Below are 56,510 nucleotides of genomic sequence, written 5' to 3' on the forward strand. Positions count from 1 at the left end.
CTCGCTTGAGTTTCAGGGGCATCGTTGACCGACACGACATTGATAGTGGCGGTGGCTGCGCTGCTGTCTTCCAGACCGAGGTTATCCACGGCAGCGTATTGGAAGTCGGTGCTGCCATTCCAATTGGCGTTCGGCACAAAGGTGACACTGGCGCCATTGGCGGTAGCCGGTACCTCTGCGCCAATCGCCAGGACTACGCCGTTGAGCAGCAAGGTGCCATTGGCCGGCAGTGACTTGATGACGAAATGGTCGACCGAGCCGTCGAGATCGCTGCCGCTGAGGGCCACTGGAATACCCGCGGCATCCTCCGCGCCGGAGGCGGCGGTAGTAGCAGTCTCGGGCGCATCGTTGACCGGGGTGACTGTGACGGTCGCGGTGGCCGGGGAGCTGTCTTCCAATCCCAAGTCATCCACCGCGGCGTACTGGAAGCTGGTGGAGCCATTCCAATTGGCATTCGGCACGAAGGTGAGAGTCGCGCCATTGGCGGTAGCCGATACCTCTGCGCCAATCGCCAGGGCTACGCCGTTGAGCAGCAAGGTGCCATTGGCCGGCAGGGACTGGATCACGAAGTGGTCGATGCTGCCGTCCACGTCGCTGCCGCTCAGCGCCACCGGAATGCCGGCGGCAGCCTCCGCGCCGGAGGCGGCGGTAGTAGCAGTCTCGGGCGCATCGTTGACCGGGGTGACCGTGACGGTCGCGGTAGCCGGAGAGCTGTCTTCCAAGCCGAGGTTATCCACGGCGGCGTACTGGAAGCTGGTGGAGCCATTCCAATTGGCATTCGGCACGAAGGTCACAGTGGCGCCGTTGGCCGCGGCCGGCACTTCGGCGCCGACCGCCAGGGCCACGCCGTTGAGCAGCAGGGTGCCATTGACCGGCAGCAACTTGATGACGAAATGGTCGACCGAGCCGTCGAGATCGCTGCCGCTCAACGCCACCGGAATACCGACGGTATCCTCCGCGCCGGAGGTGGAGGTGGCAGCAGTCTCGGGTGCATCGTTGACCGCGGCAATGCTGATCGTGGCAGTAGCCGGGGTGGCATCTTCCAGGCCTTGGCCATCCACCGCGGCGTAGTCGAAGTTGGTCGAGCCATTCCAATTGGCAGCCGGCACAAAGGTCACGGTCGCGCCGTTGGCGCTGGCGGGCACCTGGGAACCGACCGCCAGGGCTACGCCATTGAGCAGCAGGGTGCCATCGGCGGGCAGGGACTTGATGACGAAGTGGTCGATGCTGCCGTCGATATCCGAGCCTCTCAGGCTGACACTGATCGGATTGTCCTCGTTGCCGGAGGCGGAAGTCGCATGAGTCTCCGGTGCATCGTTGACTGGGGTGACCGTGACGGTCGCGGTGGCCGGGGAGCTGTCTTCCAGACCGAGGTTATCCACGGCGGAGTATTGGAAGTCCGTGCTGCCATTCCAGTTGGCGTTGGGCACGAAGGTGACGCTTGCGGCATTGCTGCTGGCCGGCACTTCGGCGCCGACGGCCAGGGCCACGCCATTGAGCAGCAGGGTGCCGTTGGCCGGCAGCGACTTGATCACGAAGTGGTCGATGCTGCCGTCCAGGTCGCTGCCGCTCAGGGCGACCGGGATGCCGACGGCATCCTCGGCGCCGGAGGTCGAAGTCGCTTGAGTCTCAGGAGCATCATTGACCGGCGACACATCGGCAAGGCTCAGCTCGGCGGTGTCGGTCAGGCTGCCGTCGCTGACGGTGTATGTGGCGATCGGTAGCGGACCGGTGTAGTTCGGTGCCGGGGTGAAGGTGTAGGAGCCATCGCCATTGATCACCAGCGATCCGACGCCATCGATCACGGCGACCTGACCGGCCTGGTAGTTGCTGCCGCCAATGCTGAACTGGGTAACGGTCAGGCTGTCGCCGTCGACATCGCTGTCGTTGGCCAGGACATTGCCGGTCGTCGAGGCGTCCTCGGTGACGGCGGCCGGGCCGTCGTCAGCTGCGGCAGGAGCATCATTTACCGGGTTCACGCCGATGGTGATGGTGATGGTGGCGGTGCCGCCCTTGCCGTCGTCGACGATGGCGGTGAAGCTGTCGCCGCCGTTGAAATCCTTGTTCGGGGTGTAGGTGTAGGAGCCGTCCGGATCGATCAGCAGCGATCCATTGCGCGGCCCATCGCCCAGGCTGTAGGCAAGGGCGTCGCCGTCCGGGTCGGTCGCGCCCAACTGCCCGTGCACCGGGGTGTCTTCGTTGGTGGTAATGCTGGCGTCCTGGCCTTGGGGGGCGCTGTTCGGCCCATCCGGTACCGGTAGGGGCTCTACCGGCAGCGGGCTTTCCGGCAGGGGCACTGGCGGCAGCGGCGCTTCATTCAGCGGCGTCGATTCTTTCTCTGGCCGTGGCTCGCCGGCTACGGGGGCGGCGCCGGTGAGGAAGCCGATGGTGGCATCAACGCGAGCGGCGGTGGTGTCCAGCATCACGAAGCTGTGGCCACCACCGGCGGAACCGCCACCAGCGCCACCAGCACTCGCGCCGGCTGCGGTGGCTTCGAGTTCCCGGGTCGGGTCGATGCCGGCCTCGATCGCTTTCTGCAATTGCGCCACGCCATCGGCTGGTGTCTGGGGCGCTGCTTCGACGGCCCGGGGTTCAACGGCGGCAATGGCGTCCGCTTCGCTCCATTGGGTGCCGTGGCCCAGGTCAAGGGTGCGGCCGTCAGCCAGTTCGAGGGTCACCATGCCTTCGAGGCCGGTCTGCAGCTGGTCGCCTTCGAATAGGCGGTCGCCTTCCACGAGCAGGCGCTGGAATCCTTCCGGCGACATGGCCATGACCTGACCAACAATGCTTTTGACGATCGCAATCACACTGCTCATGGATAACTCTCCTGAATTGACTCTCAGTTGGCTGTCGTCGCTGGGGTCGTGGATAACGACTACCAGGCGCAGGACTCACATTCCCTTCTATAGTTAAGGCATGGCATAAAGCCGTCGCCAATATTTTGGCTTATTGCAAATGGCTATTAGCTATATGCCAAACTATTGACCAATTGGCTTTCATCCTAAACAATCGAATGCATGCTGTCACTTTGATATTCATGTCCTCGTCTCGCGTCATGCAGTGCGCGAAACAGGAACCTTGACGGGAAGCAAGAACCGCTGAATTGCCCGGACCTCGAATTCAACGAAAAGGAAGCCCAGAATATGCGTCTGCGATTCTCCACCCTTCTTCCGTTTGCTTTGGTCGCAAGCCTTCCCGTCCACGCCCAGAGCCTTTCCGAGGCAATGCAGCGGGCCATGGATGTCCACCCGGAAGTCCAGGCCGGAGTGAACAGCCGCCTGTCGGCCGACAAGCAATTGCAGGCTGCGAAGGGGGGCTACCTGCCTTCCGTGGACCTGCTGGGCGGATACGGCCGCGAGGGCACTGATGACGTGACCACCCGGGCCACCGGCAACGACCACTGGAAGACCATGACCCGGGGTGAGTCCAGCCTGCGCTTGCAACAGATGGTGTTCGACGGTTTCGCCACCAGGAACGAAGTAGGCCGCCAGCAGGCCACCGTGAACTCCCGCGCCTATGCCCTGCTGGGTACGTCCGAGCGCACTGCGCTGGATGTGGCCGAGGTCTATCTCGATGTGCTGCGCCGCCAGGACATGGTGCGCCTGGCCCAGGAGAACCTGCGTAGCCATGAGCGCATCTTCGATCAGATCAGCCTGCGCAGCGAGCGCGGGGTAGGGCGCCTGGCCGACCAGGACCAGGCCGAGGCGCGCCTGGCCCAGGCCCGTAACAACCTGATTACCGAGCAGACCAACCTCAGTGACGCGCGTACGAACTTCTACAGCGTGGTGGGCATCGAGCCTGCCGACCTGAGCGAGCCGGCCGGCCTGCCGGGGCAGTTGCCGGCGTCTCTCGAGGACGCCCGCCAGACCCTCCTGGCCAACAGCCCGATCCTGCGTTCGGCCGAGTCCGATGTGGCCGCGGCCGAGAAGCAGTACGAAGCCGCCAAGTCCTTCTTCTACCCGCGCTTCGACGCTGAATTGTCCCGTGGAGCGGACAATGACCTGGACGGGGAGAACGGCCATGTGAACGAATGGCAGGCAATGTTGCGCATGCGTTACAACCTGTTCGCCGGCGGCAGCAACAAGGCCGACCTGGAGTCCAAGGCCTTCCAGATCAACGAGGCGCTGGACATTCGCAACAACGCCTTGCGTGTGCTGAACGAAGAGCTCGGCCTATCCTGGAACGCCCTGGGCAATGCCCGCGAACAGCTGCCGATCGCCCAGCAGTACGTCGACTACAGCACCCGCGTGCGCGAGTCCTACCAGCAACAGTTCAGCATTGGCGAGCGCACGCTGCTTGACCTGCTGGACAGCGAGAACGAGCTTTTCACCGCGTCGCGCCGCCTGGTGGATCTTCGTTACACCGAGCTGTTCACTCAGTACCGCGTCAAGGCGACCATGGGCGAGTTGCTGAAGAGCCAGGGAGTGGTGGCACCTATGGCATCGGTCGTGCAGACCGAACTGAAGCCGCAGGCAACCCTTCCAGGTCTGAACTAGGAGCCTGATTCGGACCTGTGCGGTGCAGCGGGGTCGTCCCCTCCCTCCTGCGCCGTCACGGTCCGGCCCAGGTCCTGTCTCCCATAGCATTCCGAGCGGAGAGCCCAGGCGTGGATCCAGAAGTCAGTCGAGTCCATCTCAATAGCGATCCCCGTGGGCAGCATGACGATCCCTTGCTGGACTCGTTGCTGGCCCTCTGCGTCCTGCACCGCAAGCCCGCCAACCGGGCCATGCTCACCAGCGGCCTGCCTCTGCCCAAACAGCGCCTGACCGTCGAATTGCTGCCCCGGGCTGCCGCCCGTGCCGGCCTGCAGGGCCGCCTGTTGCAGCGTCGCCTGGAGCAGATCCCGAAGATCGCCATGCCGGCCCTGCTGCTGTTGAAGGAAGGCCGCTGCGCGGTGATGCTCGGCTGGAGCGACGACGGCAGCGCGCGCCTGCTGCTCAGTGAAAGCGATGGCGGCGAAGTGAAGGTCTCCCGCGAGTTGTTGCAGGAGGACTACAGCGGCCAGGTGTTCTTCGCCCAACCCCAGCACAAGTACGATCTCAACCAGGGCAGCCTGATCCCGCGCACCCGGTCCTGGTTCCGCGACACCCTCAAGCGCTCCCGCTGGCTCTACATCGACGCCGTGGCGGCCAGCCTGCTGATCAACCTGATCGGCCTCGCTGCGCCGCTGTTCGTGATGAACGTCTACGACCGCGTGGTGCCCAACCAGGCCGCCGCGACCCTCTGGGTGCTGGCCATCGGCATTTCCGGCGCCTACATTTTCGACCTGCTGCTCAAGACCATGCGCGGCCTGTGCCTGGACCTGGCCGGCAAGAAGACCGACCTGATCATCTCCGCCACCCTGTTCGAGCGCATTGTCGGCATGGCGATGAAGTACCGGCCCATGCGGGTCGGCAGCTTCGCCCAGAACATCCACGAGTTCCAGACGCTGCGGGATTTCCTCGCCTCGCTGACCCTCACCGGCGTGATCGACCTGCCCTTCACCCTGCTGATCCTCCTGGTGATCGGCCTGCTTGGCGGACACCTGGTCTGGGTGCCGCTGCTGGCCTTTCCCCTGGCCATGGGCATCAGCTGGGTGCTGCAGAAACCCCTGGTGGCGACCATGGACCGCACCATGGCGCTGGCCGCCGAGCGCCAGTCGAGCCTGATCGAGACGCTCGCCGGGCTGGACGCGGTCAAGGTCAATAACGCCGAGAGCGATCGCCAGTACCTCTGGGAGCAGACCATAGGCACCCTCGGCCGCCTGGAGCTGCGGGTGAAGATGCTCTCCAGCCTGGCGATGAACCTCACGCTGCTGATCCAGCAGTTGGCCGGCGTGGTGATGATAGTCGCCGGCGTCTACCTGATCATGGCCGGCGACCTCAGCATGGGCGGGCTCATCGCCTGTTACATGCTCAACGGACGCGCTCTCGGCCCGCTGACCCAGCTCTCCGGCCTGTTCACCCGCTACCAGCAGGCGCGGCTGACCATGCACTCGGTGGATCAGATGATGGGCCTGCCGCAGGAGCGCCAGGAGGGCGAGCAGCCGTTGGTGCGGTCCAGGCTGCAGGGCAGTCTCGAGCTGCGCCAGGTCAGCTTCACCTATCCGCACCAGCAGAATCCGGCGCTGAGCGAGGTGAATCTGATCATCCGCCCGGGGGAGAAGATCGGCATCATCGGCCGCAGCGGCTCGGGCAAGAGCTCCCTGGCGAAGCTAATCGTCGGACTCTACCGGGCCGACTCCGGCAGCCTGCTGGTCGACGGCACCGATATCCGCCAGCTGGATGTCAGCGAACTGCGGCACAACATCGGTTACGTGCCCCAGGACATTCAATTGTTCAGCGGCACCCTGCGCGACAACCTGATGTCCGGCGCCCGCTACGTCGAGGATGAACTGGTGCTCCAGGCCGCCGAACTGTCCGGGGTGCACGAGTTCGCCCGGTTGCACCCGCAGGGTTACGAGCTGCAGGTGGGCGAGCGCGGCCAGAACCTGTCCGGCGGCCAGCGGCAGAACGTCGCCCTGGCCCGCTCGCTGCTTCTCGATCCGCCGATCCTGCTGCTCGACGAACCCACCAGTTCCATGGACAACCCCGGTGAGGAGCGCCTCAAGGAGCGCCTGGCCGCGGTGATCGCCAACAAGACGCTGCTGCTGGTCACCCACCGTGCCTCCATGCTCTCGCTGGTGGACCGCTTGCTGATCATCGACCGTGGCCGGGTCATCGCCGACGGTCCGAAGGAGTCGGTCATGGAAGCGCTGAAGAAGGGGCAGATCAGTGTCGCATAAGGGATTCGGCGTCCTGCGCCAGTATTTCAAGGGCGGCGAGTCGCTGTCCGACCAGCCCTTGCCGGAAGTCAACAAGGCCTTGGTGGAAGATGCGCCGCGAGTGGTGCGCCTGACGATCTGGAGCCTTATCGGCTTCACCCTGTTCATGCTGCTCTGGGCGCACTTCGCCCAGGTGGACGAGGTCACCCGCGGCGAGGGCAAGGCGATTCCCTCGTCCAAGCTGCAGAAGGTGCAGAACCTGGAGGGCGGCATCGTTTCCGAGCTGTTCGTCCACGAGGGCCAGGTGGTGGAGATCGGTGACCCGCTGCTGCGCCTGGACCCGACCCGCTTCGAGTCCAACGTCGGTGAAACCGAGGCCGATCGCACCGCCATGCAGCTGCGGGTCGAACGCCTGGGCGCCGAGGTGGACGATCGTCCCCTGCAGATATCCGAGGAGCTGCGCAAGCTCGCTCCGGAACAGGCCAACAGCGAGGACGCCCTCTACCGCAGCCGCCAGCAGCAGTTGCAGGAAGAAGTGGCCGGGCTCGAGGAACAACTGGTGCAGCGCCGCCAGGAACTGCAGGAGTTCATCTCCAAGCAGGGGCAATATCGCAACAGCCTGCAGCTGCTGCGCCAGGAGATCGCCATCTCCGAACCGCTGGTGGCCCAGGGCGCCATCTCCAAGGTGGAAGTCCTGCGCCTGCGCCGTGCCGAGGTGGAGAACCGCGGTGAGCTCGAAGCGACCAGCCTGGCCATTCCCCGCGCCGAATCGGCGATCAAGGAAGCCGAGCGCAAGATCGCCGAGACCCGTTCACGCTTCCGCAGCGAGGCCCTGGCCCAGTTGAACGAGGCGCGCACCGAGCTGAACAAGGCCAATGCCACCGGCAAGGCCCTGGAAGACCGGGTCAAGCGCACCCTGGTCACCTCGCCGGTACGCGGCATCGTCAAGCAGTTGCTGGTCAATACCATCGGCGGTGTGATCCAGCCAGGCAGCGACCTGGTGGAGATAGTGCCGCTGGACGATACCTTGCTGGTGGAAGCGCGGATCAGGCCGCAGGACATCGCCTTCCTGCATCCGGGGCAGAGGGCCATGGTCAAGTTCACCGCCTATGACTACACCATCTATGGCGGGTTGAACGCCGACCTGGAGCAGATCGGCGCCGACACCATCACGGATGACGAAGGCAACAGCTTCTACCTGATCAAGCTGCGCACGCAGAAGAGCCACCTGGGCACGGACCAGGACCCGCTGCTGATCATCCCCGGCATGGTCGCCTCGGTGGACATCATGACCGGCAAGAAGAGCATCCTGAGCTACCTGCTCAAGCCCATCATCCGCGCCAGGGCGGAGGCGCTGCGGGAACGCTGATCCTGGAATCCCGGAGAGGGCACTAGACGTCACTCCGTGAACAGCTTCTGCACCACCGAGAAGTCCTTCTTGCCCTTGCCCTGCTTGAGCAGCAGGCGGTAGATCTGCAGCGCCAGGGCGCCCATGGGCGTGCTGGAGAGGCTGTTCTGCGCGGTTTCCTGGGCCAGCCCCAGATCCTTGGCCATCAGCTCGGCCATGAAACCGCCTTCGTACTCCTTGCTCGCCGGTGCATTGGGCATCACCCCCGGCCAGGGGTTGTAGCGTTCCAGCACCCAGTTGCCGCCCGAGCTCTGGCGCATGATCTCGGCGAGGATGGCCGGGTCCAGGCCGTTGGCCACGCCGAGGGCCATGGACTCGGCGGTGCCGATCATCTGCACCGCCAGCAACTGGTTGTTGCAGACCTTCGCCACCTGCCCGGCGCCATCGAGGCCGGCGTGGAAAATGTTCTTGCCCATGGCCTCGAAGATCGGCCGTGCCTTTTCCAGGGCGGCCGCATCGCCACCCACCATGAAGGTCAGGGTGCCAGCCGCCGCGCCGGCGGTGCCGCCGGACACCGGCGCGTCCAGCAGCTCGATGCCGAGTGCCTTGGCCGCCGCGTGTACCTTGCGCGCGGACTCGGGGGCGATGGTGGAGCACTCCAGCACCAGGCTGCCGGGAGCGATGGACCCCAGCAGCCCGCCATCGCCCAGCAGCAGGCCCTCCACATGCCTGCTCGCGGGCAGCATGGTGATCACCACCTGTACGCCGCTGACCGCATCCCGCGCATCCCGGGCCGGCTTGGCCCCCTCGGCCGCCAACTCGTCGACGGCGGCCTGCACCAGGTCGTAGACCTTGAGCTCGTGGCCGGCCTTGAGCAGGTTGCGGGCCATGGGCAGGCCCATGTGGCCGAGTCCGATAAAGGCGATCTTGCTCATCGTGATTCTCCTTGGCCCGGGCTGCACGGCAGCGGGCGTTCTGTCAGAGATCGTCCAGCGGGTGCCGGCCTTCCCACACCGGCTCGAAATGGGCCTCGATCACCGCCCGGGGGATGGCCGCCACGTCCGGCCAGTGCCAGCGCGGAGCGTTGTCCTTGTCGATCAGCCGGGCGCGCACGCCTTCGGGGAATTCCGGGTGGCGGCAGCAATTCAGGCTCATGGCGTATTCCATGCGGAACACTTCGGCGAGCGACAGGTGCCGGGCCCGGCGGATCTGCTCCCAGACCAGGTGGGCGGTGAGCGGGCAGCCGGCGGCCAGGGTCTTGGCGGCGCGGGCCAGGGGAACGTCGCTGTCGTGCTGCAAGGCGGTCATGGCCTTCCAGGCGGCGGGCAGGTCGGCCACGTCGAGCAGCTCGTCGATGCGCTTGCGCCGGGGCAGCCACTGGGCTTCCGGCAGCTGGCCACGGGCTTCGTGTTCCAGCGCCTTGAGCAGACTGTTGAGCTGGGCTTCGGGCTTGTCCTGCCAGTTGAGCTGGACCAGGCCGGCAACCAGGGCATCCTGATGCTCTTCCAGGAGGAAGCGGTCGGCCAGGCCGAGGTCCAGGGCGTCATGGGCGTTGATGGTGCTCGCACCCAGGCCGAGGAACAGGCCGAGCTTGCCCGGCAGGCGCGCGAGGAACCAGCTGCCGCCGACGTCGGGATAGAGGCCGATGCTGATTTCCGGCATCCCCAGGCGGCTCGATGGGGTGACGATGCGGATCGAGGCGCCCTGCATCAGGCCCATGCCGCCGCCCAGCACATGACCGTGGGCCCAGCAGATCAGCGGCTTGGGATAGGTATGGATGCGGTGGTCGAGGCGGTATTCATCCGCGAAGAAGCGGCCGGCCAGGGGCGGAACCACACCGGGATGTTCACGGCAGGCGTCCACCAGCCTGCGCACATCGCCGCCGGCGCAGAAGGCCTTGGGTCCATTGCCGCGCAGCAGCACGCAGACGATCTCCGGATCCTTGGCCCAGGCGCGCAGCTTCGCGTCCAGGGCCTCGATCATCGGCAGGGACAGCGCATTGAGGCTGGCCTCGGCATCCAGGCTGGCGATGCCGATGCGGGCACCGTGCAGGCCGCTGCGTTCTTCGAAACTCACATTCATGGTCGTTCTCGTTCGGCTCTGGGTTATTTGTTGCGCCAGTGCGGGTCGCGCTTTTCCAGGAAGGCGTTGACGCCTTCGCGGGTGTCTTCGGCGTCGAACAGGTCGACGAAGCGCTCGCGCTCCTCGGGCAACCAGCCGTTCGGCCCGCGCTCCCGCGCGCCCTGGATCAGCGGCTTGATGGTGCGCACCGCCACCGGGCTCTGCCGTGCCACCTTGGCCGCCAGCAGCAGGGCGGTGCCGCGGGCTTCGCCGCTGTCCACCACCTGTTCCACCAGGCCGATGCGCAGGGCGGCCTCGGCGTCCACGCGCTCGCCGCAGAGGATCATCCGCTTGGCCCAGCCTTCGCCCACCAACCAGGGCAGCGCCTGGGTGCCGCCGGCGCAGGGCAGCAGCCCGACGGCGGCTTCCGGCAGGGCCATCTGCGCCTGGCGCTCGGCGATGCGGATGTCGCAGGCCAGGGCGCATTCCAGGCCACCGCCCATGGCGTAGCCGTTGATCGCGGCGATGGACACGCCACGGAAGTCCCGCAGGGCCTCGAAGGCTTCGCCGAAGCGCCGGGCCATCTCGCGGGCGCGGGCCTTGTCGCCGTCGGCGAACAGGTTGAGGTCGGCGCCGGCGCTGAAGAACTTCGGTCCCTGGCCGGTCACCACCAGGGCGTAGATGTCGTCATCGTGGTTGAGGTGCTCGATCAACTGCTTGAGGCCGATCAGCGACTCGCGGTCCCAGGTGTTGGCCGGCGGGTGGTTGATGGTGATGAGCGCCGTGTGGCCATGCTTCTCCACCGTCAGCTTGTGGGTCAGGTCGAAGATTCCCGGCTGGTAGGGTTCAACGGCAGTGGTCATTTGCATCTCCTTACAACAGGCGGTCGAGGGCTCCGCCCTGTTCCAGTAAACGACGCGCCACGATGACGCGCATGATTTCATTGGTGCCTTCGAGTATCTGGTGCACCCGGGTATCCCGCACCCAGCGTTCCAGAGGATAGTCGTTCAGGTAGCCGTAGCCGCCGTGCAGTTGCAGGGCTTCATTGCAGAGCTCGAAGCACTGGTCGGTGGCGAAGCGCTTGGCCATGGCGCAGTAGAGGCTGGCCTCGGCATGGCGCTGGTCCAGGCGGTGGGCCGCCAGGCGCACCATCTGCCGGCTGGCGGTGAGTGCCGTGAGCATGTCGGCGAGCTTGAACTGCAGGGCCTGGAAGTCGGCCAGGGGCTTGCCGAACTGCTTGCGCTCCTCCACATAGCGCAGGCTCTGCTCAAGGGCCGCCTGGGCGGCGCCGAGGGAGCAGCTGGCGATGTTCAGGCGGCCGCCGTCCAGGCCCTTCATGGCATAGACGAAGCCCTGGCCCTCCGGGCCGATGCGGTTGCCGACCGGGATGCGCACGCTCTCGAAGGTGATGGTGCGGGTGGGCTGGGCGCGCCAGCCCATCTTGTCTTCGTTGCGCCCGTAGCGGATTCCCTCGGCATCGGCGGGCACCAGGAAACAGGAAATGCCCTTGGCGCCGTCTTCCCCGGTGCGTGCCATGACGATCAGCACCTGGGTGCTGCCAGCGCCGGAAATGAAGCATTTGCTGCCATCGAGCACATAGTGGTCGCCGTCGCGGCGGGCGCGGGTGCGCAGGTGGGCGGCGTCGGAGCCGGCGTCGGGTTCGGTCAGGCAGTAGGAGGCGAGCAGTTCGCCGCCGATCAGTCCGGACAGCCAGCGCGCCTTGAGTTCGGCATCGCCGAAGGAGGCGAGCATCCAGGCAGCCATGTTGTGGATGGTCAGGTAGGCGGTGGTGGCCACGCAGCCGGCGGCCAGCTGTTCGAAGATCAGTACCGCCGACAGGCGGGACAGGCCCAGGCCGCCGTCTTCGTCCGCGATGTAGAGGCCGAGGTAGCCCTGTTCGGCAGCACGGCGGATCACCTCCAGCGGGAAGTGGTGGCCGCGGTCCCAGTCCGCGGCGAAGGGCGCCAGCTCGTGGCTGGCGAACGCGCGGGCGCTGTCCACCAGCAGGCGTTGCTCTTCGGTGAGGTCGAAATCCATATGTTTGCCTCGGTTTCTTAAGGTCGGAGCTCGACCCGTATTCGGAACTGTAGGAGCGAGCTCTGCTCGCGAACCTTGCTCCGGAGTCTTTCGCGAGCAGAGCTCGCTCCTACGATTTTCATCGTGACCCTACTTCAAGTGGATGGTCATGTTCGGGCCGGTGACCGGTGTGTCGTCGAACCAGCGGGTGGTGACCGTCTTGGTCTCGGTGTAGAAACGCACCGCCTGCTTGCCATAGGCATGCAGGTCGCCATAGAAGGAGCCCTTCCAGCCGGTGAAGGAGAAGAAGGGCAGGGGCACCGGGATCGGCACGTTGATCCCCACCTGGCCCACCTCGACGGCGTGCTGGAAGTGCCGCGCGGCGCCGCCGGAACGGGTGAACAGGCTGGTACCGTTGCCGTAGGGGTTGGCGTTGACCAGGGCGATGGCTTCTTCCAGGCTGTCCACCTCCATGCACACCAGCACCGGGCCGAAGATTTCCTCGCGGTACAGGCCCATCCTGGGCGTCACGCCACGGAACAGGGTGGGGCCCAGCCAGTTTCCGTTCGGGTAGCCCGGCACCTGGCACTGGGAACCGTCCAGCAGGCACTCGGCGCCTTCCGCCTTGCCTTCGGCGATCAGCCGCAGCACGCGTTGCCGCGCCTGCTGGCTGATCAGGGGGCCGAAGGCCGAATGTGCATCCTTCCAGTGTCCCGGACGCAGCTCGGCCATCTGCGCGGCCAGTTCGGGAATCCACTGGCGCGCCTCGCCGACGAAGATCGCCACGCTGATGGCCATGCAACGCTGGCCGGCGGCACCGCAACTGGCCCCCACCAGGTTGCTCAGCACCTGGTCCTTGTGGGCGTCGGGCAGCACCACCATGTGGTTCTTGGCCCCGGCGAAGGCCTGCACCCGTTTCAGGTGCGCAGTGCCGGTGCGGTAGATGTGCTGGCCCACCGGCACCGAGCCGACGAAGGAAATCGCGCGCACGTCGGGGTGGGTGAGCAGGGCGTCCACCTGTTCACGGCCGCCGTGGATGACCTGCAGCACGCCCTTGGGCGCGCCGGCTTCGATGAAGAGTTCGGCCAGGCGGTTGGGGGTCAGCGGGTCCTGCTCGGAGGGCTTGAGGACGAAGGTGTTGCCACAGGCGACGGCCAGGGGAAACATCCACAGCGGGATCATCGCCGGGAAGTTGAAGGGGGTGATGCCGACGCACACGCCCAGCGGCTGCACCCAGCTGGCGGTATCGATTTCACGGGCGACGTTTTCCACCGTCTCGCCCATCATCAGGCTGGCCACGTTGGCAGCGTGCTCGGCCACTTCAATGCCGCGCCAGACGTCGCCCTTGGCATCGGCGAAGGTCTTGCCGGTCTCGCTGGCCAGGAGCTCGGCCAGTTCGTCATGGTGCTCCTTGAGCAACTGCTGGTAGCGCAGCATCAAGCGGGCGCGTTCGGGAACCGGCACTTCCCGCCAGGTCTGGAAGGCTTCCTTGGCGCTGGCGACGGCGGCCTCGATCTCTTCGGCCGTGGCCTTGGGCGCCAGGGCCAGTACCTCCTGGGTCGCCGGGTCAGTGACTTCGATCAGCTCGCGGGCGCGGCTTTCGCGCCATTCGCCATCGATGAGAAGCGGGATTGCCTTGGCCATCTGGTCCTCCACCCGTGAGACGGGACCTTGTTGTTTCTTGTTCTTATAGCGGCCGCCGATCCACTTGTGGATTGACGATCTTGGTCAAGGGATGGACGATCTTGGGATTGCAGGCCCCCACAAGAGCCCATATGAGCCGTTCCGTGGAAACCTCCAACTGGCCCTTGCCGGCCAATGGCGTGCGCTTCACCACGCCGCCCAGGCTGCGCCGTCTGCTGGCCCGCCATCCGCTGACTTCGGCCTGTTATCCGCTGGCCCTGGGCTATTATCCGGAGGCCGAGGGCCACCGCATGCAGCGCCACGAGCCCGACGACAACCTGCTGATCTACTGCCGCTCGGGGCAGGGCTGGCTGGAGTACGGGGATGGACGATTCGAGGTGGGCGGCGGTGACCTGCTGCTGCTGCCCAAGGGACGCTTGCACGCCTATGGCGCCGATGCCCAGCGGCCCTGGAGCATCTATTGGGTGCACTTCGAGGGCGAGCAGGTGGAGGAATACCTGCGCCCATTGGGGCCGGCCGCGTTACGTCGCATCGGTGTGCAACCCCGTCTGCTGGCGGACCTGGACGCCCTGCTCGGGCTGCGCAAGCAGGGCCTCAACCTGCCGCACTTCATCCATGCCGCCCACCAGCTGCAGACCCTGCTGACCTCATTGGCGGTACTGCCGGTGCGCGGGTTCCTCAAGTCCGGGCGGGTGCTGGACGTGGATGCGGTGCAGTCGGTGATGCGTGCCCACCTGCACGACAGTCTCAACCTCGACCAGTTGGCGGCGCAGTTCAAGCTATCGCGCTTCCACTTCGCCAAGACCTACCGCGCCCTCACCGGCCACGCGCCGATCCAGGATTTCATCCAGCTGAAGATGGCCCACGCCTGCCGGCTGCTGGATGAAGGCGACCAGGGGGTGCGGCAGATCGCCGAACAGCTGGGCTACGAGGACGTCTATTACTTTTCGCGGCTGTTCCGCAAGGTGGTGGGCATGGCGCCCAGTCACTACCGGGCGCTGCACCAGGGCTGAGCCGCATGGCTCTTGTAGGGGCGATTCCAATCGCCAAGCGGACCGCAGGTTCGCCCTTGCGGCTTGCAGGGGGCAGCTACGCCGCCCTTGGCGAATGAATTCGCCCCTACAGAGTCGTACGGATGAAATCCGGGAGTGGCGGTGGGATTTCCCCGGATTTCATTGGGCTACTGACTGTAGGTTGTGGCTGAGCTCCGCGAAGCCCAACGTCCACGGTCGGACTCGGGTGTTGGGCTTCGTTCCTCAGCACCAACCTACGGGACCGCTGCGCGGTCTTTCGCGAATGAATTCGCTCCTACAGGTCAATCCGCTTCGATGGGCCTGCCACCCAGCAGCTTCAACCACAGCGCCACCACCTCCGCCAGTTCCGCGCGCAGCGCCTGCGGCGCCGGCAGTTCCATGCGCTGGTAAGCGGGCAGCCTGGCCAGGCGCTCGTCGTTGCGGGGTTCGTCCAGCAGCTGGCCGGCTACCTGCACCACATCCGCCAGGTCCACCGGGCCCTTGTGCTGGCGGCACCAGTCGCGGCGCAAGCGTGCGCAGTCCTGCAGGGCCACGGGCAGTTTCCAGGCGCTCAGCAGCAGCACGCCCAGCTCGGCGGAAAGCTGCTCGCAGAGGCGCTGCAGGTCGACCTCCAGGCGCGACACCTGGGGCCATTGGTGCAACTCCTGCAGCAGCGGCAGGCTGCCGACGTCCTGCAGCAGGCCCGCCAGCAGCGCATCCTCCACTTCCAGATGGGGCAGGTGCTGGGCCAGGCCGGCGCTGAAGGCTGCCCGTTGCAGACCGAGGCTCCAGCGCTTGTTGAAGACCTTCTGCAGGCTGGGTTCGCTACCGTCGAACAGTTGCCGCAGTTCGAAGGCCAGCACCAGGTTGGCCAGGCGCCGGCCGTCCAGCTGCCGCACCACATCCAGCAGCCTGGCGCCCGACTGGATATGGCCGAGCAAGGGCAGGGCGGCGAAGTGCATCAGGCGTTCGGCCAGGGCAGGGGCTCCAGCCAGCAGGGCGCTGATCTTCTCCGGGGAAGGCTCGTCGGTCGTCAGCAGCCGGCGCAGGTGCAGGGAGGTATCCGGCATAGCTGGCAGGGCGCCGGGGTCCTTGAGGAAGCGCTCGTAGAGCGCAAGTTTCACGGCGTCGTGGCGATTGTCCATGCGGGCGTGTTCCAGGTGTCCTTGATTGACAAGGGTAGTGGGCATTTCTTAGGGTGCCCGACCATCGGGCGGGAAGCGCCCCGGCCACCGCCATGGAACAGAATGAGCAATGACTGAAAGCGAAGACCGGATCAAGCTCGAGGAGAGCTGGAAAGAAGCCCTGCGGGACGAGTTCGACAAGCCCTACATGAAGGCCCTGGGGGATTTCCTGCGCCAGGAGAAGGCTGCCGGCAAGGTGATCTTCCCGCCGGGACCACTGATCTTCAATGCGCTGAATTCGACGCCGCTGGAGCAGGTGAAAGTCGTCATCATCGGCCAGGACCCCTACCATGGTCCGGGCCAGGCCCACGGTTTGTGCTTCTCCGTGCAGCCGGGCGTGCCGGCGCCACCGTCCTTGCAGAACATCTACAAGGAACTCAAGCGCGACCTGAACATCGAGATCCCGTCCCACGGCTATCTGCAGTCCTGGGCGGAGCAGGGTGTGCTGCTGCTCAACACCTCCCTCACGGTCGAGCAGGCGCGTGCCGGCTCCCACGCGGCTGCCGGCTGGCAGCATTTCACCGATCGGGTGATCCAGGTCGTCAGCGAGAAACGCCCGCGCCTGGTGTTCCTGCTCTGGGGCTCCCACGCCCAGGGCAAGGAACGGCTGATCGACCCCACCAAGCACCTGATCCTGAAATCGGCGCATCCGTCGCCGCTCTCGGCCTATCGGGGATTCCTCGGCAATGGCCATTTCAGCCGCTGCAACAAGTTCCTCGTCCAGCATGGGTTGCAGCCCATCGATTGGCGCCTGCCCGAGATTTGAGCGCCCCGGTGCCTATCCCGGGTAGCACTCCAGCCCCTTCAGGTCCTCTGCGATATCCTCGATACGCTCGCGCAGTGCGCTGCGCTGGCGTTGGTCGGCGCTGTTGAACAGGTCGGCCAGCAACTGGGCCATGGCTTGTTCCGCGGCGGGAAAGGCCTTGCGATAGGCTGGCGTCCAATGGGTCTCGGGCTGTTGCAGCAATGACGTCAGGCGCTGCCGGAAATCCGGCGAATGGCGGCCATAGAGTGTGTTGCGCAGTTCCTTCTGCCAGTTGTCCCGGTTCTCTGCCCAATGCCTGTTGTAGTCGCCCTGGGATCTCGCCCAGGTGTCGATGCGCGCCTGCTGGCTCGGCCGCAGCGGTCCCAGCCATTCCTCAACCCGCTCGCGCATGCGCCGGGCTCGTGCCGTGATCTGATCCTTCACCGACAGGGCGACGTGTTCGGAATGTAACTCGGCGTTGCGCTCGTCCATGGCCACGTAGAGCTCACCCATCTGCCGGGGGCTCAGGCTTGCGGCCAGGCCCAGCACCGTGGGCGTGATCTCCACCGCGATGTCCTGCATGGCGTCGCGCACCTGGCTGAACTGGCCCTGCAGGTCCGTCGCTGTCAGCTTCGGCTGCTGGCTGAGCTGATCGAGTTGTTCCAGCCAGGCGACGTAACCGGGCAACTGGGTACTGCAGTGCCAGGCGAGGTGTTTCTCGAGGCGCGGTTCGAGCCAGCGCTTCTGCGTGTCGTCGAGGCTGACATAGTTGCTGATCCACCAGGGGATCACCAGGTCCAGGTTGCTATAGACCAGGTCGAGGCGGCTGCAGGCGGCCAGCAGCAGGCCGGCGATCGCGAGCAGCAGGTAACGGAGTGGGGCGATGCGTCCGGACATGGTTCAGCCTTGGCAAACAGCGAACAGAGGAGAGCATAGGCGGTCTCGTTTTCAGTGGACCCGCGTGCGCAACCGGATGTTGCAGAAAAAAGAGCCCGCACGAGGCGGGCTAAGCGTGGGTCTCTTGCTTCTGCCAGCGGCGGAACACCGGTTCGGCGAGGAACAGCACCAGGAGCAGTCGCAACACCTGCAGCGCGGTGACCAGGGGCACCGACAACTGCAGGGCCTCGGCAGTGAGGCAGAGCTCGGCGATGCCCCCGGGCATCATGCCGAGCATCAGCGAACGGTGGTCGAGTCCGTCCAGCCAGCCGAGCAGTTCGGCCGCCACGGCGGCGAAGGCCATGCCCAGCGAGGTGGCCAGCAACGTGCGGGCGATGAAGGAGGGGGCGTGGCGAAAGAAGGCGCGGTCGAAGTGGCAACCCAGGGCGCTGCCGATCAGCCACTGGCCGAGCTGGCTGGCGCCTTGGGGCAGGCCCAGTTGCAGATCGAAACCGATGCTCATGGCCGCGCTCACCAGCAGCGGGCCGATCAGCCAGGGATTGGGCTGGTGGAAGCGCTGCATGAGGCTCGCCAGCAGAGCGCCGCCGGCCAGCAGCAGGGCCAGCCAACCCCAGTCCACATGCGCCGACTGGTGCTGCACCGCGGGGACGCCGACGAACAGCTGGAACAGCGCCGGCACGCTGAGCACCACCAGCAGCAGGCGCAGGCTCTGGCCGGCGGCGACGCGGCTGAGTACCGCGCCGTTGCGCTGGCCGAGGTTGACCATCTCGCTGGCACCGCCCGGCATGCTGGCGAAGAAGGCCGTGGCGCGATCCTCGCCGCTGCGCAGCATCAGGCCGATGCCGATGACGCTGGACAGGGTGGTGGCCAGGGCACCGACCAGGATGATGGCGCTGTTGGCCAGCACCTGCTCGATCACCGCCGGGGTGAAGTGCAGGCCGATGCCCACACCCACTATCCACTGGCCGCATTTGCGCCCGCCCGGCACTTCCGCCAGGGGGCGGTTGCCGATGCAGCGCACGGCAATGACCGCCAGCAAGGAACCGACCATCCAGGGCAGCGGCCAGCCCACCAGGCTGGCCAGCCAGCCGCCGGCGGCGCCCGCAAGGGGCGTCAGCCACCACTTAGGCATGGGCTACCAGCTTCGCCTTGGCCCGACGTGCGCGCATCCAGCGAAGGCCCGGCAGGGCCAGCATCAGCACGGTGAGCACCCAGAGGGCGATGGTGATCGGGCTGCTCCAGAGGATGGCGAGATCGCCGTTGGTGATGGAGAGGGCGCGGCGCAGGTTGGACTCCATCAGCTCACCCAGGACGAAACCGAGGATCAGCGACGACAGCGGGAAGTCCATCTTGCGCAGCAGGTAACCGAACACGCCGAGGGCGGCCATCAAAACCAGGTCGAAGGTGGTGCTGTGCACGGCATACACCCCCACCACGCTGACCACCGTAATGGCCGGCACCAGGATCCAGGTCGGCACGCTGAGCATGCGCGCGAACAGGCCCACCAGCGGGATGTTCATCACCAGCAGGATCACGTTGCCGATGAACAGCGAGGCGATCAGGCCCCAGACCACATCCGGCTGCTGTTCGAACAGCAGCGGGCCGGGGGTGATGTTGTAGAGGGTCAGGGCGCCGATCATCACCGCCGTGGTGCCCGAGCCGGGTACGCCCAGGGTCAGCATGGGGATCAGCGAACCGCAGGCCGAGGCGTTGTTGGCCGCCTCGGGGGCTGCCACACCGCGCAGGTCGCCGTCGCCGAAGCGGCCGGAGCTGCCGGCCATGCGCTTCTCGCTCATGTAGGTGATGGCGCTGGCGATGGTGGCGCCGGCGCCGGGCAGCACGCCGATGACGAAACCGGCCAGGGAGCTGCGCACGCTGCTCCACCAGGTGAAGGCGAACTCCTTGAGATTGAACAGCATGCGCCCGCCGGTCTTCACCGCCTGCTGGCCGGTAGTGGTGTGCTCGAGCATCAGCAGCATCTCGCTGACGCTGAACAGGCCGATGACCACGATCACGAACTGTATGCCGTCGGACAGGCCGACGCTGTCGAAGGTGAAACGGTAGACGCCGGTGGTGGCGTCCACGCCCACCGTGGCCAGGCCCAGGCCGATCAGTGCCGAGAGCAGGGTCTTGACCGGCTTGTCGCCGACCATGCCGCCCAGGCAGGCGATGGCGAAGACCATCAGCATGAAGTATTCCGCCGGGCCGAAGGCCACCGCCCAGTTGGCCAGGATCGGCGCGAAGAGCACTACGCCGATGGTGGCGATGGTGCTGCCGATGAAGGAGCTCATGGCCGACAGCGACAGGGCGATTCCGGCCTTGCCCTGGCGTGCCAGCGGGTAGCCGTCGAGGGTGGTCATGATGGCGGCGGCATCGCCCGGCACGTTGAGCAGGATGGCCGAGATTCGCCCGCCGTACTCGCAGCCCAGGTACACGGCGGCCAGCAGGATCAGTGCGGTTTCCGGTGGCAGGCCGAGGGCGAATGCCAGTGGCAGCAGGATGGCCACGCCGTTGATCGGTCCCAGGCCCGGCAGCAGGCCGACCACGGTGCCGATGAAGGCGCCGAACAGCGCCACCAGGAGGTTGATCGGGCGCAGGGCGACGTCGAAGCCCTGGGCCAGGAAGTTCAGGGTTTCCATCTCAGTTCTCCAGGAAGGCCAGCAGGCCCATGGGCAGCGGAACGTCCAGCAGGTAGTCGAACAGGCCGTAGAGCAGGGCACCCATCAGTACGCCGCTGGCCAGGCTCGGCAGCACGCGGCCTTTGAACAGGATGCCCAGGCCGAAGCCCGCCAGGGCGGTGCTGAGGATGAAGCCCAGCGGCTCGAAGAGCAGGGCATAGGCGAACATGGCGATGATGAAAATCGCGACCTTGCGCGCCAGGGACCAGGAGATCGGCAGGTCCTCGGCGTCGCCCGGCTTGTAGATCAGCCAGAGGGCGGCCACGGCCATCAGGAACAGCAGCAGCAGGGGATAGGCGCGCGGGCCCACGGGGTCGTAGCTGAAGGGCGCCTGGAACCCCCAGGCGACCACGGCGAGCAGGGCACAGACGAGCAGCCAGACCGCAGCGAAGATTCGTACGTACATGGCGGTTTACCTAGGAATGCGGAAGCCACCCCTCTCCCGGGGGAGAGGGGGCCGTGATTGGGGGGTTACTGCGCCAGGCCGAACTCGCCGGCGAGCTGCTTGTACTGCTTCACCTGGTCGAAGACGTAGGCCTTGAGCTGGTCGCCGGTGAGGCTCAAGGGGAACAGGTCGCGCTGTTCGCGCAGCTTGGCGAAATCCTCGCTGGCCAGCAGGGTGTCGAACTGCTGCTTCCACCAGTTGAAGTCCTCGTCGCTGACTTCCGGGCCCATGTAGAAGCCGCGGATCACCGGCCAGGTGATGTCGAAACCCTGCTCCTTGGCAGTGGGGATGTCGGCCAGCTTGCCCGGCAGGCGCTGGTCGGAGAGCACCGCGAGGATGCGGATCTTGCCGGCGGCCAGTTGCGGGGTGACTTCGCCCAGGCCGCTGCTGGTGACCTGGACGTGACCGCCGAGCATGGCGGTGAGGGTTTCGCCGCCGCCCTCGAAGGCCACGTAGCGCAGCTTCTGCGGGTCGATGTCGGCGGCGCGGGCGATCAGCGCGGTCTGCATCCAGTCCTGGCCGCCGATGGTGGCGCCGGCGCCGAAGACAATGCTGGCCGGGTCCTTCTTCACCGCTTCGACCAGGTCGGCCAGGGTCTTGTAGGGGGAGTCGGCGCGCACCGAGATGGCGCCGTAGTCGGTGCCGATACCGGCCAGCCAGCGCACCGCGTTCTCGTCATAGCGGCCGAACTTGCCCTGGGCCAGGTTGAGCAGGGAGCCGGAGGAGAAGGCGGTGATGGTGCCGGCATCCTTCGGCCGCTGGGCCACTACGGCGTTGTAGGCCACCGCGCCCACGCCGCCCGGCATGTAGGTGACGCGCATCGGCGCCTTGAGCAGGCCGCCGTCCTTCAGGCCGCTCTGGGCCAGCTTGCAGGTCAGGTCGAAGCCGCCGCCGGGCTTGGCCGGGGCGATGCACTCGGGGCGCTTGGGCTCGGCCAGCAATTGGGTCGACAGCAGCAGGCCCGAGGTGATCAGGGCGATGCGGGAGAGGGCGGTTTTCATCGGTTTTCTCCTGTGGAGTCTTATTGTGGTTCAGGCGTTACCAGATCGGCAGTGCGTAACTGACGATCAGGCGCAGTTCATCCGCGTCGCGGGCGAAGTTGGAGCGGAATCCGGCGTGGCGGGCGCGGAAGGTGAGGTTCTTCAGGCTGCCGCTGGGCACCACGTACTTGAACTCGACATCGCGTTCCCACTCGCGGCCTTCTTCGCTGCTGCCGGCCACCTCGGCGTTGTCGCTGGTGATGTAGCGGGTCATGAAGCTCAGGCCGGGCACGCCCATGGCGGCGAAGTCCAGGTCGTAGCGGGCCTGCCAGGAGTGCTGGTCGGCGTTGGCGAAGTCGTTGATCTGCACGAAGTTGACCAGGAAGGGGTCGCTGCCATCGATGTAGGCGTAGCCGGTGTCGCCGCTCATGCGCTGGTAGCCGAGGCCGAGCTTGTGACTGCCCTGGCCGTAGCTGAGCATGCCGTTGAGGGCGCGGTTGTCCACCCTGCCGGCTTCGGCACGGCCGCTGTCGTCGCTGACGGCATAGCGCAGGTCGGCGCTCAGGGTGCCGGCCCCCAGCGGCTGGCTGGCCAGCAGGCCGAAGAAGTGCTGGCGGTAGACCTCGTCCAGTTCGGCGAAGTAGTAGCGGCCGGTGTAGTGCTCGCTGAACGCATAGTCCGCACCCGCGAGGTCATAGTGATCGCCGGTGGCGGCTGCGGCGAAGCGCTTGTTCTTGTTGCTGATGGCGAGATCTTCGGAGTCGGTGGAGGCGCGGTCCTTGACCTCCGACAGGCGCCCGCCGGTGAAGGTCAGGTTGCGGACTTCCTTCGAGGTGAGCAGGCCGCCCTCGAACACCTGGGGCAGGATGCGGCTGTCACTGGCTTTCACCACCGGGAGCTCGGGAATATGGGTGCCCAGGCGCAGTTCGCTCTTCGAGGCGCGGACCTTGGCGGTCAGGCCCAGCTTGCTGTATTCGTCCGGGGTGCCGCCGTCGTCCTGCACCGGCAGCAGGTCGGTGCCGCTGCGGCCCGGGCTTGAGTCCAGCTTGATGCCGAGCATGCCCAGGGCGTCGAGGCCGAAACCGACGGTGCCTTCGGTGTAGCCGGATTCGAGGTTGAGGATGAAGCCTTGCGCCCATTCTTCCCGCTTGGACTGGCCGCTGCCGTCGCGGAAGTCGCGGTTCAGGTAGATGTTGCGTGCTTCGAGGGTGGCCGAGCTGTCCTTGAAGAATTCGGCCTGGGCCATGGGGGCCAGGGTGCAGCTGGCGATGGCGAGGCTGAGGATGCGAACAGGCGGCAGTGCCCGCCGTGCGGCAGTGAGCATCGAGTGGTCTCCATTTGTTGTTCTTGTCTGCCGGCGCAACCACGGGCCGGCTTTTTACGGGTGGTCCTTGCCACCCTGCCCTGATGCTATGCAGCGAAACTTTCGCCAGGCTTTCAGCGTGAAAGAAAGTCGCCTCGGCATTCACAGGGTCCGGCTGCCCGTTAAACTGCTGGTCGATAGCTGCCATTTCGGAGACTCTCTCGTGCGAATCCTGCTGGTCGAAGACCATCCCCAGCTGGCCGAAAGCGTTGCCCAGGTGCTCAAGGGCGCGGGCTGGACGGTGGACGTACTGCATGATGGCGTGGCTGCCGACCTGGCCCTGTCCACCGAGGACTACGCCCTGGCGGTGCTGGATGTGGGGCTGCCGCGCATGGACGGGTTCGAGGTGCTGGCGCGCCTGCGCGGGCGCGGCAAGACCCTGCCGGTGCTGATGCTGACCGCCCGTGGCGAAGTGAAGGACAGGGTCCATGGCCTCAACCTGGGGGCGGACGATTACCTGGCCAAGCCCTTCGAACTGTCCGAGCTGGAGGCCAGGGTCAAGGCGCTGCTACGCCGCAGCGTGCTCGGTGGCGAACAGCAGCAGCGCTGCGGGGCGCTGGTCTACGACCTGGGCACCCGGCGTTTCAGCCTCGACGACGAAATCCTCAGCCTGACCTCCCGCGAGCAATCGGTGCTGGAGGCATTGATCGCCCGGCCGGGCAGGGTGATGAGCAAGGAACAGCTGGCCTCCCAGGTATTCGGCCTGGACGAGGAGGCCAGCCCTGATGCCATCGAGATCTACATCCACCGCCTGCGCAAGAAGCTGGAGGGCAGTGCGGTGCGCATCGTCACCTTCCGTGGCCTGGGCTACCTGCTGGAGAGCCCGGATGCGTGAAGCCGGCAGCCTGCGCGGGCGGCTGTTGCGCCGCCTGGCGCTGATGCTCGGCGCGCTGCTGCTGATCGCCAGCCTGAGTTCCTACTGGAACGCCCGCGGTGCCGCCGATACCGCCTATGACCGCACCCTGCTGGCCTCGGCCCGAGCCATCGCCGACGGCCTCTACGAGGCCGACGGCCGCCTGAACGCCGACGTGCCCTATGTGGCGCTGGACATCTTCGCCTACGACAGTGCCGGCCGGATTTTCTACCAGGTACTGGACCCGGACGGAAAACTGGTCTCGGGCTACGACAACCTGCCGCCACCGCCGCCGGGCACCAGACGCACCGACGACTACCCGGCACTGGCGCGCTTCTATGATGGCGAATACCAGGGTGTGGGCGTGCGGGTGGTCAGCCTGTTGCAGCCGGTGAGCGAGCCGCGGTTGAACGGCATTGCCGAGATTCGCGTGGCCGAGACCGAGAGCGCCCGCGAACGCCTGGCCCGCGGTCTGCTGGTGGATAGCCTGTGGCGCCTGGCGTTGCTGGTGGTGGCGGCTCTGGTGCTGGTCTGGTTGGCGGTGAGCGCCGCCCTGCGTCCGCTGAACAAGCTGCGCCTGGCGGTGGAAGAGCGCCAGGCCGACGATCTGCGGCCCCTGCCGGAAGTCGCCGTGCAGCGTGAATTGCGACCGCTGGTGGATGCCCTGAACCAGTTCACCGAGCGCCTGCGCGGGCTGTTCCAGCGCCAGGCGGACTTCATCGCCGATGCCTCCCATGAGTTGCGCACGCCCCTGGCGGCCCTCAAGGCCCGGGTCGACCTTGGCCTGCGCGAGCAGGACCCGGCCGTGTGGCGCGCCACCCTGGAGGAAGCGGCGCAGAACACCGATCGCCTGACCCACCTGGCCAACCAGCTGCTGTCCCTGGCGCGCATCGAGAGTGGCGCGCGGGCCATCGCCGAGGGCGGCGCCGAACGCATCGAGCTGGGCCAGCTGGCTCGCGAACTGGGCATGGCCCTGGCGCCCCTGGCCCACGCTCGTGGTGTCGCCCTGGCCCTCGAGGCCGAGGACCAGGCCTGGGTCATGGGCGAACCGACGCTGCTCAACGAACTGCTCTGCAACCTGGTGGACAACGCCCTGGCCCACACGCCCAAGGGCGGCAACGTGGTGCTGCGGGTGAGCTCGCCGGCGGTGCTGGAAGTGGAGGACGACGGCAGCGGCATCCCGCCCGAGGAGCGCGAGAAGGTGTTCCAGCGCTTCTACCGGCGCAGCGTGCAGGGCCGCGGGGCGGGGCTGGGGCTGGCGATAGTCGGCGAAATCTGCAGCGCCCACCAGGCGCAGATCAGCCTGCATGACGGCGATGCGGGAGGCCTGAAGGTGCGGGTGAGCTTTCCGCCGGCCTGAGGTGTGCTGCGTGGATGGGGTCTTTGTGGGGGCGAATTCATTCGCCAAGGGCAGCGCAGCTGCCTCCTCCGCACTCTGAAGGGCGAACCTGCGGTCCGCTTGGCGATTGAAATCGCCCCTACAGGGGGCAACTACGGCGCCAGGAGCCCGGTTCAGAATCGCCGGTTGATCGGTAAAGCGTGATCCACCCTACGGCGCCAGACTGAGGGGTTGCTGCACTTCCATCAGGTACTGCGCCATCCTGCCGCTTTCCCGTAGCTGGGCGAGGCCCTTGTTGAAACGCGTCATCAGCTCGGCGTTGCCCGGCACCTCGCGGGAAAGCATCAGGTGCAGGCTGTCGCTGCGCAGGGGCTGGGGGTGGAAACTCATCCGGGCGCGTTCGGCGGAACTGAACTGGTCGTTGAGCAGGGCGAAGGCGACCACCTTGTCCATCGGGAAGGCGTCCAGCCGGCCGGCAAGGACCATGCGCAGCCCCTGTTCCTCGCCGCTCAGCCGCTGGACCTGGATGCGTCGTTCGAGTTCCGCCTGCTGGAAGGCCGCACCGTAGTCGTAGCCCAGCGCGCCGCCCAGGCGCAGCCCGGCAAGGTCGGAGACCTGCCGCCAATCCAGCGGGCGGTCCTTGCGGTGGAAGAAGTAGTAGGTGCTTTCCACCACCGGGTCGCTGATGTAGAAGCGCCGCTCCCGCTCCGGGCTGCGCAGCCAGACGGCGGTACCGGCGCGCTCACCCTGTTCGGCGAGGTGCAGCGCGCGGGCCCAGGGATAGAATTCCCAGCGCACCTGGACGCCTTCCAGGGCAAAGGCTTCCGCGACTATGCGCGAGGCCACGCCCTGGTGGGGAAGCCTGGCGCCGAGGTAGGGCGCCCACTCGCCATTGGTCAGGCGCACGTCTTCTGCGGCGGCGACGCCCTGGCAAAGCAGGCAGAAGACGAGGAGCAGCAGGCGCATGCGGTTCCATCCAGCGACGGCAGGGGAAGCCTGAGTCTAGCGCTGGACGGGATGCGCGCAACCCTTACTGGAGCATGCCCATGGCCGCTTCCATGGCGGCGGAGAGGTCCTCGTCGGCCTGTATGTCGACGTTGGGATCGAGGCCGAGCTTGGCGAAGGCGGACACCTGGCTCCAGTCGAGTTGGGTGTAGGGGTGTTCGCTGCCGAGGTAGCTCTGCAGGGTGGCGACCTGGACGATGTCGATGTAGTCGGCCCGTGGGGAATTGCGGCTGAAGTCCAGGTACTGGCTGGGCACGGCGGCGATCGGCTCGGGGAATTCCCAGGTGCGCAGGATACGGTCGCCAATCAGCGGATGGATGCGCTCGATCACATGGTTGAGGCTGATGGAGTCGGCCAGCAGCTCGTTGTGTTCTTCCGCGTAGGTGAGGATGGGCAGCACGCCTATCTGGTGCACCAGGCCGGCCAGGGTGGCCTGGTCGGGCATCAGGCGGGTGTAGTGGCGGCAGAGCACGTGGCAGATGCCGGCGATCTCGGTGCTCTTGTTCCAGACCTCGCGCATCTTGCGGTCGACCACGTCCGAGGTGGCCTGGAACATCTGTTCCATGGCAAGGCCGGTCGCCAGGTTGCTGGTGTAATTCATGCCCAGCCGGCTGATGGCCATCTGCAGGTCGGTGATTTCCTTGTTGGTGCGCAGCAGCGGGCTGTTCACCACCTTGATGATGCGCGCGGTCAGCGCGGCATCGTTGCCGATCACCTTGGTCAGGTCCTGAATGCTGGCATTCGGGTCCTCGGCGGTTTCGCGCACGCGGAGCGCTACTTCCGGCAGGGTCGGCAGCACCAGCTCATCGTTGTCGATGGCGCGGATCAGATCCTGTTGGACTTTATCGGCAAGCTTGCTCATTGGGGTTCTCATCAGGGCCGGCAAGGGCGGGCTAGCGTTGGATTTCCCGGTCGGCGTCCAGGGTATAGGGCAGGCTGAGCAGGCTCAGGGCGGGGCCGTCGGCAGCGCCCAGCTGGATGCGGCCGTCGTTCGCGGCATCTTCCTGGAGCACCGCCAGCAGTTCGCAGCCGTTCGTCGCCGGGGCCGCCAGCACCACTTCGCCCACGGAGCTCTGATGCACCGGGGAAAAGAGTTCGGCGCCAGGCAGGGGCGCTTCGCCTTCCGCCAGCGCCAGGCGGTAGAGGCGGCGCTTGAGCTTGCCCAGGTACTGCATGCGGGCGACGATTTCCTGGCCGGTGTAGCAGCCTTTCTTGAAGCTGACGCCACCCAGGGCCTGGAGGTTGATCATCTGGGGAATGAACAGCTCGCGGGTGGCGCCGAAGACCTGGCCGATACCCGCGCGCACCTGGGCCAGCAGCCAGGCGTCCAGCGTTGCCAGGGGCAGTTGGGCGGCGAGTCGCGATTCGAGGCTGGCGGCCTCGGAACGGGGCGCCCAGAGTTCGGCGCGGCCATCGGCAAGGCGCAGGGCGATCAGCCGGCCGTCACGGGCGACGCTGTCGGCGGTCTGCGGCAGGGCCAGCCCCAGGGACAGCAGGGCACCATCGCCCTGGCTGAGGCCGAAACGCACCCATTCGGCGCTTTCATCGGTCAGGGTGGACTTGGAGAAGACGGCGTATTTCCTGAGGTCGGCCAGTTGGGCCTCGACCAGGTCGCCGGACATGGCCAGGAGGAGTCCGTCGCCCTCCTGGATGATGCGGAAGCTGGAGATCATCCGGCCCTTGGGTGTGCAACGGGCACCCAGGCTGCTGGTGGCCAGGTCCAGGTAATTCAGGTTGCAGGTCAGCTGCCCCTGGAGGAATTTCGTGGCATCCACGCCGCGGACGGCGAGCAGGCCTTCATGGGTGAGCGGACAGAAGAATGCTGAGTCGGCCATTGCGGATCGCTGGAAAAAAGTCTGGGGCGCCATCATAGAGTCCCGCCGGGGGCTTGTCAGCGGGTGCCCGGGCCGGCGGCTGTGGTTATAATGCCCGCCTCTTCCCTGGAGGCGCTGTGATGGCCGACGCAATTGAACTCAACCGACTCTTCTGGCACAGCCGTCGTGGCATGCTCGAACTGGACGTGCTCCTGGTGCCCTTCGTGAAGGAGGTCTATCCGGACCTCGATGCCGAGGACCAGGCCCGCTACCGCAAGCTGCTGGAATGCGAGGATCAGGACCTGTTCGGCTGGTTCATGCAGCGCGGCGAGCCGGAGGATGCGGATCTGCGACGCATGGTTCGCATGATCCTGGACCGTGTCCAGCCCAAGTAACGCCTTCGAATGCCACTGGCGCCCGTCGCGGCGCCTGCTGGCCCTCTACCTGATCCTGTGGTTCCTGGCCGTCCTGGCCCTGTCGCTGGCCGAACTTCCCCCGTGGGTGCGGATGGCCGGCCTGTTCGCCTGCGTGCTTCATGCGGCCTGGTGCCTGCCCAGGCAGATTCTGCTGACCTCGCCCAAGGCCTTCACCGGCCTGCGCCTGGATGGCGACGGCTGGCAGCTGTGGCGGGAGTCCGAAGGCTGGCGGCCGGTGCAATTGCGCCCGGACAGCCTGGCATTACCGCAGGCGGTGATCCTGCGTTTCCGTCTGTCGGGAGAGTGGTGGGCAAGAGGGCTGTGCATACCGGCGGATGCCCTGGAACGGGATCAGCACCGCCGGTTGCGGGTGAGGCTGGGGTTCAGTCGCCGAAGGTGGGCGGCACCAGAATAGTGTCCTTGGCCTCGGGCAGCAGGTCCGGATAGTCCAGTGTGTAGTGCAGGCCGCGGCTTTCGTGGCGCTGCATGGCCGAACGTATCATCAGCTCCGCGACCAGTGCCAGGTTGCGCAGTTCGATCAGGTCCCGGCTCACCTTGTAGTTGCTGTAGAACTCGTCGATCTCGCTCAGTAGCAGGCGCACCCGGTGCTGGGCGCGCTGCAGGCGCTTGCTGGTGCGCACGATGCCCACGTAGTCCCACATGAAACGGCGCAACTCGTCCCAGTTGTGGGCGATGATCACGTCCTCGTCCGAGTCGGTCACCTGGCTGGCGTCCCAGGTGGGCAGGTCGAGGGGCATCGGCACCTGGTCCAGCTGGCTGAGCATGTGTTCCGCCGCCGAGCGGCCGTAAACGAAACACTCCAGCAGCGAGTTGCTGGCCATGCGATTGGCGCCGTGCAGGCCGGTGAAACTGGTCTCGCCGATGGCGTACAGGCCAGGTATGTCGGTGCAGCCGTGCTGGTCCACCACCACGCCGCCGCAGGTATAGTGCGCCGCCGGTACCACCGGGATGGGCTCGCGGGTGATGTCGATGCCGAAGTCCAGGCAGCGCTCGTAGACCGTGGGGAAATGGCTCTTCACGAACTCGGCGGGCTTGTGGCTGATATCCAGGTAGACGCAGTCGACGCCCAGGCGCTTCATCTCGTGGTCGATGGCGCGGGCCACCACGTCGCGCGGGGCCAGTTCTGCGCGCGGATGGAAACGCTGCATGAAGCGTTCGCCGTTGGGCAGCTTGAGCAGGCCGCCTTCGCCCCGTACCGCTTCGGTGATCAGGAAACTCTTGGCCTGGGGGTGGTAGAGGCAGGTGGGGTGGAACTGATTGAATTCCAGGTTGCCCACCCGGCAGCCGGCGCGCCAGGCCATGGCGATGCCGTCGCCACAGGCGCTGTCGGGGTTGCTGGTATAGAGGTAGACCTTGGCGGCGCCGCCCGAGGCGAGCACCGTGAAGCGTGCATGGCAGGTGTCCACCTCGCCGTTGTTGCGATTCAGCACATAGGCGCCCAGGCAGCGCTGGCCCTTGCGGCCGAGCTTGCGCTCGGTGATCAGGTCGACCGCGACCCGCTGCTCGAGCAGCTGGATGTTCGGCCGTTTCTTCGCCTGCTCCAGCAGGGTATTGAAGATCGCCGCCCCGGTGGCGTCGGCGGCGTGGATGATGCGCCGGTGGCTGTGGCCGCCTTCACGGGTGAGGTGGAACTCGAAGCCGCCGTCTTCGCGGGTGTTCTCGTCGTCGCGGGTAAAGGGCACGCCCTGGTCGATCAGCCATTGGATGGCCGCCCGGCTGTGTTCTACCGTGAAACGTACGGCGTCCTCGCGGCACAGGCCGGCGCCGGCGACCAGGGTATCTTCGACATGGGAATCGACCGTGTCGGTGTCGTCCAGCACCGCGGCCACGCCGCCCTGGGCCCAGTAGGTCGAACCATTGCTGAGGTCGGCCTTGCTCAGTACGACGATATTGAGGTGCGACGGCAGGGTGAGTGCCAGGGTCAGGCCGGCGGCGCCGCTGCCGATGACCAGGACGTCATGCTGGAAATGTTGGCTCATATCGGTTCCCGCAAGAAGAGCGGCGGCTAGTATATAGCCGGGGTGGGCGGCACAATAGCTCGCTTATGACCATGTATGGTGCCGGGGAACTTTTTTAGTCGTTCAGGTTCCATTCAGGGTCACCATTTTGAAGAGACGCTGCTTGCTTACATCGATGCAACGAATGCACATCAAATGTGCAGCCCGGATGCCTGTAGATCAAGCGATACATATTCGGCGCAGCATGGCCGCGGGCCCTGCTGCGCCATTCCGTGCAGGTAAGAAAACTATCTGCAGGAAGCTTGCTTGGAGGGGAGAACTTTTGCGCAACGCCCGAGTCTATTTTGGCAAGCCGATCCACTGGCTGGCGCGACACCCCTTCGAGATCGACGAGGAGTGTTCATGCTAACCCAGGAACAGGATCAGCAGCTGGTCGAACGGGTGCAGCGGGGCGACAAGCGGGCTTTCGATCTGCTGGTGTTGAAGTACCAGCACAAGATCCTCGGGCTGATCGTGCGTTTCGTGCATGACGCCCAGGAAGCCCAGGACGTGGCTCAGGAAGCCTTCATCAAGGCTTACCGCGCACTCGGAAACTTCCGCGGTGACAGCGCCTTCTATACGTGGCTGTACCGCATCGCCATCAACACGGCGAAAAACCATCTGGTGGCGCGTGGAAGACGCCCGCCGGACAGTGATGTAAGTGCAGAGGACGCCGAGTTCTATGACGGCGACCACGCTCTCAAGGATATCGAGTCGCCCGAGCGAGCCCTGCTTCGCGACGAGATCGAGGCCACAGTGCACCGGAGCATCCAGCAGTTGCCGGAAGATCTGCGCACGGCATTGACGCTGCGCGAGTTCGACGGCCTGAGTTACGAAGACATTGCGAGTGTCATGCAGTGTCCGGTCGGTACTGTGCGATCCCGCATCTTTCGGGCGCGGGAAGCCATCGATAAAGCCTTGCAACCCTTGTTGCATGGAACCTGAGACAGCGGCGACAGCCAAGAGGGGAACCGCCATGAGTCGTGAAGCTTTGCAGGAATCGCTGTCCGCTGTAATGGATAACGAGGCGGACGAACTGGAGCTGCGTCGAGTTCTCGCCGCCAGCGAAGATCAAGAATTGCGGGCCACCTGGTCGCGTTACCAGATCGCTCGTGCCGTGATGCACAAGGAGTTGCTGGAGCCGCGCCTGGACATCGCCGCGGCGGTTTCGGCCGCCCTGGCCGAGGAAGCGGCGCCGCCGGCCAAGGCCGTGCCTGGTCCGTGGCGCAACCTGGGCCGCCTGGCCGTGGCTGCCTCGGTGACCCTGGCCGTGCTGGCGGGGGTACGCCTGTACAACCAGGACGAGGTCGCGGGCACCCAGCAGCTGGCGCAGCAGCAGGCTACCCAGCCGGCGATGGTGATGCCGCAGGCGCAGCAGGGTGCCGTACTGGCCGGCTATAGTGAAGGTGGCCAGCAGGCGCAGCAGCCGATCGGTGCGACCCAGTCGTCTTCCGGCTGGCACGAGAAACGCTTGCCGGCCTACCTGCGGCAACATGCCCAGCAGGCCGCGATGAGCGGTAGCGACAGCGCGCTGCCCTATGCTCGCGCCGCCAGTCTGGAGAGCCGCTGAGGAGGAACATGCGCGCACTTCCGGTATTCATCTTGCTTGGCGGCTGGCTGACCCAATCAGCCCAGGCCGCCGACGCTCAGGACTGGCTGCAGCGCCTCGCTGACGCGGAGCAGCGCCAGAGTTTCCAGGGAACGTTCGTCTACGAACGAAATGGGAGTTTCTCCACTCACCAGGTCTGGCACCAGGTCCAGCAGGGTGGAGAAGTGCGCGAGCGTCTGCTGCAGCTCGATGGTCCGGCGCAGGAAGTGGTGCGCGTCAACGGGCGCACCCAATGCGTGAGCGGGTCCCTGTCCGATCAGATGGCCGATGGTCAGGTATGGCCCGCCCGCGGACTCGACGCCAAGCAGCTCTCCGAATGGTATGACCTGCGGCTGGCGGGCGAGTCCCGCGTAGCCGGCCGGCCGGCCGTGGTCCTGAGCCTGGCGCCACGTGACCAGCACCGCTACGGTTTCGAGTTGCATCTGGACCGGGACACCGGTCTGCCGCTCAAGTCGCTGCTGCTCGGCGACAAGGGTCAGTTGCTGGAACGATTCCAGTTCACCCGCATCGACACTGCCGGCACCCCGGCCGACACTGACCTGCAGCCTGGTGCGGCCTGCAAGGCGGTGCGGGTCAGCGAGGCACCGAACGAGAAGTCTGCTCTCTGGCGTTCCGAATGGCTGCCGCCGGGGTTCAGTCTGACCAGTGCGCAGGAGCGCCGTAGTCCGGCCTCTTCCGACTCCGTGTCGAGTCTGCTCTACAGCGATGGCCTGGCACGATTCTCGGTATTTCTCGAGCCCCTGCACGGTGCCGTGGTCGAAGATGCCCGCAGCCAGCTGGGGCCCACGGTCATGGTGTCCAAGCGGGTCAGTACGGCCGATGGCGATGTGATGGTGACCGTGGTCGGCGAGATCCCACTGGGGACGGCCGAGCGTGTGGCCCTGTCCATGCGGGCAGCGGAGGCTTCTGCCACGCAATGATCCGCGCTACAGGATCTACTACCTTTTCAAGGCGCGGGGGCCTCGGCTCCCGCCTTGTCTTTTTCACGATGTTCCACCGGGCCTGGGGCTGATGCTCCGGGCTCGTTTTGCTTTTGTGTTTATGTTTTGCTCGCAGGGCCGGGTGGCCCGGCGAGTTCATACCACTCGTTATGCGACGGGAGCTGTATGTCGATGCTTAACCTCAAATCCTGCATGACCGCTGTGGCAGCCCTGCTGCTGCTTGGTCAAACCCTCGTGGCCCGTGCCGAACTGCCGGACTTCACGCCCCTGGTCGAAGAGGCGTCCCCGGCGGTGGTCAACATCAGCACCCGGCAGAAGCTGCCCCAGCGCGCCGCCGGTGCCCAGGCGATGCCCGACCTGGAAGGGCTGCCGCCCATGCTGCGTGAGTTCTTCGAGCGCAACATGCCGCAGATGCCGCGCAATCCCCAGGGTGGCCGCCAGCGCGAGGCCCAGTCCCTGGGCTCCGGCTTCATCATCTCCGAGGACGGCTATGTCCTGACCAACAACCACGTGGTGGCCGACGCCGACGAGATCTTCGTGCGCCTGTCCGACCGCAGCGAGCTGGAGGCCAAGCTGATCGGCGCCGATCCGCGCACCGACGTGGCGCTGCTGAAGGTCGCGGCCAAGGACCTGCCCACCGTCAAGATCGGCAAGTCCGACGATCTCAAGGTGGGCAGCTGGGTGCTGGCCATCGGTTCGCCCTTCGGCTTCGATCACTCAGTGACCGCCGGCATCGTCAGCGCCAAGGGGCGCAGCCTGCCGAACGAGAACTATGTCCCCTTCATCCAGACCGACGTGGCCATCAACCCGGGCAACTCCGGCGGTCCGCTGTTCAATCTGGATGGCGAAGTGGTCGGCATCAACTCGCAGATCTTCACCCGTTCCGGCGGCTTCATGGGCCTGTCCTTCGCCATCCCGATCGACGTCGCCATGAGCGTTGCCGACCAGCTCAAGTCCGAAGGCAAGGTCAGCCGCGGCTGGCTGGGCGTGGTGATCCAGGAAGTGAACAAGGACCTGGCCGAGTCCTTCGGCCTGGACAAGCCCGCCGGCGCCCTGGTGGCCCAGGTTCAGGAAGGTGGTCCGGCGGCCAAGGGCGGCCTGCAGGTGGGCGACGTCATCCTCAGCATGAACGGCCAGCCGATCGTGGTCTCCGCCGACCTGCCGCACTTGGTGGGTAACCTCAAGCCGGGCAGCAAGATCAGGCTCGAAGTGGTCCGTGGCGGCAGCCGCAAGACCCTCGACATGGCCATCGGCGCCCTGCCGGAGGACGGCGACGAGATGGCCGCTGCAGCCGGCGACGGCGTCGAGCGCAGCAGCAACCGCCTCGGCGTCAGCGTGGTCGAGCTGACTGACGAGCAGAAGAAGGCCCTGGACATCCAGGGCGGCGTCGTGATCAAGGACGTGCTGGAGGGCCCGGCCGCCATGATGGGCCTGCGCCCGGGCGACGTCATCACCCACCTGAACAACCAGGCGATCACCTCCGCCAAGACCTTCACCCAGGTCGCCAAGGACCTGCCGAAGAACCGTTCGGTATCCATGCGCGTGCTGCGCCAGGGACGCGCCAGCTTCATTACCTTCAAGCTGGCCGAGTAAAGCGGTTCCCGCGCCAAGGGGCGGCCAATGGCCGCCCTTTTTCGTTTCCGCCGTCCGCCGCATGGGCGTGACGGGCTGGCCGCCGATCAGGTAAACTCCCCCGCTATTTTTCGGCGAGCAGCCTGCTCGCGGCTTTTTCGAGTGTTCATCCGTGAGTGACCTGAGTCATATCCGCAATTTCTCCATCATCGCCCACATCGACCATGGCAAGTCGACCCTGGCAGACCGCTTCATCCAGATGTGCGGCGGCCTGTCCGACCGCGAGATGGAGGCCCAGGTGCTGGATTCCATGGACCTGGAGCGCGAGCGTGGCATCACCATCAAGGCCCACAGCGTCACCCTGCACTACAAGGCGCAGGACGGTAAGACCTACCAGCTGAACTTCATCGACACCCCCGGCCACGTGGACTTCACCTACGAAGTCAGCCGTTCGCTCGCGGCCTGCGAGGGCGCGCTGTTGGTGGTGGACGCCGGCCAGGGCGTGGAAGCCCAGTCCGTGGCCAACTGCTACACCGCCATCGAGCAGGGCCTGGAGGTCATGCCGGTGCTGAACAAGATGGACCTGCCCCAGGCCGAGCCGGAGCGGGTCAAGGACGAGATCGAGCACATCATCGGCATCGACGCCACCGACGCCGTACCCTGCAGCGCCAAGAGCGGCATGGGCGTGATCGACGTGCTGGAGCAACTGGTCAAGGTCATCCCGGCGCCGGAAGGCGAGGTGGACGCACCGTTGCAGGCGCTGATCATCGACTCCTGGTTCGACAACTACCTGGGCGTGGTCTCGCTGGTGCGAGTCAAGCATGGCCGGGTGAAGAAGGGCGACAAGATCCTGGTGAAGTCCACCGGCAAGGTCCACCAGGTGGACAGCGTGGGCGTATTCACCCCGAAGCACACCGAGATGCCCGACCTGAAGGCCGGTGAAGTGGGTTTCATCATCGCCGGCATCAAGGACATCCATGGCGCCCCGGTGGGCGACACCCTGACCCTGTCGAGCACGCCGGACGTGGACGTGCTGCCGGGCTTCCAGCGCATCAAGCCGCAGGTCTACGCCGGCCTGTTCCCGGTCAGCTCCGATGACTTCGAGGACTTCCGCGAAGCCCTGCAGAAGCTGACCCTGAACGACGCCGCCCTGCAGTACGAGCCGGAAAGCTCCGAGGCCCTGGGCTTCGGCTTCCGTATCGGCTTCCTCGGCATGCTGCACATGGAGATCATCCAGGAGCGCCTGGAGCGCGAATACGACCTGGATCTGATCACCACCGCGCCCACCGTGGTCTTCGAGATCGTGCAGAAGAACGGCGACATCATCTATGTCGACAACCCGTCCAAGCTGCCCGACCTTGCGTCCATCGCCGAGATGCGCGAGCCCATAGTGCGCGCCAACATCCTGGTTCCCCAGGAGCACCTCGGCAACGTCATCACCCTGTGCATCGAGAAGCGCGGCATCCAGCGCGACATGCAATTCCTCAGCTCGCAGGTTCAGGTTTGCTATGACCTGCCGATGAACGAGGTGGTGCTGGACTTCTTCGATCGCCTGAAGTCGGTAAGTCGTGGCTATGCGTCGCTGGACTACAGCTTCGATCGTTTCGAACCGGCTAATCTGGTGAAGCTGGACGTGCTGATCAACGGCGAGAAGGTCGATGCCCTGGCTCTCATCGTGCATCGCGACCAGGCCCACTACAAAGGCCGCGCGCTGACCGAAAAAATGAAGGAACTGATCCCGCGGCAGATGTTCGACGTGGCGATCCAGGCGGCGATCGGTGGACAGATCGTCGCGCGTACTACCGTAAAGGCGCTCAGGAAGAACGTTCTGGCCAAGTGCTACGGCGGCGACGTCAGCCGTAAGCGCAAGCTGCTGGAAAAGCAGAAGGCCGGTAAGAAAAGGATGAAGCAGGTCGGCAGCGTGGAAATCCCGCAGGAAGCCTTCCTCGCTGTGCTCAAAGTGGATAGCTAGGGTCTATGTCGATCAATTTCCCGCTGTTGTTGGTTATCGCCGTGGCCGTCTGCGGCGTGCTCGCGCTCATCGACCTGGTTCTGCTGGCCCCGCGCCGGCGTTCCGCGGTTGCCGCCTACGAGGGGCAAGTCAACGAGCCCGATCCGGAAGTGCTCGACCGGTTGAGCAAGGAGCCTCTGCTGGTGGAGTACGGGAAGTCCTTCTTCCCGGTCCTGGCCATCGTGCTGGTGCTGCGCTCGTTCCTGGTCGAGCCCTTCCAGATTCCTTCCGGCTCGATGAAGCCGACCCTGGAAGTGGGCGATTTCATCCTGGTCAACAAGTTCGCCTACGGCATCCGCCTGCCGGTGCTGGACAACAAGGTGATCGAGGTCGGTGATCCGCAGCGCGGCGACGTGATGGTGTTCCGCTACCCTAGCGATCCGAACATCAACTACATCAAGCGCGTGATCGGCCTGCCGGGCGACCGCATCGCCTATAGCAGCGACAAGCGCCTCACCGTCAACGGCCAGCCGGTCGCCGAGAAGCTGCTGGGCGAAGAGCCGGGCACCCTGGGCAGCGCCAATCTGTACCAGGAGAAACTGGGCGAGGCCGAGCACCTGATCCGCAAGGAAATGAAGCGCTATCGCATGGAACCGGGCCGCGAGTGGCTGGTGCCCCAGGGGCACTACTTCATGATGGGCGACAACCGCGACAACTCCAACGACAGCCGTTACTGGAACGATCCGCGCATTCCGAAGGACCTGCTCGGCATGGTTCCGGACCGCAATATCGTCGGCAAGGCCTTCGCCGTGTGGATGAGCTGGCCCGATCCCAAGCTGCGCAACGTGCCGAACTTCTCCCGAGTGGGCCTGATTCACTGATCGCTCGGTCGCCATCGCGGTTTTGCGGCGTTGTTCATGACAGCGCCGCAAGCGCTATATAGTCTTGTTTGCGGGCCATCCGGCTTCCATAAAAACACAGACATTGAGGTCGATCATGACGTTCGCGCGTAAGCAGAAGGGTATGTCGGTTCTGGGCTGGCTGCTGGTCCTGGCCGTAGTGGCTTTCCTGGCCAGCACCGCTTTCAAGATCATCCCGCATTACCTCGATTTCTTCTCCCTGGAGAAGATCATCGGCTCGGTGGAAACCGAGAAAGCCCTGGAAATCAGGACCATCCCCGATTTCTACAGCCATGTCAGCAAGGGCATGCAGGTCAACGGCATCCGTGACCTGGACCTGGACAAGGCGCTGAAGGTGACCCTGGAAAACAACGAGTTCCTGGCTCACCTCAAATATGAAAAACGCGAGCCCCTGGTCGAGAACCTCGATCTGGTGGTGCGCTTCGACAAAGAATTCCGTGTGCGAGCCCAGTGAGCGTATCTCTCAGCCGTCTCGAGCGTAAGCTCGGCTATACCTTCAAGGACCAGAGTCTGATGACCCTGGCCCTGACCCACCGCAGTTACGCGGGGCGTAACAACGAGCGCCTCGAGTTCCTCGGCGATGCCATTCTCAATTTCGTCGCCGGCGAGGCGCTGTTCGAGCGTTTCCCCCAGGCTCGCGAAGGCCAGCTGTCGCGCCTGCGCGCGCGACTGGTGAAGGGCGAGACCCTGGCCCTGCTGGCCCGCGGCTTCGAGCTGGGCGAGTACCTGCGACTGGGCTCGGGCGAGCTGAAGAGCGGCGGATTCCGCCGCGAGTCGATTCTCGCCGACGCCCTGGAAGCGCTGATCGGCGCGATCTACCTGGATTCAGGCATGGAGGCCGCGCGCGAGCGCGTCCTCGCCTGGCTGGCCAATGAGCTCGAAGGCCTGACCCTGGTGGATACCAACAAGGACCCCAAGACCCGCCTGCAGGAGTTCCTGCAGTCCCGGGCCTGCGAACTGCCACGTTATGAAGTGGTGGATATCCAGGGTGAACCGCACTGCCGTACGTTCTTCGTCGAGTGCCAGGTCACCCTGCTGAATGACAAGACCCAGGGCCAGGGCGCCAGCCGCCGTATCGCCGAACAGGTGGCCGCCGCCGCCGCCCTGGTTGCCCTCGGCGTGGAGAATGGCAATGACTGATTTCGATACCCCCCGCTGCGGCTACGTCGCCATCGTTGGCCGCCCCAATGTGGGCAAGTCGACGCTGCTCAACCACATCCTCGGGCAGAAGCTGGCGATCACCTCGCGCAAGCCGCAGACCACCCGCCACAACATGCTCGGCATCAAGACCGAGAACAATGTGCAGGCGATCTACGTGGACACCCCCGGCCTGCACAAGAAAAGCGACAAGGCTCTGAACCGCTACATGAACCGCAGTGCCTCGGCGGCCCTGAAGGACGTGGACGTGGTCGTCTTCGTGGTCGACCGCGACCGCTGGACCGAGGAAGACCAACTGGTGCTGGAGCGCGTGCAGTACGTGCAGGGCCCGGTGCTGCTGGCGGTGAACAAGACCGACCGCATGGACGAGAAGGGTGAGCTGATCCCGCACCTGGCCTGGCTCCAGGAGCAACTGCCGAACGCCGAAGTGGTGCCCATTTCCGCCCTCCAGGGGCACAACCTGGACACCCTGGAGCGCCTGGTGGCCGAACGCCTGCCGGAAGGCGATCACTTCTTCCCGGAAGACCAGATCACCGACCGCAGCAGCCGCTTCCTCGCCGCCGAACTGGTGCGCGAGAAGATCATGCGCCAGCTGGGCGCCGAGCTGCCCTACCAGATCACCGTGGAGATCGAAGAGTTCAAGCAGGAAGGCCATATCCTGCATATCCACGCCCTGATCCTGGTGGAGCGCGACGGCCAGAAGAAGATCATCATCGGAGACGGCGGCGAACGCATCAAACGCATCGGCCAGGATGCACGCAAGGACATGGAAACCATGTTCGACTCCAAGGTCATGCTCAACCTCTGGGTGAAAGTGAAGGGCGGCTGGTCCGATGACGAGCGTGCCCTGCGTTCCCTGGGCTACAACGACCTCTGAGCCTGTCCATGATCGGCGCGGCGCTACCGGCGTTCGTCCTGCACAGCAGGGCCTATCGGGAGAGCAGCGCGCTGGTCGACTTCTTCACCGCCGAAGGCCGCCTGCGCGCCGTGTTGCGCGGCGCACGTGGCAAGGCCGGCACCCTGGCGCGGCCCTTCCTGCCCCTTGAGGCCGAGTTCCGCGGTCGTGGCGAGCTGAAGAACGTGGTTCGCCTGGAAAGCATCGGCGTCCCCAACCTGCTGGCGGGCGCAGCGCTGTTCAGCGGCCTCTACCTCAATGAACTGCTGGTCCGCCTGCTGCCCGCCGAAGACCCGCAGCCTGCGCTCTTCGACCACTATGCCGCGACCCTCCAGGCCCTGGCCGCCAATCGTCCGCTGGAGCCCCTGCTGCGTGCATTCGAATGGCGCCTGCTGGACCAGCTGGGCTATGGTTTCGCCCTGGATACGGACCTGGCCGGGCAGCCCATTGCCGCCGAAGGCATCTACCGCCTCGTGCCCGATGCCGGGCTGGAGCCGGTGGGGCAGTTGCAGCCCGGCCTGTTCCAGGGCCGCGAACTCCTCGCCCTGGCCGAAGCCGACTGGGGCGCTCCCGGCGCCCTCGGCGCAGCCAAGCGCCTCATGCGTCAGGCCCTGGCACCTCACCTGGGCGGCCGGCCACTGGTCAGCCGCGAGCTTTTCATGACGATCAAGGAACCTCCCCGTGACTGAAGCCAACCGCGTACTTCTCGGCGTCAACATCGACCACGTCGCCACCCTCCGCCAGGCCCGCGGCACCCGCTACCCGGACCCGGTCAAGGCGGCCCTGGATGCCGAAGAAGCCGGTGCCGATGGCATCACCGTGCACCTGCGCGAAGACCGCCGGCATATCCAGGAGCGCGATGTGCGCCTGCTGAAGGAAGTGCTGCAGACCCGGATGAACTTCGAGATGGGCGTCACCGAGGAGATGATGGCCTTCGCCGAGGAGATCCGTCCGGAACACGTCTGCCTGGTGCCGGAAACCCGCCAGGAGCTGACCACCGAGGGTGGCCTCGACGTCGCCGGCCAGGAAGCGCGCATCAGTGCTGCCGTGGAGCGTCTGGCCGGGGTGGGTAGCGAAGTGTCGCTGTTCATCGATGCCGATCCGCAGCAGATCGAAGCGGCCCACCGCGTCGGCGCGCCGGCCATCGAACTGCACACCGGCCGCTACGCCGATGCCCACACCCCGGAAGAGGCGGCCCGCGAGCTCAAGCGTATCCAGGACGGCGTCGCCCTGGGCCTGAAGCTCGGCCTGATCGTCAATGCCGGCCACGGCCTGCACTACCACAACGTCGAACCGGTGGCGGCGATTCCGGGGATCAACGAGCTGAACATCGGCCATGCCCTGGTGGCCCACGCGCTGTTCGTCGGCTTCAAGCAGGCGGTGGTGGAGATGAAGCAGCTGATCGTTTCGGCGGCAGCCAAGGGCTGAGAAGGGCAGGCCTTCGGCCTGCTTGGCGAATGAATTCGCCCCTACAAGGGAATTGTGCATTTCCTGTAGGGGCGAATTCATTCGCCTTGGACCGCGAAGCGGTCCCGGGCCAGGTCAGGGTTTGCGTGCGATCAGTACGGCCCGCGCAGGAGCGGGCAGGCCCTCGATGGTGCGGCTGTGGTCGGCGGGGTCGAGGAACTCGGGCAGCGACTGGAAGCGCATCCACTCGGTGCTGCGTTGTTCCTCCACGCTGGTGTAGCTGACATCCACGCAGCGGATATCCACGTAGCCCGCCCGGCGCAGCCAGAGCTCCAGCGCCGGTACCGAAGGCAGGAACCAGACGTTGCGCATTTGCGCGTAGCGGTCCTCGGGCACCAGCACCTGCTGGGCATCGCCTTCCACCACCAGGGTTTCCAGCACCAGTTCGCCGCCGCGGCGCAGGCAGTCCTTGAGGTCGAAGAGGTGGTCGATGGGCGAGCGGCGGTGGTAGAGCACGCCCATGGAAAAGACGGTATCGAAGCCTTCCAGCTTCGGCGGCAGTTCCTCCAGGGCCAGTGGCAGGTGCCAGGCCGGCAGATCGGGCAGGAAGCGCTTCATGGCCAGGAACTGGCAGAAGAACAGCCAATTGGGGTCTATGCCTACCACGCTGTCGGCGCCGGCCCCCAGCATGCGCCACTGGTAGTAGCCGTTGCCGCAGCCCACGTCCAGTACGCGACGGCCGCGCAGATCGAGGTGCGGTGCCACCCGCGACCATTTCCAGTCCGAGCGCCATTCGGTGTCGACATGCACGCCGAACAGCTCGAAGGGGCCCTTGCGCCAGGGGATCAGCCCCTGCAGGGCTGTCTTCAGCGCGGCGCGGGTGGCTTCGTCGCAAGGGCCGTCCAGCAGGAAGCGCTGGGCCAGCTCCACCTGCCGCGGTTGCAGGGGGGGCAGGGCGTCGACCGCGGCGCTCCAGCGCTCCAGGTCGCCATGGCCGACCGCCAGCTTGGCGTCCAGTTGTCCCGGCAGGTCGGCGGCCCAATCCTGCAGGGGGGTGCCCGCCAGCGCTTGCTGCAGGGCGTCGAGGTCCAGCGTACGAATCATGGCAGGGCGATCAGCGAGGCGAAATTGAGGCACTGGAACCAGGGCAGCACCTTGGAGAAGCCGGCGGCCAGGAGGCGCGCGCGGTGCTCTTCGAAGCTGTCGGGGTGCATCACGTTTTCCAGGGCGCTGCGCTTCTGGGCGATTTCCAGCTCGCTGTAGCCGTTGGCGCGCTTGAAGGCGATGTGCAGGTCGGTGAGCAACTGGTGCTCCTCGGCGTCCTCGAAGCGCAGCTTTTCCGAGAGGATCAGTGCACCGCCCGGCAACAGGGCCTGGCGGATGCGACCGAGCAGCTCGGTACGGTGTTCGCGGGGCACGAATTGCAGGGTGAAATTCATCGCCACCAGGGAGCAGGGCTGGAAGTCCAGGGCGAGGATGTCGGCCTCGATCACCTCCACCGGCAGCAATTCCTGGAACATGGCGTCCTGGGCGTGCAGGTACTCGCGGCAGCGTTCTACCATGGCGCTGGAGTTATCCACAGCGATCACCCGGCAGCCGTCGGTCTTCACATGGCGGCGCAGGGCCTGGGTCACGGCACCGAGGGAGCTGCCGAGGTCATAGAGCGGAGTGCCGGGCTGGGCGAATCGGGACGCCAGCACGCCGATGTTCTCGACTATGGTCGGGTAGCCCGGCACCGAGCGCTTGATCATGTCCGGGAACACCCGGACCACGTCCTCGTTGAAGGCGAAATCGGCGACTTGTGCCTGGGGATTGGCGTAGATGCGATCGGGGCTTTCGGTCACGGGCCGGTACCAGCAAGGGAAAAGGCCGGCATTCTAACGGACTGGGCGACGCGGCCAAACCTCCCTCACTTCAGCTGATCGGAAAAGAACTCGCCTGCGCCTTGCAAGGGCCCAAGCGGATTGCGCTTGACCTCGAAGCGGCGGATGTTCGGCTCGCCATTGCTCACCTTGTGCACCAGCACATCGTCCACCAGCACGAACACCGCGCGGAACACCCAGCCCTGCAGCTCGCGATTCTTGCGGAAGTTGAAGACATCGGCCCAGAAACTGCCGACCCGCTGGGTATCGGTCTTGGTGAACTCGAAGGCATAGCCGATGCAGCGGTCCTTGGCCTCCAGGCACTTCATCAGGCCATCGGGCAGATAGTCGATGGGCACATTGGGCTGCACGAACATCAGGCGCACGTCGATGAAGGAGAGCATCTTGCCATTGCCCTGGATCAGCGGGTCGAAGCCCAGGGAAAAGAGCTCGGGGCGGGTCGTCTTGCCTGGCACTGCCTGGGAATAGCGGATCTCCGCATCGGTGTAGTCCCGAAACGGTGACAGCACTTCAGCGCGTTCGCTTGGCAGCAGGCTACCGCAACCCGTGAGAAGAGCTGCACAGCACAGCAAGCTCCACAGTTGTACGAGGTTGCCCATCGCACGCTCCCTATTTGAGTGTCCGCTTAATTGCTATAGCCGATTTCCCGGGAGGGTGCCGATGGATTTTTCCGGGCTGGAGCGGTGCCGGGAAATGCCATGGCGGAGGTGGCGATGGCCCACTGGCCGAGCCGGTAACTGAGGATGATGAAGTAATTCGCGCCATTGAAGGGGATCACGAAACGGTCGATGCCGATCAGGCTTTCGGACCGCACGAAGAGCGCCGCTGCACCCGCCGTCATCAGCGCCGACTGGCGGTCGGAGCCGACTCCCAGGCGGGCGGGGGCGCGCCAGAGCATAGTGCTGATGGCCAAGGCGTAGCAGGCCACCGGCAGTAGCAGCGCACCCGGGCCGCCGCGAAAAAGGCCTGCACGCCGGCCAGGCCGGAGATCAGGGTTCCGATATGTGCTCTCGCGTATCCGTCAGGGGATCACCATATCGGCGCGCGCGTCAGGCGGCTGACGCCAGAGGCGCGAACATTTGCCGTTATCTGACGCTGATCTGGCAGTCGAAGCTCTCGGCGGGCGCCACGCCGGCCTCCCAGGGGCGCTGGTAGTCCAGGTGCAGGCGGCCCTCGCCAGCATGGTTGGCCTTGAAGCGCCAGGTGGACTGGCCGGCGCTGCCCACCAGGCCGGCGTCTTCCGGCGTCGAGTAGACTTCCGGGCCAAGGCTCTGCAGCACGTTGGCCGCGGCGTCGCGTACCACCCAGCGAAAGCCGGTAGTGGGATTGCTGGGCAGGGTCAGGACCAGGGGTTGGCCCTGTTCGAGGGACAGTGGGCAATCATCCTGCTGGTCCTGGACCAGCACAGGGCCGGTCTGCTGCTGGGCGCAGGCGGCGAGCAGGGCGAGGCCCAGGGGCAACAGCAGGCGGGGGGAGGGGGCGAGAGGCATCTGCAGCTCCGTCGGTCAAGGGCGGAGCCAGCATAACGGCTGGCTCCGCCCTTGCGTAGGCTCCGAGGAGAAATGACCGGGAAGGGGGATTCACCTCGATGCGGCGAAGCGGAACCCGGTGGAGTTGCTTTTGGCCCCCTATAAGGGGGCGAATCCTCCCCCGTGCACAAGGCCGCCCCCTTTCGCCTGGCCTGGACCGTAGGGTGCGCTGCGCGCACCGATTCCGGGATCGGCTTCGGCACCACGTCAAACCGCCGGTGCGCACGGCGCACCCTACCGGATCGGCTTCATCCTGCCAGCCCGGACATTCGAATCGTCACAGGCAGAGCCGATGACTCATGACCACGCCCCAAGGACGTGGTTTCCCAAGCTCAAATGAATTCGCTCCCACAAGGGCCGGCTCAGTCGAACAGGACCTTGGCCACCTCGGAGAAGCGCCGGGCGAAGTGCACCGTCACGCCCTCCTTGAGGTAGTCCGGCAACTCTTCGAAGGCACCGCGATTGGCCTCGGGCAGGATCAGCTCGAAGATCTTCTGCCGGCGGGCGGCGATGACCTTCTCGCGTACCCCGCCGATGGCCAGCACCTGGCCGGTCAGGGTCAGCTCGCCGGTCATGGCCACGCGCCTCGAAGGGGCCTGGTCGCGGGCCAGGGAAAGCAGCGCGCTGGCCATGGTGATGCCGGCGCTGGGGCCGTCCTTGGGCGTGGCACCCTCCGGCACGTGCAGGTGGACGAAGGCCTGGTCGAAGAAGGTCGGGTCACCGCCGTACTGCTTCAGGTGCGAACTTATGTAGCTGTAGGCGATTTCTGCCGATTCCTTCATCACGTCGCCCAATTGGCCGGTGAGCTTGAAACCGCGGTTGAGGGTGTGGATGCGCGTTGCCTCGATGGGCAGGGTAGCGCCGCCCAGGCTGGTCCAGGCCAGGCCGGTGATGACACCGACGCCAGCCAGGAGCTGCTCCTTGCGGAAGGGGGCCAGGCCCAGGTAATGCTCCAGGTCCTTCTGCCCGACCTTGATCTTCGTTTCGGGCTCTTCCAGCAGGCGTACCACGGATTTGCGGATGATCTTGCCCAGCTGTTTCTCCAGCTGGCGCACCCCGGCCTCGCGGGCGTAACCCTCGATCACGGCGGTCAGGGCGCCGTCGGTGATGGACAGGCGCTGCTTCGGCACGCCGGTGCGCTCCAGCAGGCGGGGCCAGAGATGGCGCTTGGCGATGGCGTGCTTCTCTTCGGTGATGTAGCCGGAGAGGCGGATGGTTTCCATGCGGTCCAGCAGCGGGCCCGGAATGGAGTCCAGGGTATTGGCGGTGCAGATGAAGAGCACCTTGGACAGATCGAGGCGCAGGTCCAGGTAATGGTCGAGGAATTCGACGTTCTGCTCCGGGTCGAGGGTTTCCAGCAGGGCCGAGGCCGGGTCGCCCTGGTAGCTGGCACCGAGCTTGTCGATTTCGTCGAGCATGATGACGGGATTCATCACCTCCACCTCCTTCAGCGCCTGCACCAGCTTGCCGGGCAGGGCGCCGATGTAGGTGCGGCGGTGGCCCTTGATCTCCGCCTCGTCACGCATGCCGCCGACGCTGAAACGGTAGAAGGGCCGTCCCAGGGATTCGGCGATGGACTTGCCGATGCTGGTCTTGCCGACGCCGGGCGGCCCCACCAGCAGCACGATGGAGCCGGAAATCTCGCCCTTGAAGGCGCCCACCGCAAGGAACTCGAGGATGCGGTTCTTCACGTCGTCCAGCCCGGCGTGGTGCTGGTCCAGCACCTTGCGCGCGTGCTTGAGGTCGAGCTTGTCCACGCCGTAGACGCCCCAGGGCACCGAGGTGGCCCAGTCCAGGTAGTTGCGGGTGACGGCGTACTCCGGCGAGCCGGTCTCCAGGATCGACAGCTTGTTCAGTTCGTCGTCGATGCGTTTTCTGGCCTGTTCGGGCAGAACCTTGCCTTCCAGGCGCTGGGTGAACTGCTCGCTGTCGGCGCTGCGGTCGTCCTTGGTGATACCCAGTTCCTGCTGGATCAGCTTCAACTGTTCCTTGAGGAAGAACTCCCGCTGGTGCTGGCCGATCTTGCGGTTCACCTCGGCGGACAGTTCGCTCTGCAGCCGCGCCATTTCCACTTCCTTGCGCAGCAGGGGCAGCACCTTCTCCATGCGCTTGAGCACCGGTACCGTGTCCAGCACTTCCTGCAGCTCGCGGGCCGGGGCGGTGGTCAGGGCGGCGGCGAAGTCGGTCAGGGGGGAGGGATCGTTCGGGCTGAATCGGTTGAGGTAATTCTTCAGCTCCTCGCTGTACAGCGGGTTGAGCGGCAACAGTTCCTTGATCGCGTTGATCAGGGCCATGCCGTAGGCCTTGACCTCGTCGCGCGGGTCCAGCGGGCTCTGTGGATAATCCACCTCCACCAGGTAGGGCGGGCGATGGCGCTTGAGCCAGCCGCGGATGCGCACCCGCGAGAGGCCCTGGGCCACGAATTGCAGCCTGCCGCCATCGCGGCTGGCGTGGTGGACGCGCACCAGGGTGCCGTGTTCGGGCAGGGTGTTGGTGTCGAAATGACGCGGGTCTTCCGGCGGGCTCTCCATGTAGAACAGCGCCAGGCAGTGATGGTCGGTCTTGGCCACCAGCTCCAGGGTTTCCGCCCAGGGCTCGTCATTGACTATTACCGGCAGCACCTGGGCCGGGAAGAACGGGCGATTGTGGATGGGAATGATGTAGACCTTGTCCGGCAAGGTCTGGCCGGGCAGCACCAGGCCGGTCCGTTGGCTGGAAGTGGCTTCTTCGACGATGTCGGCGTTGATGTCCTGATCGCTCATGGGGGCACCTGGCTAGTGGTTCACTAAGCGTAGATGGGGCAGGGCGGAAGGCATTTCAACCGCATCGCCCCGCGTCACCCTGCCAGGTGGCGCTGGGCAATCCGGGGCGCCATCGCTAGAATGCGCAAAATTTGATCAAGTCGCCCCATGCTCGAAGCCCGCCTCCTGCGCCTGGACGATCAGGCCCACCACCATGCCCATGACCACCACCAGTTGGTGTTGTCCCTCGCCGGCCGCGCCGAATTCGAGGTGGATGGCCGTGGCGGCGAGGTCTGCCGCATGCGCGCGTGCCTGGTGCCGGGCGATGCCGGCCACCAGTTCGCCGGCATGGGGGATAACCGCATGCTGATCCTCGATCTGGATGAGCAGGGCACCTCGGCCGAGGATCTCGACATGCTCGGTCGCCTGTTCGAGACGCCACGCTACCCCGAGCTGGATGCGGATTTCCAGAATCTCCTCAGCTACGCGGGCGCCGAACTGGCTCGCTACGGCAGCGATCCGCTGCTGGCGCGTTCCCTGGGCGGCATCCTGCTGCGTGCCCTCTACCTGCGGTTGTTCGGCGAGGCGCGGCGGCGGCCGGCCGGCAGCTTCGACATGGACCGCCTGGACGGCTACATCCAGGACAACCTGGCCCGGCGCATCAGCGTTGCCGAGCTGGCCCGGATCGCCTGCCTGAGCCCCAGTCATTTCCATGCGCAGTTCAAGGACAGCCTGGGCCTGACCCCTCACCAGTACCTGCTCAAGACCCGCCTCGATCGCGCCGCCCGCCTGTTGCGCGAGAGCGACCAGCCCCTGGTGCGCATCGCCGAGGAGTGCGGCTTCTCCAGCCAGAGCGCCCTGACCACGGCCATGCGCCGCTACCTGGGCCTGACGCCCAAGCGCCTCCGCGGCGCGGAATGACGCCTCCCCATCCCTGACGCGTCCGGCCTTGCCGGAGGCCGGTCATCGGTTTTTCCCCGAGCCGTTCGATCATTGGTGCAACCGCTGTCTCTCCGTGGCTGATGGGTTGTACCTTGCGGGAGCAACCCGGTTTTGCGGATTCTCCAGGACTTTGGGTGGGATCCCCATATCGTCTGGGTGATGGAAGGTTGCACCTTTTGGCGGAAAGTTCCCTGGATCAGAGGATTCGATAAAGGAATCGGAGGATCTGACAAGAAAGGCGTAGTGCCATATCTCTACATTCCGCACGCGCCCTGCGGCCGGTAGACGCACACCGGTGTCTTGATTGCGTCGCAGGTTGTACTAGACCAAGCAGAATCGTTGTCCACGAGGCGGTTGCAACTCCGGTTTTCGGCACCGCCGAGGCCGACCAGGAATTCCACTGATTCGCATGGCGGGGGGCCTTCGCGGCCGCCGCCGTCGCATTGGCAGGGCCGGATGCCCTGCGACCATTGCTCGACCGGGATTGCATCGGCCCCATGGCTGACGCGGTCGAGAATTGAACCGGCAGGCGCCACAAGCGCCTGCCAAACAGCAACCACGGGAGCGGACAACCCGCCGCCCCCGAATAAAAACAAACGAGCAGGGGAGACCCCCATGAGTATGAGCAACCCGATGCTGATCACCTTCGTGATCTATATCGCGGCCATGGTGCTGATCGGCTTCGCCGCCTATCGCTCCACCAACAACCTTTCCGACTACATCCTCGGTGGTCGCAGCCTCGGCAGCTTCGTTACCGCACTGTCCGCTGGCGCCTCCGACATGAGTGGCTGGCTGCTCATGGGCCTGCCGGGTGCCGTCTATCTCTCCGGTCTCTCCGAAAGCTGGATCGCCATTGGCCTGATCGTCGGTGCCTACCTCAACTGGCTGCTGGTCGCCGGCCGTCTGCGCGTGCAGACCGAGCACAATGGCAACGCCCTGACTCTGCCCGACTACTTCACCAATCGCTTCGAAGACAACAGCCGCATCCTGCGCATCTTCTCCGCCGTGGTGATCCTGGTGTTCTTCACCATCTACTGCGCTTCCGGTGTCGTAGCCGGTGCCCGCCTGTTCGAGAGCACCTTCGGCATCTCCTACGAAACCGCCCTGTGGGCCGGCGCTGCCGCGACCATCTGCTACACCTTCGTCGGTGGTTTCCTGGCGGTCAGCTGGACCGACACCGTCCAGGCCAGCCTGATGATCTTCGCCCTGATCCTCACCCCGATCATCGTGATGGTCGCCACCGGTGGCATGGATACCACCTTCGTCGCCATCGAGATGAAGGATGCCGCCAACTTCGACATGCTCAAGGGCGCCAGCTTCGTCGGCGTGATTTCCCTGCTCGCCTGGGGCCTGGGCTACTTCGGCCAGCCGCACATCCTGGCGCGCTTCATGGCTGCCGACTCGGTCAAGTCCATCCCGAACGCCCGCCGCATCTCCATGACCTGGATGATCCTCTGCCTCGGCGGTGCGGTAGCCGTCGGCTTCTTCGGCATCGCCTACTTCTCCGCCCATCCGGAGCAGGCCGGCGCCGTGACCGAGAACCACGAGCGCGTGTTCATCGAGCTGTCCAAGATCCTCTTCAACCCCTGGATCGCCGGCGTGCTGCTGTCCGCCATCCTGGCGGCGGTGATGTCCACCCTGAGCTGCCAGCTGCTGGTCTGCTCCAGCGCCCTGACCGAAGACTTCTACAAGGCCTTCTTCCGCAAGAACGCCAGCCAGGCCGAGCTGGTCTGGGTCGGTCGCGCCATGGTGCTGCTGGTGGCGGTGATCGCCATCGCCATCGCCTCTGATCCGGAGAGCAAGGTACTGGGCCTGGTGTCCTACGCCTGGGCCGGCTTCGGCGCTGCCTTCGGTCCGGTGGTGATCCTCTCCCTGGTGTGGAAAGGCATGACCCGCAACGGTGCCCTGGCCGGCATGATCCTCGGTGCGGTGACCGTGGTCCTGTGGAAGAACTTCTTCGGCTGGACCGGCCTGTACGAGATCGTTCCGGGCTTCATCCTCTGCACCCTCGGCATCCTGATCTTCAGCCGCATCGGCAATGCTCCGTCTGCCGCCATGCTCAAGCGCTTCGACGAAGCCGAGAAGGAATACCAGGACGCCCACGTCTGATTCTGTGCGGCACGCGGCCGGTCGTCCGCGTGCCGTCATCCGGGGTTGCCCGGGCTCTCACCTACGACCCGATAGTGCTTCGCCGGCCCATGTCCTCGGACATGGGCCGGTTTTTTTTGCCTGGATGGTCGGTCGGCTCGTTCAGGGCCGCGCGGCTGATCCCCTGTAGGAGCGAGCTTTGCTCGCGAAGCTCTTGCGCACGGCCCGTTCGCGAGCAGAGCTCGCTCCTACGAGTCATCGCCAGGTTCGTCGGCGAGAACGCGATTCCGGCGGCTTCGACCATAGTCCGTGTTTGGTAAGACCATGGTCGAATGGCCCCACGGAAGGGCGGGGGATACAAAAGGCGGCATACAAAAACAACTACCCACCGAGGTAAGACCCATGAGTGCTGCTTCTCTGTATCCGGTCCGCCCTGAAGTGGCCGCCAAGTCCTTCACCGACGAGGCGACCTACAAAGCCATGTACCAGCAATCGGTAATCAACCCCGACGGTTTCTGGCGGGAACAGGCCAAGCGCCTGGACTGGATCAAGCCGTTCACCAAGGTGAAGCAGACCTCCTTCGACGACCATCACGTCGACATCAAGTGGTTCGCCGACGGCACCCTCAACGTGTCCGCCAACTGCCTGGACCGCCACCTCGCCGAGCGCGGCGACCAGCCGGCGATCATCTGGGAAGGCGACGACCCCTCCGAACACCAGGTCATCACCTACCGCGAACTCCACGAGCGCGTCTGCAAGTTCGCCAACGCCCTGCGTGGCCAGGACGTGCACCGCGGCGACGTGGTGACCATCTACATGCCGATGATCCCGGAAGCCGTGGTCGCCATGCTGGCCTGTACCCGCATCGGTGCCATCCACTCGGTGGTGTTCGGCGGTTTCTCTCCCGAGGCCCTGGCCGGTCGCATCATCGACTGTCGTTCCAAGGTGGTGATCACCGCCGACGAAGGCCTGCGGGGCGGCCGGAAAGTCCCGCTCAAAGCCAATGTCGACGACGCCCTGACCAACCCTGAAACCTGCAGCGTGCAGAAGATCATCGTGGTCAAGCGCACCGGCAGCGAGATCAAGTGGAACCAGCATCGCGACGTCTGGTACGAGGACCTGATGAAGGTCGCCGGAAGCACCTGCGCACCGAAGGAAATGGGCGCCGAGGACCCGCTGTTCATCCTCTACACCTCCGGCTCCACCGGCAAACCCAAGGGTGTGCTGCACACCACCGGCGGCTACCTGACCTACGCCGCGCTGACCCATGAACGCGTGTTCGACTACCGTCCGGGCGAAGTCTTCTGGTGCACCGCCGACATCGGCTGGGTGACCGGCCACACCTACCTGGTCTACGGTCCGCTGGCCAACGGCGCCACCACCCTGATGTTCGAGGGCGTGCCGAACTACCCGGACATCACCCGCGTGGCGAAGATCGTCGACAAGCACAAGGTCAACATCCTCTACACCGCGCCGACCGCCATCCGCGCCATGATGGCCGAGGGCAAGGCGGCGGTCGAAGGGGCCGATGGCTCCAGCCTGCGCCTGCTGGGGTCGGTGGGCGAGCCGATCAACCCCGAGGCCTGGCACTGGTACTACGAGAACGTCGGCCAGGGCCGCTGCCCGATCGTCGACACCTGGTGGCAGACCGAGACCGGCGCCTGCCTGATGACCCCGCTGCCGGGCGCCCACGCGCTGAAGCCGGGTTCCGCCGCACGGCCGTTCTTCGGCGTGCAGCCGGCGCTGGTGGACAACCTCGGCAACCTCATCGAGGGGCCGGCCGAAGGCAACCTGGTGATCATCGACTCCTGGCCGGGCCAGGCGCGTACCCTGTACGGCGACCACGACCGCTTCGTCGATACCTACTTCAAGACCTTCAAGGGCATGTACTTCACCGGCGACGGCGCCCGTCGCGACGAAGACGGCTACTTCTGGATCACCGGTCGCGTCGATGACGTGCTCAATGTGTCCGGCCACCGCATGGGCACCGCCGAGATCGAGAGCGCCATGGTCGCCCACTCGAAGGTGGCCGAGGCCGCCGTGGTCGGCGTGCCGCACGACATCAAGGGGCAGGGCATCTATGTCTACGTCACCCTGAACGCCGGCGAGGAAGCCTCCGAGCAACTGCGCCAGGAGCTGAAGGCCTGGGTGCGCAAGGAAATCGGTCCGATCGCCACCCCGGATGTGATCCAGTGGGCTCCGGGTCTGCCGAAGACCCGCTCGGGCAAGATCATGCGCCGCATCCTGCGCAAGATCGCCGTCGCCGAATACGATGCCCTCGGCGACATCTCCACCCTGGCTGATCCCGGCGTAGTGCAACACCTCATCGATATCCATCGCACCATGCAGGCTGCCTGATCCCGGCCCTGCCGCAAAACCCCGCCCCGGCCACAAGCCGGGGCGGGGTTTTGCATTTTTGGAGCAGGGATTCGCGGAGTCGCAGGTTGCGCTCTGCAATGCCCGCCAGGATGCAGATGGGTATTGCGCTGGGTTGCAATTGAAGGGTTCGAGCAAACACCGCGCGAGCTAAATACCGATTTCATATCGGGTTTTCCCCGGGGCAAGGGCGGTCGAGTAACAACCGGGGTTACAGGTCGCACCCAATCGGTTCCATTGGAAACGCATTGACCTTTTCCGGGGCGAAGTTCGCTTGTTTTCAAGCAAGGTCAAATGCTGAAAGGCCCGGTATGTCAGGGGTATGAATTTTGTGGCTCGATAATTGCCTTTAAAATTGGTTCTGCATTGTGTCTTCTCGGCACTTTTCTCCGTGCCTGTCAATCCGCTTGCGCCCTCTCTCCGGCGCTTCTGTAATTTGTTGTCGCATTGAAGAAATATCGACTTAAGGGCTGTGGCTAGAATGCCGCACACCCAGTCGGAGCCTTTTGCTTGCGGCGTTCAGCCGGCAAAGACGACGACTCTTTCTACAATTTCGTGGACCGTCTGGGCGAATCTCACGCTGCCAACAGAAGCCATACCCCTTTGAAGGAGTCATAAGATGAAGAAGATCGCACTTCTCGGCGCCATGGCGCTGTCCCTGTTGTCGCCGCTTGCCGCCATCGCTGACGACGCCAAGCCCCTGCGCATCGGTATCGAAGCGGCTTACCCGCCCTTCGCCTACAAGACTCCGGAAGGCAAGATCACCGGCTTCGACTACGACATCGGCAACGCCCTGTGTGATGAGATGAAGGTGAAGTGCCAGTGGATCGAGCAAGAGTTCGATGGCCTGATCCCGGCCCTCAAGGTGCGCAAGTTCGACGCCGTGCTGTCGTCGATGACCATCACCGAAGAGCGCCTGAAGTCGGTGGACTTCACCAAGAAGTACTACCACACCCCCGCCCGTCTCGCGATGAAGCAAGGCACTGTGATCAATGACCCGCTGACCGATCTCAAGGGCAAGAAGGTCGGCGTGCAGCGCGCTTCCATCTATGATCGCTACGCCACCGATGTCTTCGCGCCGGCCGGTGTCGAAGTGGTGCGCTACAGCTCGCAGAACGAGATCTTCCTGGACATGTCCGCCGGCCGCCTCGACGCCACCCTGGCGGACGTGGTGAACATCGACGACGGCTTCCTCAAGACCGACGCCGGCAAGGGCTTCGCCCTGGTTGGCCCGGACTTCAACGAGAAGAAGTACTTCGGTGAAGGTGCCGGCATTGCCGTGCGCAAGGGCGACAAGGCCCTGGCCGAGAAGATCAACACTGCCATCGCGGCCATCCGCGCCAATGGCAAGTACAAGGAAGTGCAGGACAAGTACTTCAAGTTCGACGTCTACGGCGAGTAATCGCATTTCCCTGAAAGTGGCACAAACTTCAGATAGCGGTTTGTGCCACTTTTTCGTTGTGGCGGTGCCGCCCGGAGTTCTCCGGCGCGCTGCATGAGGAACTGATCATGCTCAACGGCTACGGCTCGACCATTCTCGATGGTGCCTGGCTCACCCTGTTGCTGGCCCTTTCTTCCATATCCCTGGCGGTGATCCTCGGCCTGGTCGGCGCGGCCTTCCGGCTTTCGCCGATCAAGTGGCTGGCCCTGCTGGGCGAAGCCTACGCCACCGTGATCCGCGGCATTCCCGACCTGGTGCTGATCCTGCTGATCTTCTATGGCGGCCAGCAGGTGGTGAACGTCGTCGCGCCCATGGTCGGCTACGAGGACTACATCGATCTGGATCCCTTCTGGTCCGGCGTCTTCACCCTCGGCTTCATCTTCGGCGCCTACCTCTCGGAAACCTTCCGTGGCGCCTTCATGGCGATCCCGAAAGGGCAGGGCGAGGCCGGCCTGGCCTACGGCATGAGCGGAACCAAGGTGTTCTTCCGCATCCTGGTGCCGCAGATGATCCGCCTGGCGATTCCCGGCTTCACCAACAACTGGCTGGTGATGACCAAGGCCACCGCGCTGATCTCGGTGGTCGGCCTGCAGGACATGATGTTCAAGGCCAAGAGCGCAGCGGACGCGACCCGTGAACCCTTCACCTTCTACCTCGCGGTTGCCGCGCTCTACCTGGTGCTGACCAGCGTCTCCCTGCTGGCGCTGCGCTACATGGAGCGACGCTACTCGGTAGGCATCAAGGCGGCTGAACTATGATCTTCGACTACAACGTGATCTGGGAGAGCCTGCCGCTCTATTTCGGCGGCGTGCTGGTGACCCTCAAGCTCCTGGCCATTTCCCTGGCCCTGGGTCTGACCGCAGCCGTACCGCTGGCGCTGATGCGGGTATCCAAGCAGCCCTGGGTGAACCTCCCTGCCTGGCTCTACACCTACGTGATCCGCGGCACGCCGATGCTGGTGCAGCTGTTCCTCATCTATTACGGCCTGGCCCAGTTCGAGGCGGTACGCGCGAGCGCGCTCTGGCCCTACCTGTCCAACGCGACCTTCTGCGCCTGCCTGGCCTTCGCCATCAATACCAGCGCCTACACCGCCGAAATCCTCGCCGGCAGCATCAAGGCCACGCCCCATGGCGAGATCGAGGCAGCCAAGGCCATGGGCATGTCCCGCGCCAAGCTCTACCGCCGCATCCTGCTGCCGTCGGCCCTGCGCCGGGCGCTGCCGCAGTACAGCAACGAAGTCATCATGATGCTGCACACCACCAGCCTGGCGTCCATCGTCACCCTGATCGACATCACCGGCGCCGCGCGTACGGTGAACTCGCAGTACTACCTGCCGTTCGAGGCCTTCATCACGGCCGGCGCGTTCTATCTGTGCCTGACCTTCATCCTGGTGCGCCTGTTCAAGGCCGCCGAGCGTCGCTACCTGGCCTACCTGGCCCCGCGCAAGGCCTGACACCATGCAACGTATCGACCATGAACTGCCCTGGGGTTGCCCGGGGACCCGCCGCCAGCTGACGGTCTTCCGTTTCGGCGGCGGCGCGCGCAAGGCCTATATCCAGGCCTCCCTGCACGCCGACGAGCTGCCCGGCATGCGCGTGGCGGTGGAGCTCAAGCACCGCCTGCGCGAGCTGGAGGAGCAAGGTCGCCTGAATGCGGTGATCGAACTGGTGCCGGTGGCCAACCCCATCGGTCTCGGCCAACTGGTCCAGGCCGTCCAGCTGGGCCGCTTCGAGTTGGGCAGCGGGAAGAATTTCAACCGTGATTTCGCCGACCTGGCCGGCCTGGTGGCGGATCGCCTGGAAGGGCGCCTGGGTACCGATGCCGAGGCCAACGTGACGCTGATCCGCCGGGCCATGGGCGAGGCCCTGGCCCAGTTGCCGCCGGCCGGTTCCGAGCTGGCCGGCCTGCAGCGCCTGCTGCTGCAGCATGCCTGCGACGCCGACCTGGTGCTCGACCTGCATTGCGACTTCGAGGCGGCGGTGCACCTCTATTGCCTGCCGCAGCACTGGGGAGCGCTGCGTCCGCTGGCTGCGCGCCTGGAGGCGGGTGCGGTGCTGACCGCCGAAGATTCCGGCGGCAGCTCCTTCGACGAATCCTGCTCGCTGCCCTGGCCGCGCCTGGCCCGGCGATTCCCCGCGGCATCGATTCCCCTGGCCTGCATGGCGACCACCGTCGAACTGGGGAGCATGGCCGATACCGACAAGCCGCTGGCCGAGGCGCGTGCCGAAGCCATCCTGGCCTTCCTGGCCGACCAGGGCCTGATCAGCGGTGAGTGGCCGGCTGCACCGCAGGCCTGCTGTGACGCCACGCCCTTCGAGGGCGCCGAATACCTCTATGCGCCCCATGCCGGCGTGGTGAGCTTCCTGCAGCCCGCGGGGGCCATGGTGAAGGCGGGCGATCCGCTGTTCGAGGTGATCGATCCGCTGGAGGACCGCCATGCCGTGGTGTGCGCTTCGGTGGACGGCGTGCTGTTCGCCCGCGAGCGAGTGCGCTTCG

50 protein-coding genes (1 of these 50 running past the window's edge) are annotated in these 56,510 nt (G+C 65.5%); 27 read left to right on the forward strand and 23 right to left on the reverse strand.

All coding sequences use genetic code 11. The features are described 5' to 3' along the window. Nucleotides 1-2,816: retention module-containing protein (locus tag ACFPU0_RS17555; RefSeq protein WP_377694531.1), on the reverse strand; the 2,816-nt coding region annotated here is incomplete at its 3' end. Nucleotides 2,817-3,143: 327 nt separating this feature from the next. Between ACFPU0_RS17555 and ACFPU0_RS17560 the strand changes: the two genes are divergently transcribed. The 3 genes from ACFPU0_RS17560 (at nucleotide 3,144) to ACFPU0_RS17570 (ending at nucleotide 8,111) form a co-directional block, all read left to right on the forward strand. Then, the gene (locus tag ACFPU0_RS17560; RefSeq protein WP_377694532.1) at nucleotides 3,144-4,496 is read left to right on the forward strand and encodes a TolC family outer membrane protein; all 1,353 of its coding nucleotides are present in this window, start codon (nucleotides 3,144-3,146) and stop codon (nucleotides 4,494-4,496) included. Nucleotides 4,497-4,606: 110 nt separating this feature from the next. Continuing rightward, the gene (locus ACFPU0_RS17565) at nucleotides 4,607-6,763 is read left to right on the forward strand and encodes a type I secretion system permease/ATPase (protein WP_377694533.1); all 2,157 of its coding nucleotides are present in this window, start codon (nucleotides 4,607-4,609) and stop codon (nucleotides 6,761-6,763) included. Continuing rightward, nucleotides 6,753-8,111, forward strand: coding sequence for an HlyD family type I secretion periplasmic adaptor subunit (locus ACFPU0_RS17570; RefSeq protein WP_377694534.1), 1,359 nt, complete (start codon nucleotides 6,753-6,755; stop codon nucleotides 8,109-8,111). Before ACFPU0_RS17565 ends, ACFPU0_RS17570 begins: the two co-directional genes overlap by 11 nt. Nucleotides 8,112-8,140: 29 nt before the next feature. Here ACFPU0_RS17570 and mmsB read toward each other — a convergent pair whose 3' ends face one another. The 5 genes from mmsB to ACFPU0_RS17595 form a co-directional block, all read right to left on the reverse strand. Then, the gene (mmsB, locus tag ACFPU0_RS17575) at nucleotides 8,141-9,025 is read right to left on the reverse strand and encodes a 3-hydroxyisobutyrate dehydrogenase (RefSeq protein WP_377694535.1); all 885 of its coding nucleotides are present in this window, start codon (nucleotides 9,023-9,025) and stop codon (nucleotides 8,141-8,143) included. Nucleotides 9,026-9,068: 43 nt separating this feature from the next. Further along, nucleotides 9,069-10,172 carry an enoyl-CoA hydratase/isomerase family protein gene (locus ACFPU0_RS17580; protein ID WP_377694536.1) on the reverse strand — a complete coding sequence of 368 codons (1,104 nt, stop codon included), beginning with the start codon at nucleotides 10,170-10,172 and terminating at the stop codon, nucleotides 9,069-9,071. Between the two features lie 23 nt (nucleotides 10,173-10,195). Further along, entirely contained in the window at nucleotides 10,196-11,014 is an 819-nt protein-coding gene (locus tag ACFPU0_RS17585; RefSeq protein WP_377694538.1) for an enoyl-CoA hydratase, read from the reverse strand. A gap of 10 nt (nucleotides 11,015-11,024) precedes the next feature. Further along, nucleotides 11,025-12,188 (reverse strand): isobutyryl-CoA dehydrogenase, encoded by a 1,164-nt coding sequence (locus tag ACFPU0_RS17590; RefSeq protein ID WP_377694539.1) that lies wholly within the window; start codon nucleotides 12,186-12,188, stop codon nucleotides 11,025-11,027. Between the two features lie 129 nt (nucleotides 12,189-12,317). Then, complete coding sequence (locus tag ACFPU0_RS17595; RefSeq protein WP_377694541.1) at nucleotides 12,318-13,811, reverse strand: CoA-acylating methylmalonate-semialdehyde dehydrogenase; 1,494 nt, start codon at nucleotides 13,809-13,811, stop codon at nucleotides 12,318-12,320. Between the two features lie 131 nt (nucleotides 13,812-13,942). Between ACFPU0_RS17595 and ACFPU0_RS17600 the strand changes: the two genes are divergently transcribed. Then, nucleotides 13,943-14,824, forward strand: a complete 882-nt coding sequence (locus ACFPU0_RS17600; RefSeq protein WP_377694542.1) for an AraC family transcriptional regulator — start codon at nucleotides 13,943-13,945, stop codon at nucleotides 14,822-14,824. A 302-nt stretch (nucleotides 14,825-15,126) separates the two neighbouring features. On the opposite strand, the gene ACFPU0_RS17605 is transcribed toward ACFPU0_RS17600, so the two are convergent. After that, nucleotides 15,127-15,969: an HDOD domain-containing protein gene (locus ACFPU0_RS17605; RefSeq protein WP_377694543.1), complete on the reverse strand. Its 843-nt coding sequence runs from the start codon at nucleotides 15,967-15,969 to the stop codon at nucleotides 15,127-15,129. A gap of 109 nt (nucleotides 15,970-16,078) precedes the next feature. Here ACFPU0_RS17605 and ung point away from each other — a divergent pair, with 109 nt between their 5' ends. After that, complete coding sequence (gene ung, locus ACFPU0_RS17610) at nucleotides 16,079-16,774, forward strand: uracil-DNA glycosylase (protein WP_377694544.1); 696 nt, start codon at nucleotides 16,079-16,081, stop codon at nucleotides 16,772-16,774. Nucleotides 16,775-16,786: 12 nt separating this feature from the next. Here the strand turns inward: ung and ACFPU0_RS17615 are convergent, their stop codons facing one another. The 6 genes from ACFPU0_RS17615 to ACFPU0_RS17640 all read right to left on the reverse strand — a co-directional run bounded on the left by ACFPU0_RS17615 (nucleotide 16,787) and on the right by ACFPU0_RS17640 (nucleotide 23,077). After that, complete coding sequence (locus tag ACFPU0_RS17615; RefSeq protein ID WP_377694545.1) at nucleotides 16,787-17,650, reverse strand: DUF6279 family lipoprotein; 864 nt, start codon at nucleotides 17,648-17,650, stop codon at nucleotides 16,787-16,789. Between the two features lie 109 nt (nucleotides 17,651-17,759). Then, nucleotides 17,760-18,782, reverse strand: a complete 1,023-nt coding sequence (locus ACFPU0_RS17620; protein WP_377694546.1) for an AbrB family transcriptional regulator — start codon at nucleotides 18,780-18,782, stop codon at nucleotides 17,760-17,762. Then, a complete protein-coding gene (locus tag ACFPU0_RS17625) occupies nucleotides 18,775-20,289 on the reverse strand; it encodes a tripartite tricarboxylate transporter permease (protein WP_377694548.1) in 1,515 nt (504 codons plus the stop codon). Before ACFPU0_RS17625 ends, ACFPU0_RS17620 begins: the two co-directional genes overlap by 8 nt. A 1-nt stretch (nucleotide 20,290) precedes the next feature. Next, a complete protein-coding gene (locus tag ACFPU0_RS17630) occupies nucleotides 20,291-20,734 on the reverse strand; it encodes a tripartite tricarboxylate transporter TctB family protein (protein ID WP_377694550.1) in 444 nt (147 codons plus the stop codon). 65 nt (nucleotides 20,735-20,799) lie between these two features. Continuing rightward, complete coding sequence (locus tag ACFPU0_RS17635) at nucleotides 20,800-21,774, reverse strand: Bug family tripartite tricarboxylate transporter substrate binding protein (protein WP_377694552.1); 975 nt, start codon at nucleotides 21,772-21,774, stop codon at nucleotides 20,800-20,802. Nucleotides 21,775-21,811: 37 nt separating this feature from the next. Beyond that, complete coding sequence (locus tag ACFPU0_RS17640) at nucleotides 21,812-23,077, reverse strand: OprD family porin (protein WP_377694553.1); 1,266 nt, start codon at nucleotides 23,075-23,077, stop codon at nucleotides 21,812-21,814. Nucleotides 23,078-23,279: 202 nt separating this feature from the next. Between ACFPU0_RS17640 and ACFPU0_RS17645 the strand changes: the two genes are divergently transcribed. Both ACFPU0_RS17645 and ACFPU0_RS17650 read left to right on the forward strand, forming a co-directional pair. After that, on the forward strand, nucleotides 23,280-23,951 hold the full coding sequence (locus tag ACFPU0_RS17645; protein WP_377694554.1) for a response regulator: 672 nt from the start codon (nucleotides 23,280-23,282) through the stop codon (nucleotides 23,949-23,951). Beyond that, a complete protein-coding gene (locus ACFPU0_RS17650; protein WP_377694555.1) occupies nucleotides 23,944-25,329 on the forward strand; it encodes a sensor histidine kinase in 1,386 nt (461 codons plus the stop codon). The genes ACFPU0_RS17645 and ACFPU0_RS17650 overlap by 8 nt, the downstream gene beginning before the upstream one ends. A 189-nt stretch (nucleotides 25,330-25,518) precedes the next feature. Here the strand turns inward: ACFPU0_RS17650 and ACFPU0_RS17655 are convergent, their stop codons facing one another. The 3 genes from ACFPU0_RS17655 to ACFPU0_RS17665 form a co-directional block, all read right to left on the reverse strand. Then, nucleotides 25,519-26,274 (reverse strand): substrate-binding periplasmic protein, encoded by a 756-nt coding sequence (locus tag ACFPU0_RS17655; protein ID WP_377694556.1) that lies wholly within the window; start codon nucleotides 26,272-26,274, stop codon nucleotides 25,519-25,521. Between the two features lie 64 nt (nucleotides 26,275-26,338). Beyond that, nucleotides 26,339-27,175, reverse strand: coding sequence for an HDOD domain-containing protein (locus ACFPU0_RS17660; protein ID WP_377694557.1), 837 nt, complete (start codon nucleotides 27,173-27,175; stop codon nucleotides 26,339-26,341). A gap of 31 nt (nucleotides 27,176-27,206) precedes the next feature. After that, entirely contained in the window at nucleotides 27,207-28,148 is a 942-nt protein-coding gene (locus ACFPU0_RS17665) for a YgfZ/GcvT domain-containing protein (RefSeq protein ID WP_377694558.1), read from the reverse strand. Nucleotides 28,149-28,267: 119 nt separating this feature from the next. Between ACFPU0_RS17665 and ACFPU0_RS17670 the strand changes: the two genes are divergently transcribed. Then, a complete protein-coding gene (locus tag ACFPU0_RS17670) occupies nucleotides 28,268-28,522 on the forward strand; it encodes a succinate dehydrogenase assembly factor 2 (RefSeq protein WP_377694559.1) in 255 nt (84 codons plus the stop codon). Continuing rightward, a complete protein-coding gene (locus ACFPU0_RS17675; RefSeq protein WP_377694560.1) occupies nucleotides 28,506-28,958 on the forward strand; it encodes a protein YgfX in 453 nt (150 codons plus the stop codon). Before ACFPU0_RS17670 ends, ACFPU0_RS17675 begins: the two co-directional genes overlap by 17 nt. Here the strand turns inward: ACFPU0_RS17675 and nadB are convergent. Continuing rightward, nucleotides 28,927-30,543 (reverse strand): L-aspartate oxidase, encoded by a 1,617-nt coding sequence (gene nadB, locus ACFPU0_RS17680; protein WP_377694561.1) that lies wholly within the window; start codon nucleotides 30,541-30,543, stop codon nucleotides 28,927-28,929. The two genes, ACFPU0_RS17675 and nadB, sit on opposite strands and share 32 nt — an antisense overlap. A 381-nt stretch (nucleotides 30,544-30,924) precedes the next feature. Here nadB and rpoE point away from each other — a divergent pair, with 381 nt between their 5' ends. From rpoE to pdxJ, 11 genes are all read left to right on the forward strand, one after another. Then, a complete protein-coding gene (rpoE, locus tag ACFPU0_RS17685; protein ID WP_044870604.1) occupies nucleotides 30,925-31,506 on the forward strand; it encodes an RNA polymerase sigma factor RpoE in 582 nt (193 codons plus the stop codon). A gap of 31 nt (nucleotides 31,507-31,537) precedes the next feature. After that, entirely contained in the window at nucleotides 31,538-32,131 is a 594-nt protein-coding gene (locus ACFPU0_RS17690; RefSeq protein ID WP_377694562.1) for a sigma-E factor negative regulatory protein, read from the forward strand. An 8-nt stretch (nucleotides 32,132-32,139) separates the two neighbouring features. Next, complete coding sequence (locus tag ACFPU0_RS17695) at nucleotides 32,140-33,090, forward strand: MucB/RseB C-terminal domain-containing protein (RefSeq protein WP_377694563.1); 951 nt, start codon at nucleotides 32,140-32,142, stop codon at nucleotides 33,088-33,090. 192 nt (nucleotides 33,091-33,282) lie between these two features. After that, nucleotides 33,283-34,704, forward strand: coding sequence for a DegQ family serine endoprotease (locus tag ACFPU0_RS17700; RefSeq protein WP_377694564.1), 1,422 nt, complete (start codon nucleotides 33,283-33,285; stop codon nucleotides 34,702-34,704). A 151-nt stretch (nucleotides 34,705-34,855) separates the two neighbouring features. Beyond that, entirely contained in the window at nucleotides 34,856-36,655 is a 1,800-nt protein-coding gene (gene lepA, locus ACFPU0_RS17705) for a translation elongation factor 4 (RefSeq protein ID WP_377694565.1), read from the forward strand. 5 nt (nucleotides 36,656-36,660) lie between these two features. Continuing rightward, the gene (gene lepB / locus ACFPU0_RS17710; protein ID WP_377694566.1) at nucleotides 36,661-37,515 is read left to right on the forward strand and encodes a signal peptidase I; all 855 of its coding nucleotides are present in this window, start codon (nucleotides 36,661-36,663) and stop codon (nucleotides 37,513-37,515) included. Between the two features lie 115 nt (nucleotides 37,516-37,630). Further along, the gene (locus ACFPU0_RS17715) at nucleotides 37,631-38,008 is read left to right on the forward strand and encodes a DUF4845 domain-containing protein (RefSeq protein WP_377694567.1); all 378 of its coding nucleotides are present in this window, start codon (nucleotides 37,631-37,633) and stop codon (nucleotides 38,006-38,008) included. Beyond that, nucleotides 38,005-38,694, forward strand: a complete 690-nt coding sequence (rnc, locus tag ACFPU0_RS17720; RefSeq protein WP_377694569.1) for a ribonuclease III — start codon at nucleotides 38,005-38,007, stop codon at nucleotides 38,692-38,694. Before ACFPU0_RS17715 ends, rnc begins: the two co-directional genes overlap by 4 nt. Next, the gene (era, locus tag ACFPU0_RS17725; protein ID WP_377694570.1) at nucleotides 38,687-39,589 is read left to right on the forward strand and encodes a GTPase Era; all 903 of its coding nucleotides are present in this window, start codon (nucleotides 38,687-38,689) and stop codon (nucleotides 39,587-39,589) included. Before rnc ends, era begins: the two co-directional genes overlap by 8 nt. Before the next feature lie 8 nt (nucleotides 39,590-39,597). Beyond that, nucleotides 39,598-40,296: a DNA repair protein RecO gene (gene recO, locus ACFPU0_RS17730; RefSeq protein WP_377694572.1), complete on the forward strand. Its 699-nt coding sequence runs from the start codon at nucleotides 39,598-39,600 to the stop codon at nucleotides 40,294-40,296. Next, nucleotides 40,289-41,035, forward strand: a complete 747-nt coding sequence (gene pdxJ / locus ACFPU0_RS17735; protein ID WP_377694573.1) for a pyridoxine 5'-phosphate synthase — start codon at nucleotides 40,289-40,291, stop codon at nucleotides 41,033-41,035. The genes recO and pdxJ overlap by 8 nt, the downstream gene beginning before the upstream one ends. Nucleotides 41,036-41,149: 114 nt before the next feature. Here the strand turns inward: pdxJ and cmoB are convergent, their stop codons facing one another. The 6 genes from cmoB to lon all read right to left on the reverse strand — a co-directional run bounded on the left by cmoB (nucleotide 41,150) and on the right by lon (nucleotide 47,188). Continuing rightward, nucleotides 41,150-42,118 carry a tRNA 5-methoxyuridine(34)/uridine 5-oxyacetic acid(34) synthase CmoB gene (gene cmoB / locus ACFPU0_RS17740; protein ID WP_377694574.1) on the reverse strand — a complete coding sequence of 323 codons (969 nt, stop codon included), beginning with the start codon at nucleotides 42,116-42,118 and terminating at the stop codon, nucleotides 41,150-41,152. Continuing rightward, nucleotides 42,115-42,858 (reverse strand): carboxy-S-adenosyl-L-methionine synthase CmoA, encoded by a 744-nt coding sequence (gene cmoA, locus ACFPU0_RS17745; protein ID WP_377694575.1) that lies wholly within the window; start codon nucleotides 42,856-42,858, stop codon nucleotides 42,115-42,117. Before cmoA ends, cmoB begins: the two co-directional genes overlap by 4 nt. Nucleotides 42,859-42,923: 65 nt before the next feature. Continuing rightward, a complete protein-coding gene (locus ACFPU0_RS17750; RefSeq protein ID WP_377694577.1) occupies nucleotides 42,924-43,496 on the reverse strand; it encodes a hypothetical protein in 573 nt (190 codons plus the stop codon). A gap of 26 nt (nucleotides 43,497-43,522) precedes the next feature. Then, on the reverse strand, nucleotides 43,523-43,795 hold the full coding sequence (locus ACFPU0_RS17755; RefSeq protein ID WP_377694578.1) for a lysoplasmalogenase family protein: 273 nt from the start codon (nucleotides 43,793-43,795) through the stop codon (nucleotides 43,523-43,525). Nucleotides 43,796-43,982: 187 nt separating this feature from the next. Beyond that, nucleotides 43,983-44,387, reverse strand: coding sequence for a protease inhibitor I42 family protein (locus ACFPU0_RS17760; RefSeq protein ID WP_377694579.1), 405 nt, complete (start codon nucleotides 44,385-44,387; stop codon nucleotides 43,983-43,985). A gap of 401 nt (nucleotides 44,388-44,788) precedes the next feature. Next, a complete protein-coding gene (lon, locus tag ACFPU0_RS17765) occupies nucleotides 44,789-47,188 on the reverse strand; it encodes an endopeptidase La (RefSeq protein ID WP_377694580.1) in 2,400 nt (799 codons plus the stop codon). A gap of 147 nt (nucleotides 47,189-47,335) precedes the next feature. Here lon and ACFPU0_RS17770 point away from each other — a divergent pair, with 147 nt between their 5' ends. The 7 genes from ACFPU0_RS17770 to ACFPU0_RS17800 form a co-directional block, all read left to right on the forward strand. Next, nucleotides 47,336-48,088, forward strand: a complete 753-nt coding sequence (locus ACFPU0_RS17770; protein WP_377694581.1) for an AraC family transcriptional regulator — start codon at nucleotides 47,336-47,338, stop codon at nucleotides 48,086-48,088. 636 nt (nucleotides 48,089-48,724) lie between these two features. Then, nucleotides 48,725-50,218 (forward strand): sodium/proline symporter PutP, encoded by a 1,494-nt coding sequence (putP, locus tag ACFPU0_RS17775; protein WP_377694582.1) that lies wholly within the window; start codon nucleotides 48,725-48,727, stop codon nucleotides 50,216-50,218. 381 nt (nucleotides 50,219-50,599) lie between these two features. Next, on the forward strand, nucleotides 50,600-52,555 hold the full coding sequence (gene acs / locus ACFPU0_RS17780; RefSeq protein ID WP_377694583.1) for an acetate--CoA ligase: 1,956 nt from the start codon (nucleotides 50,600-50,602) through the stop codon (nucleotides 52,553-52,555). A 637-nt stretch (nucleotides 52,556-53,192) separates the two neighbouring features. Continuing rightward, nucleotides 53,193-53,975, forward strand: coding sequence for an ABC transporter substrate-binding protein (locus ACFPU0_RS17785; protein WP_377694584.1), 783 nt, complete (start codon nucleotides 53,193-53,195; stop codon nucleotides 53,973-53,975). 107 nt (nucleotides 53,976-54,082) lie between these two features. Then, a complete protein-coding gene (locus ACFPU0_RS17790) occupies nucleotides 54,083-54,772 on the forward strand; it encodes an ABC transporter permease (protein ID WP_377694586.1) in 690 nt (229 codons plus the stop codon). After that, nucleotides 54,769-55,467 (forward strand): ABC transporter permease, encoded by a 699-nt coding sequence (locus tag ACFPU0_RS17795; RefSeq protein ID WP_377694587.1) that lies wholly within the window; start codon nucleotides 54,769-54,771, stop codon nucleotides 55,465-55,467. The genes ACFPU0_RS17790 and ACFPU0_RS17795 overlap by 4 nt, the downstream gene beginning before the upstream one ends. Before the next feature lie 4 nt (nucleotides 55,468-55,471). Further along, on the forward strand, nucleotides 55,472-56,510 hold the 5' portion of the coding sequence (locus ACFPU0_RS17800) for a succinylglutamate desuccinylase/aspartoacylase family protein (RefSeq protein WP_377694588.1). Its footprint extends 74 nt past the window's final position; only the first 1,039 of its 1,113 coding nucleotides appear in the window; the start codon lies at nucleotides 55,472-55,474; its stop codon lies off the right edge, out of view.

Origin of the sequence: Pseudomonas sp. GCM10022186, from assembly GCF_042656385.1 — a bacterium.
In the GTDB taxonomy this organism is placed as follows: Bacteria; Pseudomonadota; Gammaproteobacteria; order Pseudomonadales; family Pseudomonadaceae; genus Metapseudomonas.

What these genes read in the sequence shown, in the direction of transcription:
- ung (WP_377694544.1), top strand. Translation starts at nt 16,079, where the DNA reads ATGACTGAAAGCGAAGACCGGATCAAGCTCGAGGAGAGCTGGAAAGAA.
- ACFPU0_RS17670 (WP_377694559.1), top strand. Translation starts at nt 28,268, where the DNA reads ATGGCCGACGCAATTGAACTCAACCGACTCTTCTGGCACAGCCGTCGT.
- ACFPU0_RS17715 (WP_377694567.1), top strand. Translation starts at nt 37,631, where the DNA reads ATGACGTTCGCGCGTAAGCAGAAGGGTATGTCGGTTCTGGGCTGGCTG.
- ACFPU0_RS17615 (WP_377694545.1), bottom strand. Translation starts at nt 17,650, where the DNA reads ATGTCCGGACGCATCGCCCCACTCCGTTACCTGCTGCTCGCGATCGCC.
- ACFPU0_RS17590 (WP_377694539.1), bottom strand. Translation starts at nt 12,188, where the DNA reads ATGGATTTCGACCTCACCGAAGAGCAACGCCTGCTGGTGGACAGCGCC.
- ACFPU0_RS17605 (WP_377694543.1), bottom strand. Translation starts at nt 15,969, where the DNA reads ATGGACAATCGCCACGACGCCGTGAAACTTGCGCTCTACGAGCGCTTC.
- ACFPU0_RS17790 (WP_377694586.1), top strand. Translation starts at nt 54,083, where the DNA reads ATGCTCAACGGCTACGGCTCGACCATTCTCGATGGTGCCTGGCTCACC.
- nadB (WP_377694561.1), bottom strand. Translation starts at nt 30,543, where the DNA reads ATGAGCCAACATTTCCAGCATGACGTCCTGGTCATCGGCAGCGGCGCC.
- lon (WP_377694580.1), bottom strand. Translation starts at nt 47,188, where the DNA reads ATGAGCGATCAGGACATCAACGCCGACATCGTCGAAGAAGCCACTTCC.
- ACFPU0_RS17560 (WP_377694532.1), top strand. Translation starts at nt 3,144, where the DNA reads ATGCGTCTGCGATTCTCCACCCTTCTTCCGTTTGCTTTGGTCGCAAGC.
- cmoB (WP_377694574.1), bottom strand. Translation starts at nt 42,118, where the DNA reads ATGATTCGTACGCTGGACCTCGACGCCCTGCAGCAAGCGCTGGCGGGC.
- ACFPU0_RS17760 (WP_377694579.1), bottom strand. Translation starts at nt 44,387, where the DNA reads ATGCCTCTCGCCCCCTCCCCCCGCCTGCTGTTGCCCCTGGGCCTCGCC.
- mmsB (WP_377694535.1), bottom strand. Translation starts at nt 9,025, where the DNA reads ATGAGCAAGATCGCCTTTATCGGACTCGGCCACATGGGCCTGCCCATG.
- lepB (WP_377694566.1), top strand. Translation starts at nt 36,661, where the DNA reads ATGTCGATCAATTTCCCGCTGTTGTTGGTTATCGCCGTGGCCGTCTGC.
- ACFPU0_RS17655 (WP_377694556.1), bottom strand. Translation starts at nt 26,274, where the DNA reads ATGCGCCTGCTGCTCCTCGTCTTCTGCCTGCTTTGCCAGGGCGTCGCC.
- ACFPU0_RS17595 (WP_377694541.1), bottom strand. Translation starts at nt 13,811, where the DNA reads ATGGCCAAGGCAATCCCGCTTCTCATCGATGGCGAATGGCGCGAAAGC.
- ACFPU0_RS17630 (WP_377694550.1), bottom strand. Translation starts at nt 20,734, where the DNA reads ATGTACGTACGAATCTTCGCTGCGGTCTGGCTGCTCGTCTGTGCCCTG.
- ACFPU0_RS17755 (WP_377694578.1), bottom strand. Translation starts at nt 43,795, where the DNA reads ATGCTCTGGCGCGCCCCCGCCCGCCTGGGAGTCGGCTCCGACCGCCAG.
- ACFPU0_RS17785 (WP_377694584.1), top strand. Translation starts at nt 53,193, where the DNA reads ATGAAGAAGATCGCACTTCTCGGCGCCATGGCGCTGTCCCTGTTGTCG.
- era (WP_377694570.1), top strand. Translation starts at nt 38,687, where the DNA reads ATGACTGATTTCGATACCCCCCGCTGCGGCTACGTCGCCATCGTTGGC.
- ACFPU0_RS17635 (WP_377694552.1), bottom strand. Translation starts at nt 21,774, where the DNA reads ATGAAAACCGCCCTCTCCCGCATCGCCCTGATCACCTCGGGCCTGCTG.
- ACFPU0_RS17795 (WP_377694587.1), top strand. Translation starts at nt 54,769, where the DNA reads ATGATCTTCGACTACAACGTGATCTGGGAGAGCCTGCCGCTCTATTTC.
- ACFPU0_RS17660 (WP_377694557.1), bottom strand. Translation starts at nt 27,175, where the DNA reads ATGAGCAAGCTTGCCGATAAAGTCCAACAGGATCTGATCCGCGCCATC.
- ACFPU0_RS17580 (WP_377694536.1), bottom strand. Translation starts at nt 10,172, where the DNA reads ATGAATGTGAGTTTCGAAGAACGCAGCGGCCTGCACGGTGCCCGCATC.
- rpoE (WP_044870604.1), top strand. Translation starts at nt 30,925, where the DNA reads ATGCTAACCCAGGAACAGGATCAGCAGCTGGTCGAACGGGTGCAGCGG.
- ACFPU0_RS17690 (WP_377694562.1), top strand. Translation starts at nt 31,538, where the DNA reads ATGAGTCGTGAAGCTTTGCAGGAATCGCTGTCCGCTGTAATGGATAAC.
- acs (WP_377694583.1), top strand. Translation starts at nt 50,600, where the DNA reads ATGAGTGCTGCTTCTCTGTATCCGGTCCGCCCTGAAGTGGCCGCCAAG.
- ACFPU0_RS17700 (WP_377694564.1), top strand. Translation starts at nt 33,283, where the DNA reads ATGCTTAACCTCAAATCCTGCATGACCGCTGTGGCAGCCCTGCTGCTG.
- ACFPU0_RS17620 (WP_377694546.1), bottom strand. Translation starts at nt 18,782, where the DNA reads ATGCCTAAGTGGTGGCTGACGCCCCTTGCGGGCGCCGCCGGCGGCTGG.
- ACFPU0_RS17585 (WP_377694538.1), bottom strand. Translation starts at nt 11,014, where the DNA reads ATGACCACTGCCGTTGAACCCTACCAGCCGGGAATCTTCGACCTGACC.
- ACFPU0_RS17665 (WP_377694558.1), bottom strand. Translation starts at nt 28,148, where the DNA reads ATGGCCGACTCAGCATTCTTCTGTCCGCTCACCCATGAAGGCCTGCTC.
- ACFPU0_RS17750 (WP_377694577.1), bottom strand. Translation starts at nt 43,496, where the DNA reads ATGGGCAACCTCGTACAACTGTGGAGCTTGCTGTGCTGTGCAGCTCTT.
- ACFPU0_RS17600 (WP_377694542.1), top strand. Translation starts at nt 13,943, where the DNA reads ATGAGCCGTTCCGTGGAAACCTCCAACTGGCCCTTGCCGGCCAATGGC.
- ACFPU0_RS17770 (WP_377694581.1), top strand. Translation starts at nt 47,336, where the DNA reads ATGCTCGAAGCCCGCCTCCTGCGCCTGGACGATCAGGCCCACCACCAT.
- ACFPU0_RS17650 (WP_377694555.1), top strand. Translation starts at nt 23,944, where the DNA reads ATGCGTGAAGCCGGCAGCCTGCGCGGGCGGCTGTTGCGCCGCCTGGCG.
- ACFPU0_RS17695 (WP_377694563.1), top strand. Translation starts at nt 32,140, where the DNA reads ATGCGCGCACTTCCGGTATTCATCTTGCTTGGCGGCTGGCTGACCCAA.
- recO (WP_377694572.1), top strand. Translation starts at nt 39,598, where the DNA reads ATGATCGGCGCGGCGCTACCGGCGTTCGTCCTGCACAGCAGGGCCTAT.
- ACFPU0_RS17625 (WP_377694548.1), bottom strand. Translation starts at nt 20,289, where the DNA reads ATGGAAACCCTGAACTTCCTGGCCCAGGGCTTCGACGTCGCCCTGCGC.
- putP (WP_377694582.1), top strand. Translation starts at nt 48,725, where the DNA reads ATGAGTATGAGCAACCCGATGCTGATCACCTTCGTGATCTATATCGCG.
- ACFPU0_RS17640 (WP_377694553.1), bottom strand. Translation starts at nt 23,077, where the DNA reads ATGCTCACTGCCGCACGGCGGGCACTGCCGCCTGTTCGCATCCTCAGC.